Genomic DNA, 46,094 nt, shown 5'->3' with positions numbered 1-46,094 from the left:
CCTGCAGGACACGTTCCCGTATGTCGCCGCGCGGGGGTGGCCGACGGGCGGGCCCGGGCCCAGGTCACCGGGCGGCGAGTCGCTCGTACATGGCGGCGGGGTCGCCGGACAGGGCGCTCTTCACCCAGCGGGTGAGGTCGTCGGCGAGCACCTCGTAGGCGTCCGACTCGACGCCGTCGAGGGCCGCCGAGGCGATGTCCCGCGGACTCGCCTTGGGCGCGTCGACGTGGGCTGCCATGTCGGTGTCGACATAGCCCATGTGCAGGCCGGTGACGCCGATGCCCTGCGGCTTGAGCGCCTCGCGCAGGCTGTTGGTCTGCGACCAGAACGCCGCCTTGGAGGCACTGTAGGCGCCGCCCTCGGCGAGCCAGGACAGCACCGAGTGCACGTTCAGGATGTGGCCGCCGCCGTTGCGCTCGATCAACGGGACGAAGGCACGGGTGAGCAGCAGCGGTCCGTAGAAGTTGATCTCGAACTCGCGGCGGATGTCGTCGAGCGGGGAGGTCAGGAAGCGGGTGCCGGAGGCGACCCCCGCGTTGTTGACGAGCAGGGTGACGTCCTGGGCCTGCTCCGCGACCGCGGCCACCGAGTCCGGGTCGGTGACCTCCAGCGCGAGCGCCACCGCGTCGGGGTGGGCGACGGAGCGCGGGTCGCGGGCGGTGGCGTACACCTTGCCGGCGCCGCGCGCGTACAACTCCTCCACCAGCGCCTTTCCGATGCCCCGGCTGCCGCCGGTGACGAGGACGACGGAATCCTTGATCGCGGTCATGACATTCACACTCCAGAAGGGGGCCGAGTCGGAAACCGATCGGTTTCCAAACGGTGGAACCACTGTAAACCGATCGGTTTCCCATCGCAATCGCGACGGGCCCCGGCCGGTCGCCGTCCGCACCCGAAGCCCTTGCGGGCAGGGCGAGTTACTCGATTGATTTCCTTGCGTCCGGCCTCTGGCTACGGACTCCTACCGGGCGGTATACAGACCCCCGACACACGCGTGCGGGCCGCCCGTCGGGACCGGTTCCGTGCGCGTCCCGGTTCCAGGGGGGATCTGCATGGCGTACGGCATCCGGTCCGACGGTTCGGCGCGGCGGCACCGGCGGAGGGCCACCGTGGCGGCGGCGCTGGGCGGCTGCGCCCTGGTGGCCGCGTCCACCGCACCGGCCGCGGCGCACGGCGGCGGCCACGGCTCCGGCCACGACCGCGGCACCGGCTATGTGGCGCTCGGCGACTCCTACACCTCGGGGCCGGTCATTCCGACGCAGGTCGACGCGAACTGCGCCCGCTCCGACCACAACTACCCCTCGCTGGTGGCGGCGGCCCGGCACGTGAGCGCCTTCAAGGACGTCAGCTGTGCCGGCGCGACCACCGCCGAGATGTGGAAGGCGCAGGGCACCAACGGCCCCCAGCTCGACGCCGTACAGCGCGGCACCGACCTGGTGACCGTCCAGATCGGCGGCAACGACATCGGGTTCAGTTCGATCATCGGCACCTGCGCGGCCCTCAGCTCCAAGGACCTGACCGGCGACCCCTGCCGGCAGTACTACAACGCGTCCGGCACCGACCAGCTGGTACTCGACATCGCACGGACCGCGCCCAAGGTCGACAAGGTGCTGCGGGCGATCCGCGCCCGGGCCCCGCACGCCCGGATCCTGGTCGTCGGCTACCCCGACCTGCTGCCCGACGACGGCAGCGGCTGCTACCCGACGGTGCCCTTCGCGGCCAAGGACTTCCCCTACCTCCGCGACACCGGCAAGCGGCTGAACCTCATGCTCCGCCTGGTGGCCGCCTGGAACGGTGCCCGGTACGTGGACACCTACGGTCCGACCGTCGGCCACGACATGTGCAAGGCGCCCGCCGACCGCTGGATCGAGCCCCTCCAGCCGGCCTCACCGGCCGCACCTGCCCACCCCAACGCCAAGGGCGAGGCGGCCATGGCACAGGCGGTGCTCAAGCGCCTGGAGGGGCGTCACTGAGCGCTGCGCCGGGAGTACCACGACCTGCGGTCCGCCGGCCCGGGACAGCCGACACCCCGGGCCGTACGGCCCCGCAGGAGGGACCGCGGAGCGGTTCGCGATAGGTTGACCTGCATGAGCGACAACGTTTATTTCGACATCTCGATCAACAACGAGCCGGCCGGCCGGATCGTGTTCAACCTGTTCGACGACGTGGTGCCCGACACGGCCCGCAACTTCCGTGAGCTCGCCACCGGGCAGCACGGCTTCGGGTACGCCGGTTCCGGCTTCCACCGGATCATCCCCCAGTTCATGCTCCAGGGCGGTGACTTCACCCGCGGCGACGGCACCGGCGGCAAGAGCATCTACGGCGAGAAGTTCAAGGACGAGAACTTCAGTCTCAAGCACGACCGCAAGTACCTGCTGAGCATGGCCAACGCGGGCCCGAACACCAACGGCTCGCAGTTCTTCGTCACCACCGTCTTGACGCCGTGGCTGGACGGCAAGCACGTCGTCTTCGGCGAGGTCGTCCAGGGCTCGGAGCTCGTCGACCGGATCGAGAGCTTCGGTTCCCAGAGCGGCACCCCCAAGGCCAAGGTCGAGATCACCGCGAGCGGCACCGTCTGATCCCGGACCGGACTCCTGCCGCGGGGGACCGGGCGGCTCGCCCGGTCCCCCGTGCCGCAGGTCACCGCGGGCCGCGCTCGCGCCGCGGTTCCTCCGGCCGCGGGGTCGCCCGCCCCGCCGGGGAGCCGTGCGCGGTGAGGTGTTCCAGAACCTCGGCCAGTTCGTTGCAGGCCTCCTCGACGGAGCGCCGGGTGTGGTGCTGCTCGGTGATGACGGCCGACAGCAGCAGCGCGGTCAGGGCCAGCGACCCGTTGAACAGCTGCAGCTTGAGCATCACCTGCACCGGGGAGAGCCGGGCGAACGCGCCGACGCCGTCCCGCGCGGCGACCGCCGCCATCACCGACGTGAACAGGGCGCACAGCATGCCCCCCGCCAGCCGGAACCGCAGCGCCGACCAGATCACCACGGGGTAGACCAGGAACAGCGCGCTCATGGTGCTGTGCGTGGCCACCGTGACCAGGCCGGCCGTGACGACCGCGAGCGCCAGTGCCTCCTTCCAGCGGGCCGCCGACGGGGGCCGACGGACCTCCCAGAGCGCCAGCAGGACCGGGGTGACGATCAGCACGCCCATCGCGTCACCCACCCACCACGCCAGCCAGGTCGACCAGAAGTGGGTCGCGGCCAGCTTGCCGGCGAGGAGCAGCGAGACCACACCGGCGGTGGAGCTGACCAGCATGGCGGCGAGGGCCCCGAGGAACACCAGGGCGAGGCCGTCCCGCAGCCGGGCCAGGTCGGTGCGGAAGCCGGCCCGGCGCAGCAGCACGCAGGCGCAGACCGGCCCCGCCGTGTTGCCGACGACGATGCCCACGACGTCGGGCCCGGGCGGGCCGAGCGACAGCACGAGGAAGAAGGCGCCGAGCGAGACGCCCGGCCAGCAGCCCAGGCCGAAGACCAGCAGACAGGCCAGCGCCACCCCGGTGGCCGGATACACGGGGGTGAAGACGGCACCCTGCACGGTGAGCCGGCACAGCAGGCCGAGCCGCCCCGCCACGACGTAGCAGGTGGCGACGGTCAGCGCCCGGAGGGCGAAGACGGCCGGCCGACGCAGCTCCTGGTAACCCACCACACCAGCCATCACACACCGAGGCGGCCGTCTCGGCGAGGCGGGAGCCGTCCGCCGCCGGGCCCGGCCGCGCGAGGCGGGAGCCGTCCGCCGCCGGGCCCGGCCGCCGCCCGCCGCGGTGCCCGGAGGCTACGGCGTGGGGGCGTCCGGGTCGTCGTGGCCGATGACCAGCACGGCCGCGTCGTCCTCGTGGCCCACCCGTTCCGCGCCCTTGATCACGGCGGCGGCCAGGGACTGCGCCCCCAGGCCTGCGACGGCGGCGACACCCGCGAGCCGCACCACCTGGTCGAGCCCCTCCTCGATGGGCATCGAGGGCCCCTCCACCACCCCGTCCGTGAGCAGCACAACCATGCCGCCGGTGGTGAGCCGGTGGCGGGCCACGGGGTACTCGATGCCCGGCTCGATGCCCAGCGGCGGGCCGCCCTCGTCCTCCCCGAGGCCGGACTTTCCGTCGGCGGTGGCCCACACGAACGGGACGTGGCCGGCCCGGGCGCTCTCCAGCACCCCGGTCTCCGGATCGAGCCGCATGAAAATGCAGGTGGCGAAGAGGTCGCTGCCCAGGGACACCAGGAGGTCGTTGGTGCGGGCGAGCAGCTCGCCGGGGGCGCCGGTCACCGAGGCGAGCGCCCGCAGGGCCGCCCGGACCTGGCCCATGAACGCCGCCGCCTCGATGTTGTGCCCCTGGACGTCGCCGATGGACAGGCCGATGTGCCCGTCGGGCAGGGTGAAGGCGTCGTACCAGTCGCCGCCCACGTTGAGCCCGAAGCAGGCGGGCGCGTACCGGACGGCCAGGTGGAAGCGGGGGGTGTCGGGCAGGTCCCGGGGCAGCATGCCGCGCTGCAGGGCGACGGCCAGCTCGACCTGGGAACGCTGGTACTCGGCCCGCTCGCGTGCCTGGGCGGTGAGCGACCTCAGTCTGGCCAGCAGCTCGTCGTCGTCCGTTGCGCGCTTGCGGGGCATGGATCACTCCGGCCGAGGCTGCATCCTTACCAGGGCAAACCCCTAGGTTTTTACCTTGACAGGATCATAGTGCGAACAGCGGGCGAGCGGACGCCGGTGGCGGCGGCCGGGCAGGGCCGGCCGCCGCCGTACGGCTCGGTTCACTCCTCGCGCATGCCGTCGGGGCGGCGGGACGCGCGCAGCGTGCCGACCGTCCTGAGCAGCCGGTCCGCCGGCTCGCGCAGCCTGGGGTGGGCGAGGACGGTGTTGCGCAGCCCGCGGACCGGCCGGCGCCACAGGCGGTGCGCCGCGGCCACCGGGTGGGTGCGGGTGGCGAAGCCTTCGCCCACCCGCAGCTCGCGGGTCTTGAGCCAGTCCTTGTACTCCTTGTCGCCGCGCCCGAGGTCGACCAGGGTCACACCTCCACGGGCCGCCGCCTCCGCGGTGCGCAGATGCATCATCAGCCCCGGTGAGTAGTAGTGCAGATCGGGGTCGTAGGCGGTGAACCAGGCGGCGAGCACGGTGGCCGAGCGCGGGCCGAAGTGCGCGGCCACCGGCCGGTCGCCGGCGTAGAGCACGGACAGCACTCCGGTGAAGTGTTCCTCCCGCACGTGGAAGAGGTGGTCCACGAGGTCGACGATCCACGGGCGGGCGAAGCGGTCCATGCGGCCGGTCCGCCGGTACTGGGCGGACTTCCAGTGCATCAGGGTGCGCAGGGCCGCGGGGTCGCGCTCGTCGGGCTCGAAGCGCAGGTCGCCGATGTCGCGGCCGAGGCGCCGTTCCTTCTTCAGCGTGGTCTTCGCCAGGCCCGGGTAGGTGGCGCGCAGCCACTCGGGGTAACCGCCGTCGCCGGGCTTCACGTCGATCACCGGCGAGGCGAAGGTGCCGGTCACATGGGGGGCGAAGGGTCTCTGCTCGGAGACCAGGTGGTCGAACTCGAAGATGGACATCCCGCAGGCGCTCAGCACTTCCTCGGCGTCCCAGGCGACTCCGGGCCGGTGCACCAGCGCCTGGCAGTCGGAGAGGCCGAGGCCGACGGCACGGCCGACGCCGAGGGCGTTGCGCTCGTACGGGAGGAAGCCGACGGGTTCGCCGCCCTCGCGCAGGACCGCCACCCGTACGCCGGCCCGGTGCCTGCCGACGCCGATCGTGAACTCCGGGGCCAGAAAGGGGTTGGCGTACTCCGGCGACTCGTCCATCGCGTGGTGCCAGGCCCGGCGGAGCGGCTCGGTCAGCTCGCCGGGTCTGTGGATCGTGATGTCCACCTCAGATCAACCGCCCCTCGGCCGACGAGGTGTGTGACGCATGACTGCACTGGCCTCTGGATCGCATGGGCGACCGCTCTCCCCCCATAACGCGTATGCCGCGCTCTGCCGTTCTGCCGTTTCTACGAACAGCTCCTGTTCCCCGCTGTACACCTTCGTTCCGGAACCGGCGACGGGGTCGCCGGTCCGGAGGTGTCGCTCAAACGTCGCGAAACAGTACGCACGCTGTCAAGGGTGCCACTGTCGGGGCAGGTTGGGGGCGGGTGACTCGGACTTTCCCGGCCCTTTCCGTCAGGTCGCCGTCGCCGCGGCCGCCGCACGGCCCGCCGCCGGCCGGAGAAGAGGCAGCCCCCGAGGAAGGTGCCCTCCAGCGAGCGGTAGCCGTGCACCCCGCCGCCGAACCCGACGACCTCTCCGGCCGCGTACAGGCCGGGAACCGGCGAGCCGCCGCCGTCCAGGACGCGTCCGGAGAGGTCGGTCCCGAGGCCGCCGAGGGTCTGGCGGGTGAGGATGTTCAGCCGGACGGCGATCAGCGGACCGGCGCTGGTGTCCAGGATCGGACCGGCGAGGCCGTGGCCGACGACGATCGCGTCCGCGTCCTGCGACTCCGCGGCGAACGCGCCGGCCTGGCCGAGGGGCGGACCGGCGAGGGCGCCGCCGGCCACCGTCAGCACCTGGCGGCGGCTGAACCGGGACGGCTGCTCGGTGCCTTCGGCCGAAGCGGCGGCTGCGCTGGGATCTTCCATGGAGGGTTGTCTTCCGTACCGGTGCGGGCGGTGCGGGAGACACGACTGGGGCTGCCGGGAACGGCAAGGTGTTACCGACGGCAGCCCACGGTGGGAGCCGCGACCGGCTTCGCACGCGACCGAACCGGGGGCGAACTGCCGTCCCAGCCGACTCAGTTGGGCCGCCGGACGGACAGCCCTGCCCGGCCCGACCCACGATGAAGTATTTCCTATAGGATTCCAACCCTCGCGTCTCGTACCAGACTGACAGCTCACCCCATCACCCCTGACAGGAAAGGCTCCCTCCTCAGACCTTGACGCGCACATCCCCCTGTCCCACCATTGCCGCACCCATTTCCTATCCGATCCGGCAGTGCACGATCCGCGGCAGCTGAAGGTGGCTTTCGCCGACAAGTACCTCTCGTGCGGCCGGCCGCCTCCAAGGACCCAGAAGCCCCCGAAGCCCCCGACAGAGAACGGACATCGATGACCATCATCACGGCCGCGACCGCCCGGCTGGTCGACATCGCCGTCGAGACGGACCGCACCGACGCGGTGCAGTCCTTCGTCAAACAGGAGACGATCCTGGTCGACCTGGCGACGGCGGACGGCCTCGTGGGCACCGGCTACGCGTACACGATCGGCACCGGCGGCACCGCCGTCCTGGCCCTGCTGCGCGACCACCTGCTGCCCACCCTCGCCGGGCAGGACGCCCGCAACGTCGAGGCGCTGTGGCAGCGGCTGTTCGCCCTGACCCGGGCCACGACCACCGGCGCCATCACCTCCCTCGCCCTCGCCGCCGTGGACACCGCCCTGTGGGACATGCGCTGCAAGCGAGCCGGGGAGGCGCTGTGGCGGCTGGCCGGCGGACACCGCCGGGAGGTGCCGGTCTACGACACCGAGGGCGGCTGGCTCCACCTGAACACCGACGACCTGGTCAAGGGCGCCCTGCGGGCCCGGCAGGCGGGCTGGGCCGGCGTCAAGATCAAGGTGGGCAGGCCGCATCCCGCCGAGGACGCCGAGCGGCTGCGCGCGGTACGCGAGGCGGTCGGGCCCACGCTGCACGTCATGACCGACGCCAACCAGTCCCAGACGGCTTCCTCGGCGCTCCGGCTCGCGGCCGCGCTGGAGCCGTACGACCCGTACTGGCTGGAGGAGCCGCTGCCCGCGGACGACGTCAGCGGGCACGCCCGGCTCGCGCGGGCGACCCGGATCCCGGTGGCCGTCGGCGAGTCGATGTACTCGCTCCAGCAGTTCCGCGGCTACCTGGAGACGGGTGCCGCCTCCGTCGTGCAGGTCGACGCGGCCCGGATCGGCGGCATCACCCCGTGGCTGAAGGTCGCGCACCTGGCCGAGAGCCACAACGTGGCGGTGTGCCCGCACTTCCTGATGGAGCTGCACGTCAGCCTCGCCGCCGCGGTGCCCAACGGCAGCTTCGTCGAGTACATCCCGCAGCTGCGGGCGGTGACCCGGACCGAGCTGGCCATCCGTGACGGCCTGGCCGTGGCCCCGGACGAACCGGGCATCGGCATCGACTGGGACCCGGACGCGCTCGACGACCGGAGGGTGGCCTGACGACCTCCTGCCGTCCTTCCTCGTGGGGCGGCCGGCCCGGGTCGTCGCCGCGCTCCCGGAACGGCTCGACGAGTAACGGGAGTTGCACCGCGCGGTGCCGGAGCGGCCGCGGCGCCGTCACATCGCCGGTGCACCGCGCCCTGCCGGGCGCCGGGTGCGGAGGCCGCTTTGGGCGGGAGGGGGGCCACCGCGGACCGCGGGTTCCTCATGGTGCAGCGGGCCCGGCGACGCCGTCGCCGCTCCCTTGGATCTGGCGTTCCATGCTGCGGGTGAGGTGCTCGGTCATCGCCTCGGCCGCCCGCTCGGCGTTGCGGCGCAGGACGGCCCGGACGATCCGCTCGTGCTCGGCGACGGTCGGGCCGCCGGCGCCGGTGACGTCGCCGAGCCGGAAGATGTGGAGGTGGGCGTGGAGGCGCTGCACGGCATCCGCGAGGAGCGGCCGGTGCGCGGCCTGCCCGATCGCCTCGTGGAAGCGCTGGTCGAGGGCGGCGAAGCCGCGGTAGGACGCGTACCGTCCGCGGGGACCGGGCTGGTCCTGCATGTCCTCCACGATCCGTTCCAGACCGTCGAGTTGCTCCTCGGTGGCGTTGGCCGCGGCCAGTGCGGCGGCCCGCGGTTCCAGCAGCAGCCGCATCTCGAAGAGTTCGGCGAGGCCCTGCCGGGTCAGCAGCTCCGTCGCCCGGTACCCGGACAGGGCGCGCTTGACCACGAGGCCGTCGGACTCCAGGCGGGCCAGCGCCTCCCGCACCGGGGTGGGAGAGACGCCGAGGGCGCGGGAGAGCGCGTCGATGCCGACGCGGGCGCCAGGGGCGATCTCGTGGTCCATGACCATCGCCTTGATGCTCTCGTACACGCTGTCCGACAGCGCCTGCCGGACGGGGGGCGGCTCGCCGGGTCCGTCGCCGTCGCCCGGGACCCCGGCCGCGGAGGAGCTGTGCGGCGACATCCCGGCTCCTCCTTCTCAAGGCCTGCGTGTCGCAGACAGTTTACCCGTGCCACCCGGCCGGGCGGCGCGGAAGTCCTGATCAGGGGGGTGCCGCCGCCGAAGCGCACCGCCGGTACCGGCTCCGCCGCCCACCCTCGCGGAACGTCCCCGTCGGCTCGCACCGGCGTGCTATCACCGGTGCCATGGAGACCGTGGCGACCGAGCCCATAACCCCGTCCACCCCGCGCCCCGTACGCCGGCCGACGATGGTGCAGGGGTGGCACCGACTGACCTTTCTGCACTGGCCGGTGGCGCCGGAGAAGGTGGCGGGGCTGCTGCCCGCCGGTACCCGGCCGGACACCCTGGACGGGGTCACCTACGTCGGGCTCGTCCCGTTCCTGATGCGGGGCACGGGCTTCGGGCCGGGGCTGCCGTATCTGGGCACCTTCTGCGAGACGAACGTGCGGCTGTACTCGGTCGACGGGCAGGGCCGGCGCGGGGTGGTGTTCAGGTCGCTGGACGCGACCCGGCTGCTCCCGGTGCTGGTGGGCCGGCTGGGGTTCCGGCTGCCGTACGTCTGGTCCGCGATGCGGCTGCGCCGCGCGGGCGACGTCATCACCTACACCTGCCGGCGGCGGCGCCCGGCGGTCGCGAGCCGGGCGGTCGTGCGGATCGGGGCGCCGATCACCGAGCCGTCGCCGCTCGAGCATTTCCTGACCGCGCGCTGGGGGCTGCACGTGACCTGGCACGGCCGTACCGCGCACCTGCCGAACGAGCACCCTTCCTGGCCGTTGCACCGGGCGGAACTCCTCGATCTCGAAGACGAGTTGGTGGAGGCGGCCGGCCTGCCCGCGATGGCCGGGCCGCCGGTCAGCGTGCTGTGGTCACCCGGTGTGAAGGTGCGGTTCGGGACGCTGGAACTGCTCCCTCCCGCCAGGTAAAGAAATCGTATGGTCTAGTCCAAAGTGAGCTTTGGTCCAGTCCAATTCATTGACGTGACCTCGACACCTCCGGAAGCTGGGACCCACCCCACCTCCCCCGGGCCCCCTGGAGGCACAGTGAGACCCCTTCGCGCATGTCTGGGCGCGGCCGCCGCCGTCACCCTCGCCGCCGCCGGCACCACCGCGCTCGTCGCGAGCAACGCCTCGGGCGCGACCACCGCACTGAGCAACCGGTGGTACGCGGCCGCCCCCTACCTGATGCCGCTGGACAACAACCCGCCGGACGCGGCAGCCATCATGGACGCCACCGGCCTCAAGGCCTTCCAGCTGGCGTTCGTCCTGGCCCCCGACGGCGGCGGCTGCTCGCCCACCTGGGGCGGCACCGCGGCGGTCTCCTCGGACACCGCCGTCCAGTCGGTGATCAGCACGATCCGCGCCAAGGGCGGTGACGTCTCCGTCTCCATCGGCGGCTACGGCGGCACCAAGCTGGGGCAGGCGTGCGCGGACGCGGCCTCCACCGCGGCGGCCTACCAGCAGGTCGTCACCAAGTACGGGCTGCACGCGATCGACTTCGACCTGGAGGAGCCGGAGTACGAGAACACCGCGGCGATCAGGAACGAGATCGGCGCCGCGAAGATCCTCCAGCAGAACAACCCCGGCCTGTACGTGTCGGTGACGACGGCCGGCACGGCGGACGGCACCGGCTGGTTCGGCAAGCAGATGCTGCTGGAGGCGAAGTCGCAGGGGTTCACGCCCAACAACTTCTCCATCATGCCCTTCGACGGAGGCTTCAGCGGGGCGGCCTCGCAGACCAGCGCGCTCACCAACTTCAACTCGATCCTGCAGTCCACCTTCGGCTGGGACCAGGCGACCGCCTACGCCCATGAGGGCTTCTCCGGGATGAACGGCCGCAGCGACACCGGCGAATACTTCACCCAGGCCGACTTCCAGACCGTGCTCGACTACGCGACGAGCCACAACATGGACCGGTTCACGTTCTGGTCGCTGAACCGCGACCGCCAGTGCACCCCGGTCGACAACAACGGCACCACGTCCGGGACCTGCTCCAGCGTGGCGCAGGGCGCCTGGGACTTCGCCAAGTACTCGGTGAAGTTCGCCGGGGTCACCCCGCCGACCACCACACCCACCCCCACACCGACCCCGACGCCCACGCCCACCTCGTGCAAGACCGCCTGGAGCGCGACGGCGGTGTACACGGCCGGGAACGAGGTCTCGTACAACAGCCACGACTGGAAGGCCAAGTGGTGGACCCAGAACGAGGTGCCCGGCGCCTCCGAGTGGGGCCCCTGGCAGGACGAGGGCGCCTGCTGAACCTCTTGACGAGGCTGGTCCGGACCTTTAGCTTCACGGGTCATCGGCGGTTACGGATGCGTCCGGAGTTCACACACATGAACATTCATGGGTGGGTCTCCGGGCGCGGCCCTCTGACGAAAGGACCCCCCACGTGAACCGTTCCCGGCTGCTCGCGGCACCCACCGCCGCGGGCCTCGCACTCGCCCTCACCGTCCTGTTCGGCAGCAGCGCGGACGCGGCCGACCCGAACGTCGCCCCCGGCGGCAACTTCGACCTGTCCGTGTGGCAGCTCCAGGAGCCGGTCGGCTCGCCCGGTTCGCCGACCACCATCCCCTCGTCCCGGCTGCAGGGCGCGAACGGCTACCAGGACGCGTACTTCTACACCGACACCCGCGACGGGGCGATGACCTTCTGGGCGCCCGAGAAGGGCGTCACCACCCCGAACTCCAACTACGCCCGCTCCGAACTGCGCGAGATGAACCGGGACGGCAGCGCCGCCAACTGGTCGCTGAGCGGCAGCCACAAGATGAGCGCGACGCTGCGGGTGGTCTCCGTGACCAAGAACGTCTGCGTGGGCCAGATCCACCTCGGCACCGGCGGCTCCTCCACCAAGCCGCTGCTGGAGCTGTACTACCACTCCAACGGCGACATCGTCCTCGGCACCGAGAACTCCCCGGACGGCGGCCAGACCACGCACGGCGTGGGACACGTGTCGGTCGGCAAGACCTGGACGTACACCATCGCGGTCTCCGGCGGGAACACCATCGACCTGACGGTCAACGGCACCACGACCCACTACGCCATCCCGTCCTCCTTCAACCAGTACAAGCAGTACTTCAAGGCGGGCTCGTACAACCAGTCGTCCTCGGACAGCACGACCAACGGTGCCCGGGTCGCGTTCTACGGCCTGACCGTCAGACACGGCTGAGTTCGCCTGGCCCACCGCGGCAGGTGCCGCCGTTCCGCCGCGCGCCGGGGAGACCGTCCGGCACCGCGGCCGGACCGCACGGCAGGCCCTCCGGCCCACCTGCGCGTTCCGCTTGCGGTGGCGTCCGAGTCTCGACGGGGCACCACCGCGGGTGAAACCTGGACCGCGCGATGGAGGCCTTCGCCCCGTTGCCGGCAGGCACCCTTCAGCAGTTGCCGTGCGGTGCCGCGGCCGCCCCGCCCCAGCCACACGCCGGCGGCCATGCGCACCGCCGTCGGCACGCATGGCCGAGCCCCTCGTCCACCTCAGGTCACGTCGATCTGGATCTTGATCTCATGCGGCGAGACCCTGGATTCACCATTTGATGCCAGCATCTGTGTTCATTTTTCAGAGTCAGTGTATGGTGGAAGCCATGGACGCCATGTCACTGCCGGCGAATCAGAACTGCTCCATCGCGCGCACACTGACCGTGCTGGGGCAGAAGTGGAACCTTCTGCTGCTTCGCGAGGCCTTCCTCGGGCGCACCCGATTCGCGGAGTTCCAGCGCATCGGCATCCCGAACGCGACCCTCGGCCAGCGCCTGAACGACCTCGTTTGCGCGGGGCTCATGGAGCGTGTGACGTACCAGGAGGAGGGGGAACGCAGCCGCGAGGAATACATCCTCACGGAGGCCGGCCGCGACGTGCTGCCGGTTCTGGCAGCCCTCAGCGCGTGGGGGGACCGGCACCGCCCGCAGGAGACGGGACAGGGCGTCCTCTACGCGACCGACGGGGAACGGCCGGTTCACCTCGAATTCCGTGACGATCACGGCGAGTTGGTCGGCCGGGACGCCGTCTCGATCATCCGGGGCCCGGCCTACTACGCCGCCCTCGCCGCAGTCGACCGGTCATCCGACCGCACCCTCAGCAAGAACCAGGTCAGTTAGGAACGCACCATGCCCGCCAGCAGTCCACTCGCCTACGACGTCTTCGTCGCCGACCCGATCGCGCAGAACGTCACCGATCTGGTCCCCAACGGGGACCGGCGGATGTTCTCGCCCCTCTCGGTCACTCTCGTCCACGGAGAACAGGACGCCGTCCTGGTCGACCCGCCGCTGACCTCCGTCCAGGCCGAGGCGGTGGGGGACTGGGTCGAAGCCACCGGCAAGAACCTGACCCACGTTTTCGCCACCCACGGCCACGGTGACCACTGGTTCACCGCCGGCGTTCTGGCGGAACGTTTCGGCGCGCAGGTCGTCGCCTCCGAGGGCACGATCGCGGAGATGCACCGCAACGTCTCCATCCGCCCGCACTTCTGGGACCGGCTCTTCCCCGGACAGATCCCGGACTCCCCCGTCACCGCCGTCACCGTGCCCGGCAACCGGCTCGCCCTCGAAGGGCACGACCTGCTCATCGTGGAGGTAGGCCACAGCGACACCGACGAAACGAGCGTCCTGCACGTCCCCGACCTCGAACTCGTCGTGGCCGGCGACGTCATCTACAACGGTGTCCACCAGTACCTCGCCGAATCCGGGAACGGCGGCCGAGACGCCTGGCGCGAGGCCATCGCCGTCGTCGAAGGCCTCCGGCCGCGCCGGATCGTGACCGGCCACAAGAACAAGGAACTCGACGACGACGCCGCCCGTGCCATCGCCGAGACCCGGCTCTACCTCGACGCCACCGACGAACTCCTCGCCAAGCACGAAGACGCACTCGGCTTCTTCCACGCCATGCTGGAGCGCTTCCCCGAACGCCTGAACCCGGGCGCGCTGTGGGGCGGAGCCGTCGCACTGTACGCGTAGTTCCCGACCGGAACCGGCACGGCGAGACACACCGCCCGAGGACCGTCGCCCAACGGTGGTGGCGTCGCCGGCGGCGCAGCCCGGCGCCGCGGCAGGCGCGCAGCCGCGGGACCGAAGGGACCCAGCCCCCGGCCACGCCCGCGGACGCACCGGCCGGCGGGCCTCGCCCTTCTGTCCGGCGAATACTCTGCAAGTGGTACATCTCGCATGACGGTCGTAGCGTCGAAGAGAACCTGTACGACCGAACGGGCGGGAGCGACCATGCGACCAGTGGTGGGAACGGCGATCGGACTCGGGGCGGCCCTGCTGCTCACGGCGGGCATGACGACGGCCTCTGCGACGCCGCCGACACCGCCCGCGGCGCGGGCCTCGGCCCAGCACCCGGTGCTCGTCGACTGCCTCTGGCACCAGCGGTACCGGCCGACCGACTTCATCCTGGCCTGCGGCGACGGCAACAGCCTCCTCACCGGCATGCGCTGGACCCAGTGGAACGACACCACGGCGGTCGCCCAGGGCGTGAACATGGTGAACGACTGCAAGCCGTACTGCGCGGCCGGGAAGTTCCACAAGTACCCGGTGACCGTGCGCCTCGACCGCCCGACGACCTGGACGAAGCACCCGAACGTCCAGCACTTCACGCAATTGAACCTGACCTACTCCGGTGCGAAGCCGGAAGGATACGCGCAGGTCATGAAGTACGCGATGTGGAACTGAGCGGGGCCGTCACCCGGCTGCGCGGCATGCGGGGCCACGCCCTGCGCCGGGCGGGCGACGTAGCGGCCACGGCTGCCGCGGCCCGGGGACGGGGAGGCGTCATGTTGGTGTGACCGGTACGCCGGAGCCCTGCGCTCCCGTCGAAAGAGGTCACATGCCCCGATTCCCCCGCCGGGCCGTCGTCGCCCCGGCCGTGGTCGCGATCGGCCTGCTCGCGGCGGTTCCGGCCGCGAGCGACGAGCCGGTCCTGTCCCGCCCGCACACCGTCGCGCATTTCGATCTGGCCCAGGGACAGACGCCCGAGAGCATCGTCGCCGAGCAGGGGGGCTCGGTCGACATGTCCTTCGCGTTCGCCCGGCAGGTCGTCAAGGTCACCCGGGAGCGCCGGGTCCGTGTCCTCGCCACCCTGCCCGACGAGAGCCACCCCCGGACGCCCCTGGTGAGCAGCGCGGTCACGCACGGCCTGGCCCGCGCACACGACGGCACGCTGTACGTCAACTACGCGACCGGCACGAGCAGGACCGGCATCTGGCGGATCCCGGCGGGCGGCGGCTCGCCCGAGCAGATCGCCCAACTGCCCGCGGACGGCCTGCCCAACGGCCTGGCTCTCGACGAGCGGCACGGCGTGCTCTACGCCGCCGACTCCGCGCTGGGCACGGTGTGGCGCATCCCGCAGTCGGGCGGCGCGCCCACCGCCTGGGCCACCGGCGCCGAACTCTCCGGTCTCCCGTCGGCCACCGGCTTCGGCGCCAACGGGGTCAAGGTGCACAAGGACGCGGTGTGGGTCACCAACACCGACCGGGGCACCCTGCTGCGCATCCCGGTCGGCGCGGACGGCTCGGCCGGGCCCACCGGGACGAGGGCGACCGGCCTCGCCGGGGTCGACGACTTCGTCTTCCCCGGCCACTCGGACCTCGTGCTCGCCGCGCTCAGCCCGTCCGACGAGGTCGCGCTGGTCGCTCCGGACGGCAGCCACCGCAGCGTCCTGACGGTGCAGGAGGGGCTGTCCAACCCGACCTCGCTGGCGGTCCGCGGCCGGGACGTGTTCGTGGCGAGCGCCGCCTACTTCACCCAGCGTGACCCCAACCTCCTCAAGGCCCTGCTGGGCGCGCACTTCTCCCGCTCGTAGCCGCGGAGGGCCGGGCGGAGCCGGCCCTCCCCCGCCCCTCGGGGCTGTCCGGCCTCAGGCGATCTCGACCAGCAGGTCGCCGCCCTCCACCTGCTGGATGCGGTTGATGGCGAGCCGGGAGACCCGGCCGGCCTTCGGGGCGGTGATGGTTGCCTCCATCTTCATGGCCTCGATCGTGGCCACGGTGGCACCGGCCTCGACCTCCGCGCCCTCCTCCACCGCGAGGGTGACGACACCGGCGAACGGGGCCGCGACATGGCCCGGGTCGGACCGGTCGGCCTTCTCGGTGACCGGGACGTCGGAGGCCGCCGCCCGGTCGCGGATCTGGATCGGCCGCAGCTGCCCGTTGAGGCTCGACATCACCGTGCGCATGCCGCGCTCGTCGGCCTCGCCGACCGCCTGGAGCTCGATGAGCAGCCGGACGCCGGGCTCCAGGTCGACCGCGTACTCCTTGCCCGGGCGCAGGCCGTAGAAGAAGTCCTTGCTGTCGAGGACGCTGGTGTCGCCGTACGTCTGGCGGTGGGTCTCGAACTCGCGGGTGGGGGCCGGGAACAGCAGCCGGTTGAGGGTCGTGCGGGGTTCCTTGGCCAGCCCCTCGCGGTCCTCGGCGGTCAGCTCGGGCGCCGGCTTGGCGGCGGCACGGCCCTGGAGGGCCTTGGTGCGGAACGGCTCGGGCCAGCCGCCGGGCGGGGTGCCCAACTCGCCGCGGAGGAAGCCGATGACCGAGTCGGGGATGTCGAACCTGTCGGGGGTGGCCTCGAAGTCCTCCGGGCTCACCCCGGCGCCGACCAGGTGCAGGGCGAGGTCGCCGACCACCTTGGAGGACGGGGTGACCTTGACGAGGCGGCCGAGGATGCGGTCGGCGGCCTCGTACATGGCCTCGATCTCCTCGAAGCGGTCCCCGAGGCCGAGCGCGACGGCCTGGGTGCGCAGGTTGGAGAGCTGGCCGCCGGGGATCTCGTGGTGGTAGACGCGGCCGGTCGGCGAGGCGAGGCCCGCCTCGAAGGGGGCGTAGACCTTGCGGACGCTCTCCCAGTACGGCTCCAGGTCCTCGACCGCCCGCAGGTCGAGCCCGGTGGGACGCTCCGAGTGGTCGGTCGCGGCCACGATCGCCGACAGGGACGGCTGCGAGGTCGTGCCGGCCATGGAGGCCACCGCGCCGTCCACCGCGTCCGCGCCCGCCTGGATCGCGGCGAGATAGGTGGCGAGCTGGCCGCCCGCGGTGTCGTGGGTGTGCAGGTGGACGGGGAGGTCGAACTCGCGGCGCAGCGCCGAGACGAGCTTCGCGGCAGCGGGGGCGCGCAGCAGGCCGGCCATGTCCTTGACGGCGAGGACGTGCGCGCCGGCGTCGACGATCTGCTCGGCGAGGCGCAGGTAGTAGTCGAGGGTGTAGAGGCGTTCGTCCGGGTCGGACAGGTCGGCGGTGTAGCAGAGGGCGACCTCGGCGACCGCGGTGCCGGTCTCGCGGACGGCCTGGATGGCGGGGCGCATCTGGTTGACGTCGTTGAGGGCGTCGAAGATGCGGAAGATGTCGATACCGGTGGCGGCGGCCTCCTGCACGAAGGAGTCGGTCACCTCGGTCGGGTAGGGGGTGTAGCCGACGGTGTTGCGCCCGCGCAGCAGCATCTGGAGGCAGATGTTGGGGACGGCCTCGCGCAGGGCGGCGAGGCGCTCCCAGGGGTCCTCGGCGAGGAAGCGGAGCGCGACGTCGTAGGTGGCGCCGCCCCAGCACTCCAGGGAGAGGAGTTCGGGCAGGGTCCGGGCGACGACCGGGGCGACGGCGAGGAGGTCCTTGGTGCGCACGCGGGTGGCGAGCAGGGACTGGTGGGCGTCGCGGAAGGTGGTGTCGGTGATGCCGATGGTGGGCGACTCGCGCAGCCAGCGGGCGAAGCCCTCCGGGCCGGCCTCCACCAGCCGCTGCCGGGACCCGGCCGGCGGCTCTCCCGCGGGCAGTGGGGGCAGCTTGGTGGTCGACTCGATCAGGTGGGGGCGCTCGCCGTGCGGCTTGTTGACGGTGACGTCGGCCAGGTAGGTGAGCAGCTTGGTGCCGCGGTCGGCGGAGGTGCGGGCGGTGAGCAGGTGCGGGCGCTGCTCGATGAACGACGTGGTGATCCGGCCCGCCTGGAAGTCCGGGTCGTCCAGGACGGCCTGGAGGAACGGGATGTTGGTGGCGACGCCGCGGATGCGGAACTCGGCGACGGCACGCCGGGCGCGGCCGATGGCTGCCTTGAAGTCCCGGCCCCGGCAGGTGAGCTTGACCAGCATGGAGTCGAAGTGGGCGCTGATCTCCGTACCGGCGTGGGTGGTGCCGCCGTCCAGCCGGATGCCGGAGCCGCCCGGGGAGCGGTAGGCGCTGATGCGGCCGGTGTCGGGGCGGAAGCCGTTGGCGGGGTCCTCGGTGGTGATCCGGCACTGGAGGGCGGCGCCGTGCAGCTTCACCGTCTCCTGGGAGAGCCCGAGGTCGGCGAGGGTCTCGCCGGCGGCGATGCGCATCTGGGCCTGGACCAGGTCGACGTCGGTGACCTCCTCGGTGACCGTGTGCTCGACCTGGATGCGCGGGTTCATCTCGATGAAGACGTGGTTGCCTTCGCGGTCCAGGAGGAACTCGACGGTGCCGGCGTTGCGGTAGCCGATCTCGCGGGCGAATCGGACGGCGTCGGCGCAGATGCGGTCGCGCAGCCCGGGGTCGAGGTTGGGCGCGGGGGCCAGCTCGATGACCTTCTGGTGGCGGCGCTGGAGCGAGCAGTCGCGTTCGAAGAGGTGGATGACGTTGCCCTCGCCGTCGGCGAGGATCTGCACCTCGATGTGGCGGGGGTCGACGACGGCCTTCTCCAGGAAGACGGTCGGGTCGCCGAACGCGGAGGCCGCCTCGCGGGAGGCCTGTTCGATCGACTCGCGCAGTGCGGCCGGGTCCTCGACCCGGCGCATGCCCCGGCCGCCGCCGCCGGCGACGGCCTTCACGAACACCGGGAAGCCGATCTCGTCGGCGGCGCGGACCAGTTCGTCGATGTCGTTGGAGGGTTGCGAGGAGCCGAGCACCGGTACGCCGGCCGCGCGGGCGGCGGCGACCGCACGGGCCTTGTTGCCCGTCAGTTCCAGCGTCTGGGCGCTGGGCCCGACGAAGGTGATGCCCGCCTCCTCACAGGCGCGGGCGAGTTCGGGGTTCTCGGAGAGGAAGCCGTAGCCGGGATAGACGGCGTCGGCCCCGGCCTGCCGGGCCGCGGCCACGATCTCCTCGACGGAGAGGTAGGCGCGTACCGGATGTCCCGGTTCCCCGATCTCGTAGGCCTCGTCGGCCTTGAGCCGGTGCAGCGAGTTGCGGTCCTCGTAGGGGAAGACGGCGACCGTGCGCGCACCCAACTCGTAGCCCGCGCGGAATGCGCGGATGGCGATCTCTCCACGGTTGGCGACCAGCACCTTGCGGAACATCCCTGGATCCCTTCAGCCTGCCGGCGACGAACACCATGGTGTCAGCCGCGCCCTGCCGTAGCCCGCGCAACATTAGGGGTTGGCCGGACGGGCTGAAGTGCGAAAACCATCACATTGACGTTGTTGAGCAGTTCGGCGGGTCGGCCGCGTGACATATGGGTTTTCGGGGAATCCGGGAGGGTTGGGGAGTCTCAGGGCAGCCGGAAGGACGGTACGGGGTGGCGCGGTGGGTCCGGGTGGGGCACCGGCGGGTCCGACCAGGGGGGCGACGGTGTCGTGTCGAGGCGTTCCACCGGCCGGGCGGGGACCGGGAGCCGGCGGCCGTGCAGCAGGCCGAGGACGATCGCGGCGGCCACGGCGATCAGGTGCTCGCGGCCGGCGAGGTTCGGTACGGCGACGGACTCCCAGACCATCGAGCCGCCGGTGAGGGTGAAGACGACGGGGGCGCGCCGGACCACCGCCAGGTAGGTGAAGAGGCCCACCACGGCGGCGGACGGTCCCGTGTCGAGGATCCGGCCGGCTTCGGGGGGCAGGCCGAAACCCCACCAGCCGGGGCCGAGCGCGACCATCACCCGCGCGGTCATCGTGCCGGCCAGGGTGGTGAGGTAGGCGACGGCCAGGGTGCGGCCGCGGCCGAGGGTGAGTTCGGCGAGCGCGAAGGCGAGGAACAGCTGGGTGATGCCCGCCCAGACCGGCAGGTCGAGCGCCGGGACGTACAGCGACACCGGGGTGCGCAGCAGGGAGAGCCACAGGGGCAGGTCGGCGGTGACGCCGCCGAGGTGCCACACCATCCGCCGGCCGAAGGGATGCTGGGCGATGCCGTGGAAGAAGATGACCCCGAACGCGGCCACGAACGCCAGCACGAGCCCGGACAGTCCGCGCCGCACCAGCTGCCGTACCGGCTCCACCACGACGGCGTGCCATTCGTCGCGCAGCGTGCGCCGCACGAAGCGGACCGCACGCGCGGCCACCCGGCTCCAGTCACCTGCCATGAAAGGCATCGCCCCCTCGACACCGTCCCCGTCATCGGCCTGCGCGCTCCAAGAGGTTCTCCGCGCCCGGGCCGTTCCACGCGTCATCGTATAGACGTTTGGATCATTTGCGACGATGCGGGAGCTACGACCGGCCGGATAACGTCGTCGGATTTATCACCCGTCCACGGCTGAACCCGGACGGCCGCGATCGCGTCCCCCTGAGCGTCGTCCCGGTAAAGGAGCAGCAATGCGCAACCTGTCGCGTCGCACCGTGCTGGCCTCGGCCCTGGGGGCGGCGGTGAGCGCCCCGCCGGCGCCGGGGGCGACCGGGAGACTGCGCGCCCTGGAGCGTGAACACGGGGCCCGGCTGGGGGTGTTCGCCCGGGACACCGGTTCGGGGGCCCGGCTCGGGTACCGGTCCGGCGAGCTCTTCCCGATGTGCTCGGTGCACAAGCCGCTCGCGGTCGCCGCCGTCCTGCGCGACCTCGGCGAGGACGTGCTCGGCGAGGTCGTGCACTACGACGGGGGCGATGTCGCGCGGGCGGGCGGCGCCCCGGTCACCGGAAGGCCGGAGAACCTCGCCGCCGGGATGACCGTCGCGCAGCTGTGCGGGGCGTCGGTCTCGTACAGCGACAACACCGCGGCCAACCTGTTGCTGGAGCAACTGGGCGGCCCGGTGGCGGTGACGAGGCTGTGCCGTTCGCTCGGGGACGGGGTGACGCGGCTGGACCGGTGGGAGCCGGAGCTGAACTCGGCCGAGCCGGGCCGGGTCACCGACACCACCAGTCCCCTGGCCATCGCGACGACCTACGCGAAACTGACGGTCGGTCACGCCCTGGCGCACGCCGACCGGCGGCGGCTCACCGGCTGGCTGCTCGCCAACACCACCGGCGGTGAGCGGATCCGCGCCGGGCTGCCGGGCAACTGGACGGTCGGCGACAAGACCGGAACGGGCGGCTGGGGCACCGCCAACGATGTCGCGATCGCCTGGCCGCCGGGCCGCGCGCCGCTCGTCGTCGCCGTGCTCTCCACCCGTGCCGATGCGGCCGCCGAGGCCGACTCCGCCCTGGTCAGGGACGCCGCCGCAATCGTGGCGTACGCTTTCGGGCACGGCGGCGCCCAAGATCGTTCACAGCCGGAGCACAGCAAGTCACCCCGCCGGTAGCGGGATTTCTGCAATGACACCGGAACCGTTCTGTTTCGATCACGAACTCTCGTATAGTGACGCGCAGTTCAGCACCGAGCGTCACAACTCCTTCACCGGACACATATCCCTACCTGCTCCGAGGACCAGACCGGACCGATGACCGCGCCCACGCACCCCGGCGAACGACCTGCCCTCCGTACGCTCGTTCCGACCTTCGCGCTGACCGCGGTGGTGTCGGCCCTCGTGGTCGTCGCCGCGGCGACCGCCGCGCCGGCCTCGGTACGCACGCCCCTCACCCTCGGCGCGAGCGCGGCCGCGCTACTGCTGTGCGCGGCGGTGACCTGGGCCGTGCACGCGGCGCGGGCGGCCCGCGCCGCCCGGCGGCGGCTGGAGGTGGTGAGCCAGGACATCGGGCGGCTGCTCCAGCAGCAGGCCCGGGCCACCGAGGACGCGCGCCAGGAGCAGCAGCGGCTCATCGACGAACTGGCTGAGCAGCGCAGCGAGTTCGCCGACTCCTTCGAACAGGAGCGGGCGCGGATCCATCAGGACAGCGGCCGGGAACTCGACTGGTACCAGCAGGAGAACGCCCGGCTCGGCAGTGAACTGGAGCACGCCTCGCGGGAACGGGATGCCGCGATCGCCGCCGCCGGCAACGCGGCCGGACGTATGCAGGCCCTGGCCACCGCCACCCTCGCCGACCTGCGGGCGATGGAGGACCGGCACTCCGACGAGGAGGTCCTCGCCGACCTGCTGCACCTCGACCACCGCACGGCCCAGGCGGGCCGGCTCGCCGACTCCATCGCCGTCCTCACCGGGGCGCGGTCCGGCCGCCGCTGGGCGCGCCCGATCAGCATGGAGTCCATCCTGCGCGGCGCGATGGGCCGCATCAGCGGCTACCGCCGGGTGCGGGTGCACTCGGTCAGCGACACGGCCGTGGCCGGACACGCCGCCGAGGGTGTCATGCACGCGCTGGCCGAACTCCTCGACAACGCGGCCAACTTCTCGCCCCCCACGGCGGAGGTACACGTGTACGTGGAGGAGGTGCCGGCCGGGGTCATCGTGTCCGTGGAGGACAGCGGGCTGGTGATGGGCGAAGTGCAGCTGCGCCGCGCCGAGCGCGCGGTCGCCGGTGACAGCACCGAGCTGGGCGGCCTGACCGGCACCCGGCTGGGGCTCGCGGTGGTGGGCCGACTGGCCCGCAAGCACGGCCTGAAGGTGTCGTTCCGCCCGTCGGCACGCGGCGGGACCGGGGTGCTGATGCTGGTCCCGCAGGACCTGCTGACCCGCCCGGTCGCCGACGAACCCGCCACGGCACAGGAGACGGAGCCGGCCGCACCGGTATCGGCACTGCTCGACCCCGTACCCGTGCACGAGTCCGCCGCCGATCCGAACGAAGACGGGGACGGGGACGGGGACGGGGACGCCGGGCTGCCCAGGCGGCGCCGCGGCCGCACCCTCGCCGAGGCCGAGCGCCGGTCGGCGCCCCAGCCCGCGGAGCCGCGCCCCGCCACCCCCGCCGCGGACGCCCAGGTCCGCGCCGCCCGCTTCAACAGCTTCCGCCAGGCCGTCCGCCCGGCCACGCACGCCCCCCACGCCGCCGAGACCCCCGGCGCGGCCGGCGCACCGGCGGCCCCGTACGCCCCCACCCCCGCGCACGACCCGGTCCCCGCGCCCCACCCGGAGTCCGGCAAAGAGCTCACGTCCCACCCACATGCGTACCCGGAAGGCGACCCCACTTCATGACCGGCAGGACCACCGCCGACTCCAAGCTCACCTGGCTCATCGAGGGCCTCCTGGAGCGCACCCCCGGCGCGCGGCACGCCCTGGTGCTGTCCCGCGACGGGCTGAAGCTCTGCCGTACCCCGGAGCTCTCCGTCGACCAGGCCGACCAGCTCGCGGCGATCGCCGCCGGCATCCAGTCGCTGTCGCACGGGGCATCCGTCGAGTTCGGCGACGGCAGCGGCGGGGTGCGGTCGGCGATGACCGAGTTCTACGGGGGTGTGCTGTTCATCGTGGAGGCCGGCGAGGGCGCCCATCTGGCCGTGGTGACCAGCGAGGACGCCGATCCCGGGCTGGTCGGGCACAACATGAGCGAACTGGTCGAGCAGCTCGGCGAGCACCTGACCGCGCAGCCCCGTACGTCATGAGCCGCCCGGGCAGGGACGACGCGCCCGACCGCCTGTACACCATCACCGGCGGCCGCAGCGGCACCGGCCCCGACAGCCCCTTCGACCTGGTCACCCTGGTCGTCGCCGAGTCGGAGCCGACGCCCGGCATGCAGTCGGAGCACGCGGCGATCCTGCGCCTGGCCGAGTTCCCGACCTCGGTGGTGGAGATCGCCGCGGAGCTGAGGCTGCCGGTGAGCATCACCAAGATCCTGCTGGGCGACCTGCAGGCGGCCGGCCGGGTCAGCGCCCGCCACCCCCACCGGCCGGCCATCACCGACCCCGACATCCTGGAGCAGGTGCTCGTTGGACTCCGCAACCTCTGACGCGCGCACCCCGTTGGGTGCCTCCGCCGACCACGGTTTCAAGATCGTGGTCGTGGGCGGCTTCGGCGTCGGCAAGACCACCCTGGTCCGCTCGGTCAGCGAGATACGCCCCCTCAACACCGAGGAGACGATGACCCAGGCCGGCGAGGCGGTCGACGACATCCGTGAGGTCCGCGGCAAGTCCGCGACCACCGTCGCCTTCGACTTCGGCCGGATCACCCTGGACGCCCGCAACGTGCTGTACCTGTTCGGGGCGCCGGGCCAGGAGCGGTTCTGGTTCCTGTGGGACCGGCTGTTCTCCGGCACCCTCGGCGCGGTGGTGCTCGTCGACACCCGGCGGATCGGCGACTCCTGGTACGCCATCGACCGGCTGGAGAAGCACGGCACCCCGTTCATCGTGGCCTGCAACGACTTCGGCGGCCCCGTGCACACGCCCCGGGACGTCCGGCACGCCCTCGACCTGGACCCGCACGTCCCGCTGGTCGACTGCGACGCCCGGTCCCGCGAGTCCGGCAAGCAGGTGCTGATCACGCTCGTCCAGCACGTCAAGAACCGGTACGCCGGCCCGTCCGCACCGGCGGACCTGCCCCGACAGGAGTTCGTGTGACCCCCGAAGCCGTGCCGCTCGGCGGCCCCCGGTTCCAGACCGAACCGGCGCGTCTGTACCGCGAGATCCGGCGCGACCACGGTCCCGTGACCCCCGTCGTGCTGGACGGGGACGTGCCCGCCTGGCTGGTGGTCGGCTACCGCGAGCTGCACCAGGTGACCGGGGACCCGGTGCTGTTCAGCCGGGACTCGGAGCTGTGGAACCAGTGGGACATGATCCCCGACGACTGGCCGCTGCTGCCGATGATCGGCCGCAAGCAGCCGTCGATCCTCTACACGGTCGGCGAGCGGCACCGCGAGCGGGCCGGGATGATCAGCGACGCGCTGGAGGCGGTCAACCCGTTCGAACTGCGCGGCCACGCCGAGCGGTTCGCGGACGAGCTGATCGACGCGCTGTGCACGAGCGGCGAGGCGGACCTGATCGGCCAGTACGCGATGCTGCTGCCGGTGCGGGTGCTGGCCCGGCTCTACGGCTTCGCCGACGAGGAGGGGCCCGGCCTGGTCACCGCCCTCAACGACATGATCGACGGGCGGGAGCGGGCGCTCGCCGGGCAGCAGCATCTGGGCTCGTCCATGGCGCAGTTGCTGGCCGACCGGAAGGCGGCCCCGGCCGACGACGTGGTGTCGCGGATGCTCCAGGACCAGAGCGGCTTCACCGACGAAGAGATCATGCAGGACCTGATGGTCATGATGGCGGCCGGGCACCAGCCGACCGCCGACTGGATCGGCAACTCGCTGCGGCTGATGCTCACCGACGACCGGTTCGCCGCCTCGCTGTTCGGCGGGCGCAACAGCGTCGCCGAGGCGATGAACGAGGTGCTGTGGGAGGACACCCCCAGCCAGAACATCGCGGGCCGCTGGGCCTCCCGGGACACACAGCTGGGCGGCCGCCGGATCCGCGCCGGCGACCTGCTGATCCTCAGCTTCCAGGGCGCCAACTCCGATCCGCAGGTGCGCACCGACGCCTCCGCGCTGACCGGCGGCAACTACGCGCACTTCTCCTTCGGGCACGGCGAGCACCGCTGCCCGTTCCCCGCCCAGGAGGTCGCGGAGGTGGTCGCGCGGACCGGCATCGAGGTCGTCCTGGACCGGCTCCCGGACGTCGACCTCGCGGTGCCCGCCGAATCCCTCACCCGCCGGCCCTCGCCCTGGCTGCGGGGGCTGACCGAGCTGCCCGTCAGGTTCACGCCCGTCCCCGCCCTCTGATCCGCACCCCTGCATCGACAGACAGGCGCAGCACACCGAATGGCGCAGTTACCCGACCCTGCCCTGGGAGGCACGTCACGATGACGACCGGTACCGAACAAGCCCGGATCGCCCTCGACCCCTTCGTCACCGACCTCGACGGCGAGAGCGCTCGGCTGCGCGCCGCCGGTCCGCTCGCCGCCGTGGATCTGCCCGGCGGGGTGCCCGTGTGGGCCGTCACGCACCACGCCGAGGCGAAGGCGCTGCTCACCGATCCCCGTCTGGTCAAGGACATCAACGTCTGGGGTGCCTGGCAGCGCGGGGAGATCGCGCCGGACTGGCCGCTGATCGGGCTCGCCAACCCCGGCCGTTCGATGCTGACCGTGGACGGCGCCGACCACCGCAGGATGCGCACGCTGGTCGCGCAGGCGCTCACCCCGCGCCGGGTCGAGCAGATGCGCGAGCGGATCCAGAAGCTCACCCAGGACCTGCTCGACGGCCTCCCGGCGGACCAGGAGACGGTCGACCTCAAGGCGGCCTTCGCCTACCCGCTGCCGATGTTCGTGGTCGCCGACCTGATGGGCATCGACGAGGCCGAACTGCCGCGTCTGAAGGTGCTGTTCGAGAAGTTCTTCTCGACCCAGACGCCGCCCGCGGAGGTCGTCGCGACCCTGACCGAGCTGGCGGGGATCATGGCGGCGACGGTCGCCGCCAAGCGGGCCGAGCCCGGCGACGACCTGACCAGCGCGCTGATCCTGGCCTCCGAGGACGGCGACCACCTCACCGACGAGGAGATCGTCTCCACCCTCCAGCTGATGGTGGCCGCCGGTCACGAGACCACGATCTCCCTGATCGTCAACGCGGTGGTCAACCTCTCCACCCACCCCGAGCAGCGCGCCAGGGTGCTGTCGGGCGAGGTGGACTGGCCGGCGGTGGTCGAGGAGACGCTGCGCTGGTCCACCCCGACCTCGCACGTGCTGATCCGGTTCGCCACCGAGGACGTGCCGGTCGGCGACAAGGTGCTCCCGGCGGGCGACGCGCTGATCGTGTCGTACGCCGCGCTCGGCCGCGACGAGAACGCGCACGGGCCGAGCGCCGGGGAGTTCGACGTCACCCGGGAGTCGCCGAACCGGCACATCTCCTTCGGGCACGGCCCGCACGTCTGCCCGGGTGCCGCGCTCTCCCGGCTGGAGGCGGGCGTGGCGCTGCCCGCGCTGTACGACCGTTTCCCCGGCCTGGAGCTGGCGGTACCGGCGTCCGAGCTGCGCAACAAGCCGGTGGTCACCCAGAACGACCTCTTCGAGCTGCCGGTCCGGCTGAACCCCTAGGGGCCCCTAGCGGGTGTGCACGGAGTACGACTTGGCTCCGGTGCCGGCCAGCCTGCCGCCGTCGACGATCAGGTACTCGTCGCGGATGGGCCGGCCGGCCAGCCAGGACTCCAGGATCTCCCGGGTGCCGGCCGCGTAGCGGGCCTGCGCGGAGAGGCTGGAGCCGGAGATGTGCGGGGTCATCCCCTGGTGCGGCATGGTGCGCCAGGGGTGGTCGGCGGGCGCGGGCTGCGGGTACCAGACGTCGCCCGCGTAGCCGGCCAGCTGCCCGCTGCGCAGCGCCCGGTCGACGGCGTCCCGGTCGACGATCAGGGCCCGGGCGGTGTTGATGAGGTAGGCGCCGCGCTTCATCGTGCCCAGCAGTTCGTCGCCGAACAGGCCCTCGGTCTCCGGGTGCAGGGGCGCGTTGATGGTGACCACGTCGCAGTGCGGGGCCATGGCGGCCGCGCTCTCGTGGAAGGTCAGGTTCAGCTCGCGCTCGACGGACTCGGGCAGCCGGGTGCGGTCGGTGTAGTGCAGCTTGACGTCGAAGGGCGCCAGGCGGCGCAGCACCGCGGTGCCGATCCGGCCGGCGGCGACGGTCCCGACGTGCATGCCCTCCAGGTCGTAGGACCGGCTCACGCAGTCGGCGACGTTCCAGCCGCCGTCGAGCACCACCCGGTGCGAGGGCAGGTAGTTGCGGACCAGCCCGAGGATCATCATCACCACGTGCTCGGCGACGCTGATGCTGTTGCAGTACGTCACCTCGGCGACCGTCACCCCGTGCGCGATCGCGGCGTCGAGGTCGACGTGGTCGGAGCCGATGCCGGCGGTGACCGCCAGCTTCAGGTTCGGCGCGGCGGCGATGCGCTCGGGGGTCAGGTACGCCGGCCAGAACGGCTGCGAGATCACGACGTCCGCGTCGGCCAGCTCACGGTCGAAGACCGAGCCCGCGCCGTCCTTGTCGGAGGTGACGACGAGGGTGTGGCCTGCCTTCTCCAGGAAGGAGCGCAGGCCGAGTTCGCCGGAGACGCTGCCCAGCAGGTGGCCGGGGGTGAAGTCGACCGCCTCGGGAGTGGGGGTGGTCTGGCCGCCCGGGTAATGGTCGATGACGGGGATGTCGTCGCGGGCGTAGCTCTTCGGGTATCCGTCGGTCGGGTCGTCGTACAGGACGCAGAGCACCTTGGCCATGATGGCGGCTCCTCAACTCCTTGCGGATGGTGCATCCCACGATCCTCGGGGGTAAGTACGCAGGTCAAAGCGAACGTCGCTATCCGGTGATAGGCCGCGCCTATCACCGGTCGCCGCCGTCCAGGACGGCGTGCAGGCGGCTGTCGAGGGCATCCCTGAGGCCGGCCTCCCGGGCGACCTTCACCAGGGCCTGGGCGAGCACGGACCGGGGTTCGCTGCGGGCGACGACGAGTCCGACCCGGGGGCCGTGCGCCGGGCCCTCCAGCGGGACCACGCGCATGCCCTCGGGGACGCCGAACATGTGCAGCCAGGCGTGCGAGATCACGCTGGACCAGCGGCCGCCGGGGAGGTGGGCGTACAGGCCGGCCACGCTGTCGGACTCGACGGCCGGGACGGGGGCGGCGCCGTCGGCGGCGAAGCAGTCGTCGATGATCCGCCGGTTGCGCATTCGCTGCCCGAGCAGGCACAGCGGGAGGGCGGCGGCCTGCGACCAGGTGGCCGTGGCCGCGCCGCCGAGGGGACCGGCGAGTGGGGTGAGCAGGACGTACCGCTCCTCGTAGAGCGGGAAGCGGCGGACCCGGCGCAGTTCGTCGTCGTCCAGGTAGGTCATGGCCGCGTCCAGTTCGAACTCGGCGAGGCCGCGCCGGATGTCGGCGGAGGACAGGGACTCCATCGCCACCCGGGCGCGCGGATGCCGGTCGCAGAAGGGGCCGGTGAGGAGGGCGGCGACGGGGACCGCGGTGGGGACGATGCCGAGGCGCAGGGTGCCGGTGAGGCCGTCGCGCAGTACCGACAGCTCCTGACGGAGCGCGTCGCCCTCGGCGAGGATGCGGTGCGCCCAGGCCAGCACGACCTCGCCCTCGGGGGTGAGACCCTCGTAGCGGCGGCCCCGGCGCACGATCAGCACGTCGAGTTCGTGTTCGAGCCGCCGTATCGCGGCGGACAGGGAAGGCTGCGAGACATGGCAGGCGGCGGCCGCCCGGGCGAAGTGCCGCTCCCGGGCGAGCGCGACGAGGTATTCGAGCTGGCGCAGCAGCATGCGGCCTCCGCGGGCGGTCCCGGCGAGGGGTACGGGGTACGGGCTCGGGTCCAGGTGTACCGGATCGGCGGTCGCCCGTTTGACTTGGAGTGCTCTTGAAGTCGTAGCGTCCAGAAGGAAAGCACGTCAGCGGGAAAGGCTGGGAGTCACATGCGACAGCGGAATCTGCGGGATCTTCAGGTGAGCAGCATCGGCCTCGGGTGCATGGGCATGTCCGCCTTCTACGGCACCGCCGACGAGGGCGAGGGGGTGCGGACCATCCACCGCGCGCGGGAACTCGGGGTCACCTTCCTCGACACCGCGCAGCTCTACGGACCGCTCACCAACGAGTCCCTGGTCGGCGAGGCGGTCCGGGGGCACCGGGACGAGTACGTGATCGCCACGAAGTTCAACTACCGGATGGACCACGCCGTCCCCGGCGACATGAGCAGCATCGGCCCGCAGGACGGCTCGGCCGAGCACGTCCGCAGCTCGGTCCACGGCTCGCTGGAGCGGCTCGGCACCGACTACATCGACCTGTACTACCAGCACCGCGTCGACCCGAACGTGCCGATCGAGGAGACCGTGGGGGCGCTGGCCGAGCTGGTCGCCGAGGGCAAGGTGCGGCACATCGGGCTGAGCGAGGCGAGCGCCGAGACGATCCGGCGCGCCGACGCGGTGCACCCGATCGCGGCCGTGCAGACCGAGTACTCGCTGTGGACCCGGGACCCCGAGGACGAGGTGCTGCCCGCCTGCCGGGAGCTCGGCATCGGGTTCGTCCCGTACTCGCCGCTGGGCCGCGGCTTCCTGGCCGGGCGGTTCTCCTCGCCGGAGGACCTCGACGCGAACGACTGGCGGCGCACCGGCCCCCGCTTCACCGGCGACAACCTGGAGGCGAACCTGCGGCTGGCCGCCAAGGTGAAGGAGATCGCCGCGGAGAAGGACGTGACCCCGGCCCAGCTGGCCCTCGCCTGGGTGCTGGCCCAGGGCGACGACATCGTCCCGATCCCGGGCACCAAGCGGGTCGGCTACCTGGAGCAGAACGCGGGCGCGGTCGACGTGGAGCTCACCAAGGAGGACCTGGCCCGGATCGAGGCCGAGGTACCGCGGGCGGCGGGCGAGCGCTACGACGAGGCCGGGATGCGGTCCGTGAACCTCTGAGCAGCGCCCCGAGGGCGCACGAGGAACTGCGCGACCAGCCACCACGGCGCCGCAGCCGAAGGTCGACACGTCGCGGCACTTCCCGCGGAACGCGCGCGGTGGCCGGTCCCCCGGCGGTGGCGCACGCTGGTGCCATGGGCAAGCTGCAGGGGTGTGTGCCAGGGCTGCGGCGGTCGTGGCAGTCGTCGCACGCGCTGCTGCTGCTCCCGGTGCTGCTCATCGTGGTGATCACGGTGGCGGCCATCCGTTCGCCGCCCGACGTCCATCTGGGCCCCACCCTGGTCATCGCGCCCGCGCTCACCCCGTCGTTCGCCGGACCCCGGACGACCGCGTTCGTGGGGGCGCTCGCGGTGGCCGCCCAGGTGGTGATCGCCGTCTTCCACGGCGGGCTGGGCTCGGTGAACCACATCGTGCAGATCGTCACCCTCACGATGCTCTCGGTGATCGTGGTGGTCTACTGCGCGGTCCGCGAGCGGCGCCGCGCCCAGCTGGCCCAGGTGCGCTCGATCGCCGAGGCCGCGCAGCACGTGCTGATGTGGCCGTTGCCCGAGCAGACCGGACCGCTGCGGATCGCCTCGCTGTACCTGGCCGCCGAGGACGAGGCGCAGATCGGCGGCGACCTGTATGCCGTCACCCGTTCCGAGGGCCAGGTCAGGGTGCTGATCGGCGACGTCCGGGGCAAGGGGCTGTCCGCGATCGGCGAGGCGGCACTGCTGCTCGGGGCCTTCCGGGAGTCCGCCCACCGGGACATCACCCTGCCGGAGCTGGCCGTCGTCCTGGAGCAGAGCGTGGCCCGGTACGCGGCGGACCGGGACCCGCCCGAGGAGGCGGGCGAGCGGTTCGCGACCGCCCTGCTCATCGAGATCCCGGACCAGGACCCGGTCACCCGGATGACCAGCTGCGGGCATCCGCCGCCCCTGCTGCTGAGCCCGGGGCACGCGGTCACCGTCCCGAGCCTGCACCCGTCGCCGCCACTGGGCGTGCACGGCACGCGGGCGACGGAGCACACGGTGGACGTGTTCTCCTTCGAGCCGGGCGACACCCTGCTGCTGTACACCGACGGCGTGATCGAGGCACGGGACGCACAGCGTCGCTTCTACTCGCTCGCGGACCGGGTCACCCAGTGGACGGACTGCTCGCCCGAGGCGCTGATCCATCATGTCCGCCGCGATCTGCTGGCCCACGCCGGCGGCCATCTCGGCGACGACGCGGCCCTGATCGCCCTGCACCGTACCCCGATCGTGCGCCACCGTCACCACAAGGTCCTCCGGCACGGCGGCGCGGCGGCCGCGCACGCCTCAGAACTCCGTGGGCTGTGACTCAAGGTACGTCTTGAGGAAGGCGAGCTTGGCATCGCTGTCGGCCACGGCGACGGTGCCGGGGTTCCCGCCGAGTTCCATGGTCTGCGGGGTGTCGGTGGCGAGGGCGGGCCAGGTGGTGAGGGAGCCTCCGTTCGGGTCGCCGGTGGCGGCGAAGCGGGCGACGTAGGAGGCGGTGGTGTCGGCGGTGTCGTAGTCCCCGGAGGTCCAGGGGCGGTCGGTGTTGTAGAGGTGGCCGAGCAGGTAGTACACGTCCGATCCCTCGAAGGCGCCGGTCGCGGCGGTGCCGATGACCGGGTTGGTGTCGTCGTACCCGGGCGGGACGCGGGTCCAGAAGTAGGTGTGGACGGAGCTGGAGTCGGCGGCCGTGTCCTTGAACTGGGCCGCCCACAGGAAGGCGGAGACGCGTTCCTCGTCGCGGGCGTAGGCGCTGTACTGCTGGGCGGCGGCCGCGTCGCTGTCCGCCGGGTACAGGTCCAGGAAGGTGTCCGCGAGCCCCAGCGGCCCGAACTCGGAGCGGGCGTAGGCCTGGAACGCGCCGAGGGTCAGCTTCAGGTCGGGCGAGGCACCGTTCGCGTCCTTGCAGACGCCGGTGAGCACGGGTACGTCGGTCTCGGCGCAGGCCTTCAGGACGGCGGTGTAGGTGTCGGGCAGCACGTGCCCGTCGAGGACGTGGCCGAAGTCGGCGGCGGCGTCGGCGGTGCTGACGATGTCGTCGGCGTCCAGCGCCCGCAGGCCGGCGAGATCGGGGGCGCCCAGCCGGGCGGCGAAGTCGGTGCCGCCCGCCTCGGCGGCGGACAGGGTCCGGTAGCGGCCGGGCCCGGCGGCGAGCGCCGGGTCCTTCGTGTACCGGACGCCCGAGGACAGCAGCGCGCGGTGGTAGAGGCCCCTGGCCTGCCGGGACGCGAGCAGGATGTGCACGATCGACGCGCCCCCGGCCCAGCCCGCCAGGGTGACCCGGTCCGGGTCGCCGCCGAAGGCGGCGATGTTCCGCCGGACCCATCCCAGCGCCGCGACGACGTCCAGGATCCCCCAGTTGCCGGAGCCGCCGTACGCGGACTCGGCGGTCAGCTCGGGGTGGGCGAGACCGCCGAGCGGGCCGACGCGGTGGTCGGGGGTGACGACGACCACGCCCTTGGCGGCGAGCAGCGAGCCGTTGTAGATCTCCTGGCCCGACCACAGGGCCCGGTCGCCGCCGTACAGCCAGACCAGGACCGGGCGGCTGTCCGCCGAACCGGTGGCCGCCGTCCAGATGTTGAGGTTCAGGCAGTCCTCGCCGAACTCGGGCAGCCGGTCGCCGGGGATGCCCGTGACCGGCTGCGGGCAGGCCGGACCCCAGGAGTCGGCGGCGCGGACCCCGTCCCAGGCGGGGGCCGGCTGCGGCGGGCGCCAGCGGTTGGTGCCGGCGGTGGTGGCGGCGTACGGGATGCCCTTGTACACGGTGACGCCGCGCAGGCCGCCCTGGACTCCGGTGACCTGGCCGGACTCGGTGGACACGGCGGTGGCGGCCGTGGTCCTGGCCGCGGCCGGTGTGGGCAGCGTGCCGAGCAGGCCGGCCACGGCGGCGGCGCCGAGGAAGCCGCGCCGGTTCAGCCGGTTCAGCCGGTTCGGCCGGTTCGGCCTGGCGGACGGCATGTCTGTGTCGCTCACGGGGGGTCGCCTCTCGGGCGGTGGGGGGCGGAAGGACCGACGAGCAGCCTGACCCCGGGCACGCCTGGCGGCAACCGCATCCGGGAGACTCACAGCAGGTCAACAGCGTCCGACAGCAGCCGAGTTGGGCGAGTTGTTCAATTGTCTTTGGGTCAAAGTTAAGTCGTGAGGGTGGTCTTCGGGGGGAACTGACTGCGAGACTCCGCTTCGCCTTTCACCGACAGGGAGTCCCCATGACCGAACTGCAACCCCCCACCCGCAGACGGCCGCTCCGCAAGGCCCTCGCCGCCGCCCTCGGCGCGCTCGCGCTGGTCGTCGCCGTGCCCGCCACCGCGCACGCCTCGGTCCTGACACTGCTGCCGCAGAACGCGGACGGCCTGGAGCAGACGTTCTCCCCGGCCTACGACTACGACGGCGACGGCTGCTACGCCACCGCGGCCATCGGCGCCGACGGCACCATCAACCCCGGTCTCTCGCTCGGCGGCGACGTCAACGGCCACTGCCACGACTACGCGCAGCTCGCCAACGCCAACACGTACTCGCGCGAGAAGTGCAACAACGGCTGGTGCGCGGTGATGTACGCCAGCTACTTCGAGAAGGACCAGGCGACGTACGGGCCGCTGGCCATCGGGCACCGGCACGACTGGGAACACGTCATCGTGTGGATCCAGAACAACCAGGTGCAGTACGTCTCGGTCTCCCAGCACAGCAGCTACCTGGTCCAGCCGGCCTCGGCGATCCGGTTCGACGGCACGCACCCGAAGATCGTGTACCACAAGGACGGCCTGTCCACCCACGACTTCCGGTTTGCCAACTCCGACGACGACCCGCCGGAGAACGTGACCGGCGGCTGGTTCTTCCCGCGCCTGGTGGGCTGGGACGGCTATCCGGCCGGCTACCGGGACAAGCTGATGAACGCGGACTTCGGCGACGCCACCATCAAGATCAAGGACGGCTCGTTCAACGCCAACCTGGGGTACTCCATGCCGTCCGGGATCTCGTTCGACCCGAACGCCTGAGTCAGCCTCACGGAACGACCGTGCCGGGGCCGGGAAGGTGAGCCGGGCCCCGGCACGGAGCCCGTGCTACGGCTTGCGGGCCACCGCTCCGTACATCGCGATGTCCTCGTCGCGGATGCCCTGCTCGCCGGTGCCGTCCGGGTGCCACTTGTGCACCTGGACGATGCCCGGCTCGACCAGCTCCAGGCCCTCGAAGAACTGGCGGGCCTCGTCGATGGTGCGCAACCGCATCGGCATGTTGCGGGCCGCGTACTCGCGGGCGACCCGGCCCACCTCGTCGGGCGCGAACTCGGCGGTGCCGATGGACATCGCCAGGTAGCTGCCCGACGGCAGCGGCTCCAGGAGCCGTCGTACGACGCCCACCGCGTCGTCCGCGTCGAGCATGAAGTGGACGATGGCGATCACCGTGAGGGCGACCGGCTTGTCCAGGTCGAGGGTCTCGCGCAGCTCGGGGGCCTCGAAGAGGTCCGTCAGGTCGCGGAAGTCGGCCTCGATGTACGCCGTCCGGCCCTCGGGGGTGCTGGAGAGCAGGCCCTGGGACAGGGTGAGGACGATGGGGTCGTTGTCCACGTAGACGACCCGGGAGTCCGGGGAGACCGCCTGGGCTATCTCGTGGAGGTTGGGGGAGGTGGGGATGCCGGTCCCGACGTCCAGGAACTGGCGCATCCCCGCCTCCTCGGCGAGCCAGCGCACGGCGCGGTTCATCCAGTCGCGGTTGGCGCGCATGTGGATCGGGAGCGCGGGCCACTCCCTTGACATCGCGTCGCCCGCCTCCTGGTCGGCGGGGTAGTAGTCCTTGCCGCCCAGGATGTAGTCGTAGATCCGCGCGGAGTGCGCGTTCTCGGTGTCGATGCGGTCGGCCGGCCATCCGTTGTCGGGCAACGCCGTGTCTCCCATTCAGGTGAGGGATGCGGGGGGGGTGTTCGGGGGCTGCGCTGTGCTGCGTGGGATGCGGGGGGTTGGGTGAACGATCAGCTATAGCAAGGAAGTTCCGGAAGAACCGATCACATCAGGAAGTCGGCGTCACCCGCCTTCACTCCGGACAGGAAACTCGTCATCTCACGCGGTGTGAAGACCAGCGCCGGCCCGTCGGGGTCGGTCGACTGGCGTACCGCGACCCGGCCGTCGGCGAGCTTCTTCACTTCGACGCAGGCGCCGCCGGCGTCGTCGCTCCACGGCTTGGACCAGCCGCGCGCGCCGAGTTGCCGGGACGGGATGCCGTTGCGTATGGGGTGGTGCACGTCAGAGCTCCTTGCGAATCGCACCGAGGATGGCCTCGGTCTTTCTGGCGGGCGTCGCCTGCGCGCCCAGCCGGTCCAGGGCCTCGCGATAGACCACGACGTCGTCGCTCTTGTCCAGGTAGACAGCGCCCACCAGGCCGTTGAGATAGACGATGTCCGGCAGCTCGGGGGCCTTGAACCGGAAGAGGTGGTACGCACCCGCACGCATGGCGGGGTGCGGGCCGTTGGCGAACGGCATGATCTGCAAGGTGACGTTGGGGAGCCGGTTGATCTCGACGAGATGGTCGATCTGGGCGCGCATCACCCCGGCGCCGCCGACCGGCCAGCGCAGCACGGTCTCGTCCATCACGACCCACAGCCGTGGCGGGGCCGGCCGGGTGATCAGCTCCTGCCGGCGCATGCGCAGCGCCACCATGCGCTCGGTCGCCTCGCCCGGCGCGTGCGGGTTGCCGGCGCCGAGCAGGGCGGCGGCGTACGCGCGGGTCTGCAACAGGCCGTGCACGAACTGGTTCTCGTAGGCACGGATCTGCAACGCCGCCTGTTCCAGGCTCAGATAGGCGGCGAACCAGTCCGGCATCACATCCCGGTAGGTGTGCCACCAGCCGCGCTTGTTGGCCTCGCGCACCGACTGCAGGAAGGTGTCGACCTCCTGGCGGTCCGTCACGCCGTACACCTGCAGCAGTTTCTCGGCGTCGGCCAGCCGGAGCCGGGCCACCTTGGCGGCCTCCATCCGACGGATCGTGGAGTGGCTGACCCCGATCGCGGCGGCCGCCTGCTCGTAGGTCAGGCCGGCCCGGGTCCGCATCTCCTCGAGCTGCCGGCCGAGGATCATGCGCAGGACGGAAGGGGCTCCGCCCCAGTCGGTCTCCGAGGTCACGCCCTACCCCCTCGCACCAGGTTCCAGGGTCACCGTCTCACGTACTCGTGATCGTTCACGTACGCGTTCGATCACTTCCTGCCGGGAGCAGCATGCACTTCGCTTCTTGCAATTTTCAACTTGCTGGTTGCGAGGCGATGTTGGCAGATGCCAGAGTGGAGTCACTGCTCCGGCCGACCAAGGAGCAGGCGAAGCAGTCCAGTTGGGGGAGACTGAGCTGCGGCCCGGCGCCGCCCAGGCACGGGTCGTCGTCTGCCCCCGCGTGGCCCGGGACGGACGCGACCGATCAGCCCCCACGCTGCGAAGCCGGACGAAAGGCGCACGGCGATGGCCCCGCCCTCTCTCCCCCAGCCGCTCGACCGACTGCCCGAGGACCACATACCCGGCCTGCCCCGGCCTGCCCTGGCGGCCGCCGCCGCCGAGGGCCCGTACCGCCCGTCGGACGCGACGGACGTCCCCAGACCACCCGGAGGCGAACGCCTCGGTCGACTCCCTGGGCCGCAAGGCCTCGACCGGTTCGCCTCCGGGGACCGTCCCGCCCTGCGCAGCCGGGTCTTCGACCTGGCGCCGACCCCACGCGCCGTGGGCAACGCCCGCCGCAGCGTGGGCGAGCTGCTCGGCTCGTGGGGCGTGGGCGAGGAGGCCCTCGACAACGCGGTCCTGGTGACCTCGGAACTCGTCACCAACGCGATCGTGCACTCGGCCGGCCGGCGGATCGTCTGCCGGGTGCACGCCGGCGCCGACCGGATCCGCATCGAGGTCGAGGACCAGAACAGCGGGGGCATCGCGCTCCCGGCGCCCCGGCGGGCCAAGCCCGACGAGCAGAACGGGCGCGGTCTGTTCCTGGTCGACGCGCTCAGTCTCGACTGGGGCGTCACGGCCGCGCCGGAAGGGCGGCCCGCCGCCCGCGTCGTCTGGGCCGAGCTGTCGACGGGACCGGACGCACCGCTCACCACCCCCCACACTCCAGGAGACCCCCCGCCCCATGGACCGTCCCCCCACTCCTGAATTCGCCGCCGACCCGTCCTGGACCCGCACCCGCCCCAAACCCGGCCCGGAACAACCCCACACCGCCCCGGCCGGCTGAGGCCGTCGGCCCCGCACCGCTCCGGCCGGGACACGTCCGTCCCGGCCGCACCGTCTCACCGGCCGGGCACCGCCGTACGCTCCACCACGTGGGCCAGCAACGCGGCCGCGGCCGACCGCAGTTGCACCGCAGCGGTCACACAGGCCGTCGCCTGCCGCTCCAGGGCGGCGCCGCTCCACTCCGGCGCCCCGGCGCAGCCGTCCAGCCGTTCGGCCGCGGCGCGCAGCCGCTCGGCGTACCCGTCCATCCGGTCCGCGTCGACGCGCAGGCCGTCCACGTACGCGAGGAGTTCCGGGGCGGCGGTGGCGGGACGGGATTCGGTCGCCATGAGGTTCACCTGTACTCGGAGGGATGCCTAGCGCGGCAGCACCGCGCCGGCGCTTCTGCGGGCCACGAACCGGGGACTGGTCAGGACGAACCCCGGCCGCACGGCGTCGAGTTCGAGGATCTGCAGGTGCCGGGCGAGCGGCCCGTGGGCGCCGTCGAGCCGCAACCGCAGCCGAGGACGGGCATGGACGCGCGGCCTGCCGTGGGCGCGGACCAGGGTGCGCACGGTGCTCTGGCCCCGGCGCCCGTAGAGCACCCAGTCCGCCTCCGGACAGCGGGCGCCCGGACCCGGGCGGCCCTCCACCGAGACTCCCAGCTCGGGCGCGTGCACGCGCAGTTCCCGCCCCTGCAGCTCGACGTCGGCGGTGCCGCGCACGGCAGGCTGGCCCCAGAGCTCCTCGGCCACCGCCCGCGCCTCCTCCGTGCCGACGGCGAGCGCGACCACGTACCGTCCGGTGCGGCGCAGGTCGGCACGGCGCAGCAGGTCGGCGGCGAGGTCGTACGCGCGCGGCCGCCACAGGTCGTCGACCAGCACCGACAGGCCGAGCTCCGTGTAGGGGCCGATGGTGCTGCAGCGGTGGTCGTAGAGGGAGAGCACGGCGAGGGCGCGGCGGCCGAGCCGGGTGGGGACCATCCAGGCAACGTCAGGCAGCAGACTGCGGGCCACGTCGGTGTCGACCGGGAAGCACAGGTGCGCGGCGGAGGAGTCGTAGTAGCGCACCGGCACGTCGACCGGGCCCGCCGAGGTGGCGAGACCGGCGGTGGGCACGGCCAGGAAGGGGTAGCCCTCGGGCGGGCGGCCGCGGTCCCTGAGCCGGTAGACGCGGGTGCGTTCGACCGGGCCCCGGTAGCGGGCGAGGGCGCGGTCGACGTCGGCCCGGACCTGCGGGATCACCGTCTCCAGGTCGTCGATGTACACGCGGAGCAGGTGGCAGCGCGGGAACTCACGAGTGGGTCCGGGGTAGTCGATCCGGTACCGGTTGGGGTGCGGGGCGCCGGGGCCGTCCAGGACCGGGACGATGTCGTGCCGGTTGGTGATGCCGGCCACCCAGGTGCGCGGGTCGGCGGGTCGGCGGTCGTCGGTCTGCGCGCCGACGACGGCCACGTGGGTGACCCGGTAGGCGCGGCAGAACTCGTCGTCCTGCGCGAGGTTCAGCAGCGCGATGCCGCCCTCGCCGTGCCCGACCAGCGCGAGGTCGGCGCCGCGCGGGATGCCGTGGTCCCTGATCGCCAGCAGGATCGAGCGGGCGTACGGCGAGTCGGTCAGGAACAGGTTGCGCCAGGCACCGGTGAGGTCCTGCGGGGCGTCGTCGCGGGGGCGGCCGGGGGCGGTGCCGGGTGCCTGGACGACGTAGCGGAGCACGCCGTCGGGGCCGCGCACCTCCTGGAGGAGGACGCGGGCGTCGCCGGCGAGCACGTCGATGTTGCGCAGGAAGCCGAGGAAGGAGCCCTCGGTGGCGAGGGACCCGGCCTCCTGGGCGGACGGTTCGACGGCCTGGGCGGTGCCCGCGCCCCGGTCCGGGCCGGCGAGGTGGGAGACGTCCGGGCCGCGGACCGGGCCGGCCGTCAGCTCCCGGCCCGCGGCCAGCGCCCAGGCGGTCTCGTCGCTCAGCGGGTCCTCGTCCAGCAGGCCCCGGACGGTGAGGAGTTCGGCGAGGACCGGGGCGAGCGCGGACAGCGAGCGCTGGGCGTCCCGGTCCTTGAAGAGGGCCCGCAGCGCGCCGACGGCCGCCTCGGGGTCGCGGTCGGCGGTGACCGCGTCCGCCAGCCGGCGCATGCCCGGGTCGCGCCCGAACTCGGGGTGGTCGAGGAGTACGGCGGCGATCCGCAGCCGCAGCGAGGTGACCGCCGCCAGCTGGGCCAGGCTCGCCCGGCCGAGCGCCTCCCCCGCCGCGCCGATCAGGTGGCCGACGCCGTCCGGCGCGACGATCGCCGAGCCGCCGAGGCCCTGCCTGTTGGTGAGCGTCCGCAGCAGCGTCCAGCGCACGGCCAGGCCGGTGCGCGGGCGGCGTCGGGCGGAACCCGTCAGCGCCGGGGCGAACAGGACGGAGCTGGTCCGTGCCGAGACCTCGCGGATGCCCTCGGCGACGGCGGCCACGTCACGGGCGCACTCCCGCAGCATCTCCGCCGCGGTCGGCCCGCAGGCACGGCGCTCCGGTGCCATCCGGCGCTCCCTGGGATCGACGACATGGCCTGCTCCCATCGTGTGCCCTGGCTCCGGCGCCCGCACCTTCGTCCGTCCGGGTGACCGGCGACGGCGGGCGGGTCAGGCGTCGCCGGTGAGACCGGCGGCGACCGTCGCGCCCAGTTCCCAGCACGCCTCGATGTCGGCCTTGCGGGGCTCGCCGGTGACCGTGACCGGTTCGGCCGCCCGGCGCCAGCCGAGGCCGGTGGTGATGGAGTCGAGGGCGCGCAGGGCGCCGGTGACGTCGTTGCCGCCGTGCACGTAGGCCCCGAAGGGGCGGCCGCGCGTCTCGTCCAGGCACGGGTAGTAGATCTGGTCGAAGAAATGCTTGAGGGCGCCGGAGACGTAGCCGAGGTTGGCCGGGGTGCCGAGGAGGTATCCGTCGGCCGCGAGCACGTCGGCGGCGGTGGCGGACAGCGCCGCCCGCCGCACGACCCGCACGCCCTCGATCTCCGGGGTGGTCGCCCCGGAGACCACGGCCTCGAACATGGCCTGGCAGTGCGGTGAGGGGGTGTGGTGGACGATCAGCAAGGTGGGCACACCCGAACCCTGCCGTGCGCTGCCCGCCGGCGGCAAACGGCGGCGGGCCGGCGCTCAGGGCTGTACGGGCATGCTCCAGCAGTTGGAGCCGGCCGGTACGCCGGAGAGACGGGCGGTGAGCCAGCCGACGGCGTCGCCCTGGTCGGTGAGCAGGGGTGCGAGGTGGTTCAGCAGGGCCCGGCCCGCGTCCGGCAGGACGACCGGCACGTAGGTGACGTCCGCGCCCTCGGCGCACCAGTCGACGGCGAGCTGCCGGGCCTGCGCGTGCGGGACGAGGTCGTCGCTGACGCCGGTGGCCAGCCGGACCGGACTCGCGGGCGCCGTCCGTCCGATGCGCTGTTCGTCGAGGAAGGCCTGCAGGCCGGGCTCCTCGCCGATGACCTCGGAGATGGAGCTGCCGTCGTTCGTCCAGGCGGTGCTGTGCCGGGACCCGTAGGCGAGCAGCGCGTCGCCGACGCACATCGTCGACAGGTCGGCGAGGGCGGCCCGGCCCGCCGTGCCCAGATGGGCGTCGACGATCGGCCTCAGCGCCGGATCGGCCTGCACGAAGCCGTTGACCGCCCAGCCGAGGGCGCCCGCCAGGTCACTGCCGTCGATGGCCGCGGTGACGGCGGTGAGGTCGGCGGGCGGTGCCCCGGCGTAGGTGCCGGAGAGGGTGACGTCCGGGGCGTAGGCGGGCTGCAGCTCGGCGGCCGCGGCGGTGGCGCCGCCGCCCTGGCTGTAGCCGAACAGGCCCACCCGCGAGGCGGCGGTGACCGAGGCGCCGGGCAGGTTCCGGGCGGCGCGTACGGCGTCCAGCACGGCGTGGGCGCCGTCGAGCCGGTTGACGTAGGTGTGGAGCCGGTCCGTGGCGCCGAGTCCCACGTAGTCGGTGACGACGACCGCGACGCCCTCGGCGAGCAGCCGGTAGATCGCCAGGTCCTCGTAACCGACCGACACCGTCCGGCCGTTGAGGATCAGCGGGTACTGCAGGCCCATGGAGGCGGCGCACTGGTCGCCCTGCCCCATGGTGCCGGGGGCCAGCGCGACCAGCGGACGGGCGCCGGGGCCGAGCCAGCGGGCGGTGGGCTCGATGTAGGCGCCGGTGACGGCGACGGGGGCGCCCGCCGAGTCCGTGGACCTGTACATCAGCCGGGTCGCGGTGCCCGGCAGCGGCCCGGACAGGCTGGGCAGGCTCAGGGCCAGCGGGAGGGGCGCGGTGCGGACGAGGGCGCCGTCGGCCGTGGGCAGGGTGGCCGGCGGGTCGTAGAAGGCGGGGATGGTGACGCCCCGGGAGACCTCCGCCTGGGAGGCCGTGGCCTGCAGGGTCTGGAGACCGAGGCAGGCGGCGACGGCGACGGCGGTGGCCAGCAGGCGGACGCGGACAGGCATGGGGAACCTCCTGGACGTGGGGGTGCGGAGGACGTCCCCGGAGCGGCCGACGGGGCGGGTGCGGTTTACCCGACGGTAACGAGCGGTCCATTACCGGCGGTAGCAGTCGTCAGGTTACGGTTCAGTAATGTGACGTTCCGTCAACAGTCGGGCGCTGGACGCACATGCGTACGACGGGTGCGAGCGGCCGGTGCGACCGGCCGGCGGGCGGGACCACGAAGGAGTCGGCGCCGGCCGTGGTCGCGCGGCACGGCCCCGTCGTCCTGCACCCGGGCGGGCTCGACAGCGCGGAGCACGACGAGATGCTCCCCGCGTTCGAGCCCGCCCAGGACACGCCGCGCAGCAGGTGACAGGTCAGAACGAGGACCGCTTGGTGCGCCACAGGAGCAGGGCCCCGGAGACCAGCAGCAGGCCACCGAAGACCGCGGGCCACAGGTGGGCGCCGGTCTCGGCGAGACCGCCCTGGGGCTCGGTCTGGGGCCCGGTCTGCGAACCGGTGGCCGGGCTCTCCTGGCCGGCCGGGGCGGCGACCGCGGTGCCGGTCGGCGAGGCAGCGGCGTTGCCGGCGGGCGCCTCGGTGGCGGGCCGCTGCGTCGGCTCGCTGATCACACCGCCACCCGACGACTTGGTGGTCGACGTCTTCCTCGGCGACGGAGTCGCGTAGACCCTCGGCAGCCCGGTGGAACCGGAGCCAGGGGCGGTGGGCGTGGCGGCCTCCGTGGCCGGGGTGCCGGCGGGGGGCTCCGACGACGGCTGGTCCGACGACGGCTGCTCGGTCGCCGGCTCGGACGGCTCGGCGCTCTGCGTCTCGGCAGGCGGCTCGACCGGGCTCGCGGTCTCGCTCGGCCGGGACGGCTCCGCGCTCTGGGACGGCGGCTGCTCGTCGGCGCCCGCGCCGCACGTGCGGCCGGAGTTGATGCAGTCGACCATCTTCCGCATCAGGCCCTCGTCGAAGACGTTGATGAAGTCGCCGTGGTCGGTGACCGGCTTGTGCAGCTGCTCGGGGAACGAGTCCACCGCGAACAGCGGGACCGTACGGCCCCCGTCCTGGAGGCTCGGCGCGGCCACGTCGTAGACGATGCGCTGCACCAGCTGCGGAATGGCCTGGAAACCGGCCGGGCAGCTGCCGTCGGGGCCTTCGAACGCCACGTGGGTGCGGTGGTTGGCGCTGTCGATGTTCCGGCCGTCCCAGCAGCTCTGGAACCGGAACGTACGCACGACGTCACTGCCGGAGGGGCAGAGCGGGTACTTGTCCTTGAGCTGCCGGTCCTCGTAACCGGTGCAGCTCCAGGAGGCGTTGGCGTTGGCCGGACCGTTGACGAACGCCTTGGCGTCGCCGGTGATGATGCGCAGCAGCCGCGGCATCTCGGTGACCTTGGAGGTCGGGTTGCCCTCGAAGGTCAGCGTGACCTCCTTCGCCGTGACGATCTGCCCCGCGTTGCCCTCGGTGCCGCCGCCCGGCTTGTCGGCGTCCCGCTCCTGCTTGCCGTTCTGCAGCCGCAGCACGGGCCAGTAGTACGTGGACTTGTCGCCCTGGTCCGCACAGCTGGTCCGGGCGTTCGCCAGGTCCTGGTCGCTGGCGAAGGCGTTGTTGGACTGGTTGCCGATGTAGTCGTGGAAGTGGTGAGCGCCGTTGGAGACGCCGGGGGCGACGATGACGTTGTCCGAGTTGAACAGGCCGTTCGCGTTCACGCCGCAGCTGGAGGAGAAGGTGCCGGTGGAGCCGCCGGACCGCTCGGCGGGGGTGGTGACGTCGGGCTGGACGGAGGTGATGTCCGTGTAGTCGGCGGCGACCGGGCCGTTGCCGCCCTGGCCGCCGGCGCCGGTACCCTGGCTCGGCGCGGCGCTGCCCTGGGCGCTCTGGCTCGGCGTGGCACTCTCCTGGGGGGCCGTCGACTGCCCGTCGCCGCCCTGGTTCGAGGAGCGCAGGGTGCAGGCCGCGAGGTCGTCGAGGCCCTGCGGACGGTCGCCCGCTCGGCCGAGGGCGTCGGCGATGCGCTGCAGCGACTCGGACCGCTGCGCCTTCAGCGGGTCGATGATCGCCTGGCCGGCGAAGCCGGGGTTCTGCTCGATCTCGGCCGCCGACCGGGTGAGTTGCTGGTAGGCGGCGGCGATCTGCTGGTCCAGCTGGGCGAGTTCACGATCGACGTCCGCCCGGGCGCCGTCGGGAACCGCCGTCAGCCGGCTGCCGACGTCGGGGCAGTAGATCGTGGGCGCGGACAGCACCTGGCCGGTGGCGACCTGCCCCTGCCCGTCACCGTTCTCGGTGGCCGAGGCATAGACGTTCACCGCGACCAGTCCTCCGCCGCCGAGCATCAGGGCGACCGCTGCGAAGGTCGCGCGCTGTGCGCCGGTAGGGCGTCTGCGCCTGTTGCGTCTCAAGGTCGTTCCCCTGCGTGTCGTGGGCGGCCGGGCATGGAAATCCCCCGCCCCATACGGCCCACGGCCCCACTGTGTTCAACAGTCCCGCAAATTCACGGTGACCTCACAGCAAGCGCGTGCACCGGAGCAGGACGAACGCGACCCACGGCAACGCCCCGGTGACCCTGCGAATGCAATGGATGCGCGCGAAATGCCGTTCCGTACGGTCGAGTTCCGAACACCAAGACGAACATCACAATTACGTATCGGACATTAGCCACTTCAACCTTCACACGAGTGACACAAGTTGGCTAAGTTGACGGGCAAGCCGTTCGGCTCCCCCCGGCGAATCCCGCCGGGCCGCGCGGCCTCCGCCGAGTCCGGTGCCCCGCAGGGGCTGATCCGGAGCCGGGGACCCAACCGACCACTGGGGTGAATCGGCCGCCGTCCGCCAGGACAAGGGCCGTAGGGCATGCCTTCCGGATTCGACCGCCCGAACCCGACAGCTAACCCGGTAGGCGGAGTACGGAAGGAGCACGACCCCTCAATGGCGCCCGAGAGCCGTGACGAGGTTCGACAGCGGATCGACAGCCTCTACGACCAGGCCGAGAACGCCACCGGGAACTACAACGCCACACGTGCGATGAGCGGGGGCTCGCGCTCACGCGGCGTCCCGCTGTTCAAACGGCCCCGTCGTGACGACCCGGGCCTCGACAACATCGCCCGGGAGTGGTTCGAAGGGGCGCGCTCGAAGCTGGGGCCGAGCGTTCCGGCCGCGCTGCCCACCGACCGGCAGCCCGCCCGGCCCGGTACCCGGCGGCCCCTCAGCGCCATGGCCGCCGACCTGCTCGGCCAGCTGGAGGACTCCGGCCCGGCCCGGCTGGAGCTGACCGCGGGGCCGTCCGCGCAGAGCGAGATCGAGGTCGTCCGCGAGCTGCCGGCGCGCCCGAGGCTGGAACTGACGGCGGGGCCCGCCGCGGCACCGCCCGCCGGGCCCTCGGGTTCGCCCAGGGCGCTGCCCGCCGCCGGAGCGCAGCGGCCCACGCCGGGTGCCTCGAAGACCAGGAACCAGCTCAAGCTCGCCAAGGCGCGCGAGGCGCTGTCCCAGCGCACCGGGCAGCGCGCGATCGCCGCCCTCGACGTGGCTCCTGCCCCGGCCCCCGTCTCCCAGGCCGTCGCACCGTCGCCCGGCCCCTGGCCCGCGCCCGAGGTCCAGGCCCCGGCGCAGCAGTGGCAGGCCCCCGCCGTCGGCATACCGAACCAGCGCACCGGCAGCGGCTCCGGCCGGCCGGACTCCGCCGCCACCCGCGCGCTCCCGGCGGTGACCGAGACGGGCGGCATCCCGATCGTGTCCCCGTCGGACACCGGTACCTTCCGCATCATGACCCCGGGGGGCGCCGACAGTGCCCCGACCCGGGCCGCGGCGGACGCCGGCGGCTTCCGTGTGATGACCCCGGGCGGCTCGGCCGGCGGGCCCTACCAGAGCGCACCCGTCATGGACATGGGCGTCCCCCAGGCTCCGGCCCCCGGGGACAGCGGCTCCTTCCGCATCATGACGCCGGGCGCCACGGGCTCGTTCCCGATGCCGGCCCCGGCCGACGCGGGCGCCTTCCCGACCGCCGATCCCATGGCGAGCACCAGCGTCTTCCCGACGGCCGACCCGGCGATGGGCGGCGGCGTCTTCCCGACGGCCGACCCCATGATGAGCGCCGGCGCCTTCCCGACGGCCAC

Annotated in this window: 41 protein-coding genes, 1 pseudogene and 1 riboswitch; of the genes and pseudogenes, 23 read left to right on the top strand and 19 right to left on the bottom strand. The window is 72.5% G+C overall.

All coding sequences use genetic code 11. The features are described from left to right. Window positions 1–64 precede the first annotated feature (64 nt). Window positions 65–769 carry an SDR family oxidoreductase gene (locus AB0472_RS29605; RefSeq protein ID WP_366360743.1) on the bottom strand — a complete coding sequence of 235 codons (705 nt, stop codon included), beginning with the start codon at window positions 767–769 and terminating at the stop codon, window positions 65–67. 283 nt (window positions 770–1,052) lie between these two features. On the opposite strand from AB0472_RS29605, the gene AB0472_RS29600 reads away from it, so the two are divergent. Together AB0472_RS29600 and AB0472_RS29595 are read left to right on the top strand one after the other, a co-directional pair. Next, on the top strand, window positions 1,053–1,973 hold the full coding sequence (locus AB0472_RS29600) for an SGNH/GDSL hydrolase family protein (protein WP_366360741.1): 921 nt from the start codon (window positions 1,053–1,055) through the stop codon (window positions 1,971–1,973). A gap of 114 nt (window positions 1,974–2,087) precedes the next feature. Beyond that, window positions 2,088–2,579, top strand: a complete 492-nt coding sequence (locus AB0472_RS29595) for a peptidylprolyl isomerase (protein WP_366360739.1) — start codon at window positions 2,088–2,090, stop codon at window positions 2,577–2,579. A gap of 61 nt (window positions 2,580–2,640) precedes the next feature. On the opposite strand, the gene AB0472_RS29590 is transcribed toward AB0472_RS29595, so the two are convergent. The 4 genes and pseudogenes from AB0472_RS29590 to AB0472_RS29575 form a co-directional block, all read right to left on the bottom strand. Next, entirely contained in the window at window positions 2,641–3,645 is a 1,005-nt protein-coding gene (locus tag AB0472_RS29590; RefSeq protein ID WP_366360737.1) for an MASE1 domain-containing protein, read from the bottom strand. 126 nt (window positions 3,646–3,771) lie between these two features. Next, window positions 3,772–4,602, bottom strand: a complete 831-nt coding sequence (locus AB0472_RS29585; RefSeq protein WP_366360736.1) for a PP2C family protein-serine/threonine phosphatase — start codon at window positions 4,600–4,602, stop codon at window positions 3,772–3,774. Window positions 4,603–4,742: 140 nt separating this feature from the next. Beyond that, entirely contained in the window at window positions 4,743–5,846 is a 1,104-nt protein-coding gene (locus AB0472_RS29580; protein ID WP_366360734.1) for a GNAT family N-acetyltransferase, read from the bottom strand. A gap of 291 nt (window positions 5,847–6,137) precedes the next feature. Further along, window positions 6,138–6,403, bottom strand: a pseudogene (locus AB0472_RS29575) (FAD-binding protein); the annotation flags it as partial. 654 nt (window positions 6,404–7,057) lie between these two features. Between AB0472_RS29575 and AB0472_RS29570 the strand changes: the two are divergent. Beyond that, a complete protein-coding gene (locus AB0472_RS29570) occupies window positions 7,058–8,146 on the top strand; it encodes a mandelate racemase/muconate lactonizing enzyme family protein (RefSeq protein ID WP_366360732.1) in 1,089 nt (362 codons plus the stop codon). A 205-nt stretch (window positions 8,147–8,351) separates the two neighbouring features. Here AB0472_RS29570 and AB0472_RS29565 read toward each other — a convergent pair whose 3' ends face one another. After that, a complete protein-coding gene (locus AB0472_RS29565) occupies window positions 8,352–9,092 on the bottom strand; it encodes a GntR family transcriptional regulator (protein ID WP_366360730.1) in 741 nt (246 codons plus the stop codon). A gap of 182 nt (window positions 9,093–9,274) precedes the next feature. On the opposite strand from AB0472_RS29565, the gene AB0472_RS29560 reads away from it, so the two are divergent. The 7 genes from AB0472_RS29560 to AB0472_RS29530 all read left to right on the top strand — a co-directional run bounded on the left by AB0472_RS29560 (window position 9,275) and on the right by AB0472_RS29530 (window position 15,877). After that, window positions 9,275–10,012: a DUF2071 domain-containing protein gene (locus AB0472_RS29560; protein WP_366360729.1), complete on the top strand. Its 738-nt coding sequence runs from the start codon at window positions 9,275–9,277 to the stop codon at window positions 10,010–10,012. A gap of 117 nt (window positions 10,013–10,129) precedes the next feature. Further along, window positions 10,130–11,344: a carbohydrate-binding protein gene (locus AB0472_RS29555; protein WP_366360727.1), complete on the top strand. Its 1,215-nt coding sequence runs from the start codon at window positions 10,130–10,132 to the stop codon at window positions 11,342–11,344. A gap of 133 nt (window positions 11,345–11,477) precedes the next feature. Next, the gene (locus AB0472_RS29550; RefSeq protein WP_366360725.1) at window positions 11,478–12,254 is read left to right on the top strand and encodes a polysaccharide lyase family 7 protein; all 777 of its coding nucleotides are present in this window, start codon (window positions 11,478–11,480) and stop codon (window positions 12,252–12,254) included. Window positions 12,255–12,666: 412 nt separating this feature from the next. Further along, complete coding sequence (locus AB0472_RS29545) at window positions 12,667–13,179, top strand: helix-turn-helix domain-containing protein (protein WP_366360723.1); 513 nt, start codon at window positions 12,667–12,669, stop codon at window positions 13,177–13,179. A 9-nt stretch (window positions 13,180–13,188) separates the two neighbouring features. After that, entirely contained in the window at window positions 13,189–14,034 is an 846-nt protein-coding gene (locus AB0472_RS29540; RefSeq protein WP_366360721.1) for an MBL fold metallo-hydrolase, read from the top strand. A 261-nt stretch (window positions 14,035–14,295) separates the two neighbouring features. Then, the gene (locus tag AB0472_RS29535) at window positions 14,296–14,748 is read left to right on the top strand and encodes a hypothetical protein (RefSeq protein ID WP_366360719.1); all 453 of its coding nucleotides are present in this window, start codon (window positions 14,296–14,298) and stop codon (window positions 14,746–14,748) included. A 154-nt stretch (window positions 14,749–14,902) separates the two neighbouring features. Beyond that, window positions 14,903–15,877, top strand: a complete 975-nt coding sequence (locus tag AB0472_RS29530) for a hypothetical protein (protein WP_366360717.1) — start codon at window positions 14,903–14,905, stop codon at window positions 15,875–15,877. A 54-nt stretch (window positions 15,878–15,931) separates the two neighbouring features. Here the strand turns inward: AB0472_RS29530 and AB0472_RS29525 are convergent, their stop codons facing one another. Beyond that, the gene (locus AB0472_RS29525; RefSeq protein WP_366360716.1) at window positions 15,932–19,306 is read right to left on the bottom strand and encodes a pyruvate carboxylase; all 3,375 of its coding nucleotides are present in this window, start codon (window positions 19,304–19,306) and stop codon (window positions 15,932–15,934) included. 191 nt (window positions 19,307–19,497) lie between these two features. After that, window positions 19,498–20,307, bottom strand: a complete 810-nt coding sequence (locus AB0472_RS29520; protein WP_366360714.1) for a hypothetical protein — start codon at window positions 20,305–20,307, stop codon at window positions 19,498–19,500. A gap of 220 nt (window positions 20,308–20,527) precedes the next feature. On the opposite strand from AB0472_RS29520, the gene bla reads away from it, so the two are divergent. The 7 genes from bla to AB0472_RS29485 all read left to right on the top strand — a co-directional run bounded on the left by bla (window position 20,528) and on the right by AB0472_RS29485 (window position 27,037). Beyond that, on the top strand, window positions 20,528–21,445 hold the full coding sequence (gene bla, locus AB0472_RS29515; protein WP_366360713.1) for a class A beta-lactamase: 918 nt from the start codon (window positions 20,528–20,530) through the stop codon (window positions 21,443–21,445). A 138-nt stretch (window positions 21,446–21,583) separates the two neighbouring features. After that, window positions 21,584–23,170 (top strand): ATP-binding protein, encoded by a 1,587-nt coding sequence (locus AB0472_RS29510; RefSeq protein ID WP_366360711.1) that lies wholly within the window; start codon window positions 21,584–21,586, stop codon window positions 23,168–23,170. Then, complete coding sequence (locus tag AB0472_RS29505; RefSeq protein WP_093506900.1) at window positions 23,167–23,574, top strand: roadblock/LC7 domain-containing protein; 408 nt, start codon at window positions 23,167–23,169, stop codon at window positions 23,572–23,574. The genes AB0472_RS29510 and AB0472_RS29505 overlap by 4 nt, the downstream gene beginning before the upstream one ends. Next, a complete protein-coding gene (locus tag AB0472_RS29500; RefSeq protein ID WP_366360709.1) occupies window positions 23,571–23,918 on the top strand; it encodes a DUF742 domain-containing protein in 348 nt (115 codons plus the stop codon). Before AB0472_RS29505 ends, AB0472_RS29500 begins: the two co-directional genes overlap by 4 nt. 13 nt (window positions 23,919–23,931) lie before the next feature. Continuing rightward, entirely contained in the window at window positions 23,932–24,525 is a 594-nt protein-coding gene (locus AB0472_RS29495; RefSeq protein ID WP_366360757.1) for an ATP/GTP-binding protein, read from the top strand. Beyond that, window positions 24,522–25,730 (top strand): cytochrome P450, encoded by a 1,209-nt coding sequence (locus AB0472_RS29490; protein ID WP_366360707.1) that lies wholly within the window; start codon window positions 24,522–24,524, stop codon window positions 25,728–25,730. The genes AB0472_RS29495 and AB0472_RS29490 overlap by 4 nt, the downstream gene beginning before the upstream one ends. A gap of 80 nt (window positions 25,731–25,810) precedes the next feature. After that, entirely contained in the window at window positions 25,811–27,037 is a 1,227-nt protein-coding gene (locus AB0472_RS29485; RefSeq protein WP_366360705.1) for a cytochrome P450, read from the top strand. Between the two features lie 6 nt (window positions 27,038–27,043). On the opposite strand, the gene AB0472_RS29480 is transcribed toward AB0472_RS29485, so the two are convergent. Both AB0472_RS29480 and AB0472_RS29475 read right to left on the bottom strand, forming a co-directional pair. Continuing rightward, window positions 27,044–28,207: an NAD-dependent formate dehydrogenase gene (locus AB0472_RS29480; protein WP_366360703.1), complete on the bottom strand. Its 1,164-nt coding sequence runs from the start codon at window positions 28,205–28,207 to the stop codon at window positions 27,044–27,046. A 103-nt stretch (window positions 28,208–28,310) separates the two neighbouring features. Next, on the bottom strand, window positions 28,311–29,246 hold the full coding sequence (locus AB0472_RS29475; protein ID WP_366360701.1) for a LysR family transcriptional regulator: 936 nt from the start codon (window positions 29,244–29,246) through the stop codon (window positions 28,311–28,313). A gap of 150 nt (window positions 29,247–29,396) precedes the next feature. Between AB0472_RS29475 and AB0472_RS29470 the strand changes: the two genes are divergently transcribed. Beyond that, the gene (locus AB0472_RS29470) at window positions 29,397–30,386 is read left to right on the top strand and encodes an aldo/keto reductase (protein ID WP_366360699.1); all 990 of its coding nucleotides are present in this window, start codon (window positions 29,397–29,399) and stop codon (window positions 30,384–30,386) included. 134 nt (window positions 30,387–30,520) lie between these two features. Continuing rightward, window positions 30,521–31,705: a PP2C family protein-serine/threonine phosphatase gene (locus AB0472_RS29465; protein ID WP_366360697.1), complete on the top strand. Its 1,185-nt coding sequence runs from the start codon at window positions 30,521–30,523 to the stop codon at window positions 31,703–31,705. Here the strand turns inward: AB0472_RS29465 and AB0472_RS29460 are convergent. After that, window positions 31,685–33,355, bottom strand: coding sequence for a carboxylesterase family protein (locus AB0472_RS29460; protein ID WP_366360695.1), 1,671 nt, complete (start codon window positions 33,353–33,355; stop codon window positions 31,685–31,687). The two genes, AB0472_RS29465 and AB0472_RS29460, sit on opposite strands and share 21 nt — an antisense overlap. Before the next feature lie 233 nt (window positions 33,356–33,588). Here AB0472_RS29460 and AB0472_RS29455 point away from each other — a divergent pair, with 233 nt between their 5' ends. Continuing rightward, the gene (locus AB0472_RS29455) at window positions 33,589–34,374 is read left to right on the top strand and encodes an NPP1 family protein (RefSeq protein ID WP_366360693.1); all 786 of its coding nucleotides are present in this window, start codon (window positions 33,589–33,591) and stop codon (window positions 34,372–34,374) included. Window positions 34,375–34,440: 66 nt separating this feature from the next. Here the strand turns inward: AB0472_RS29455 and AB0472_RS29450 are convergent, their stop codons facing one another. The 3 genes from AB0472_RS29450 to AB0472_RS29440 form a co-directional block, all read right to left on the bottom strand. Continuing rightward, window positions 34,441–35,256 carry an SAM-dependent methyltransferase gene (locus AB0472_RS29450; protein WP_366360692.1) on the bottom strand — a complete coding sequence of 272 codons (816 nt, stop codon included), beginning with the start codon at window positions 35,254–35,256 and terminating at the stop codon, window positions 34,441–34,443. A gap of 122 nt (window positions 35,257–35,378) precedes the next feature. After that, complete coding sequence (locus AB0472_RS29445) at window positions 35,379–35,615, bottom strand: DUF397 domain-containing protein (RefSeq protein ID WP_177233215.1); 237 nt, start codon at window positions 35,613–35,615, stop codon at window positions 35,379–35,381. Between the two features lies 1 nt (window position 35,616). Beyond that, window positions 35,617–36,492 (bottom strand): helix-turn-helix transcriptional regulator, encoded by an 876-nt coding sequence (locus tag AB0472_RS29440; protein WP_366360690.1) that lies wholly within the window; start codon window positions 36,490–36,492, stop codon window positions 35,617–35,619. A 327-nt stretch (window positions 36,493–36,819) separates the two neighbouring features. Here AB0472_RS29440 and AB0472_RS29435 point away from each other — a divergent pair, with 327 nt between their 5' ends. After that, entirely contained in the window at window positions 36,820–37,500 is a 681-nt protein-coding gene (locus AB0472_RS29435; RefSeq protein WP_366360688.1) for an ATP-binding protein, read from the top strand. A 134-nt stretch (window positions 37,501–37,634) separates the two neighbouring features. Here the strand turns inward: AB0472_RS29435 and AB0472_RS29430 are convergent, their stop codons facing one another. The 4 genes from AB0472_RS29430 to AB0472_RS29415 all read right to left on the bottom strand — a co-directional run bounded on the left by AB0472_RS29430 (window position 37,635) and on the right by AB0472_RS29415 (window position 42,002). Then, entirely contained in the window at window positions 37,635–37,907 is a 273-nt protein-coding gene (locus tag AB0472_RS29430) for a hypothetical protein (RefSeq protein WP_366360686.1), read from the bottom strand. Window positions 37,908–37,934: 27 nt separating this feature from the next. Next, window positions 37,935–40,070, bottom strand: a complete 2,136-nt coding sequence (locus AB0472_RS29425) for a hypothetical protein (protein ID WP_366360684.1) — start codon at window positions 40,068–40,070, stop codon at window positions 37,935–37,937. 102 nt (window positions 40,071–40,172) lie between these two features. Further along, window positions 40,173–40,631 (bottom strand): NAD(P)H-dependent oxidoreductase, encoded by a 459-nt coding sequence (locus AB0472_RS29420; protein ID WP_366360682.1) that lies wholly within the window; start codon window positions 40,629–40,631, stop codon window positions 40,173–40,175. 54 nt (window positions 40,632–40,685) lie between these two features. Next, a complete protein-coding gene (locus AB0472_RS29415) occupies window positions 40,686–42,002 on the bottom strand; it encodes a lipase family protein (RefSeq protein WP_366360680.1) in 1,317 nt (438 codons plus the stop codon). Window positions 42,003–42,166: 164 nt separating this feature from the next. Here AB0472_RS29415 and AB0472_RS29410 point away from each other — a divergent pair, with 164 nt between their 5' ends. Continuing rightward, window positions 42,167–42,352, top strand: coding sequence for a lipoprotein (locus AB0472_RS29410; protein WP_366360679.1), 186 nt, complete (start codon window positions 42,167–42,169; stop codon window positions 42,350–42,352). Between the two features lie 4 nt (window positions 42,353–42,356). Here AB0472_RS29410 and AB0472_RS29405 read toward each other — a convergent pair whose 3' ends face one another. Continuing rightward, the gene (locus tag AB0472_RS29405) at window positions 42,357–44,318 is read right to left on the bottom strand and encodes a DUF1996 domain-containing protein (RefSeq protein ID WP_366360755.1); all 1,962 of its coding nucleotides are present in this window, start codon (window positions 44,316–44,318) and stop codon (window positions 42,357–42,359) included. Window positions 44,319–44,725: 407 nt separating this feature from the next. Next, window positions 44,726–44,900, top strand: a riboswitch (cyclic di-AMP (ydaO/yuaA leader). A 10-nt stretch (window positions 44,901–44,910) separates the two neighbouring features. On the opposite strand from AB0472_RS29405, the gene AB0472_RS29400 reads away from it, so the two are divergent. Then, on the top strand, window positions 44,911–46,094 hold a 1,184-nt coding region (locus tag AB0472_RS29400), incomplete at its 3' end, for a hypothetical protein (RefSeq protein ID WP_366360677.1).

This window comes from Streptomyces sp. NPDC086777, from assembly GCF_040702065.1.
Classification (GTDB): Bacteria; Actinomycetota; Actinomycetes; order Streptomycetales; family Streptomycetaceae; genus Streptomyces.
This window is presented reverse-complemented; position numbering and strand designations above follow the sequence as displayed.

Coding starts and splice junctions, on each gene's coding strand:
- AB0472_RS29605 (WP_366360743.1), bottom strand. CDS start 769: ATGACCGCGATCAAGGATTCCGTCGTCCTCGTCACCGGCGGCAGCCGG.
- AB0472_RS29600 (WP_366360741.1), top strand. CDS start 1,053: ATGGCGTACGGCATCCGGTCCGACGGTTCGGCGCGGCGGCACCGGCGG.
- AB0472_RS29595 (WP_366360739.1), top strand. CDS start 2,088: ATGAGCGACAACGTTTATTTCGACATCTCGATCAACAACGAGCCGGCC.
- AB0472_RS29585 (WP_366360736.1), bottom strand. CDS start 4,602: ATGCCCCGCAAGCGCGCAACGGACGACGACGAGCTGCTGGCCAGACTG.
- AB0472_RS29570 (WP_366360732.1), top strand. CDS start 7,058: ATGACCATCATCACGGCCGCGACCGCCCGGCTGGTCGACATCGCCGTC.
- AB0472_RS29565 (WP_366360730.1), bottom strand. CDS start 9,092: ATGTCGCCGCACAGCTCCTCCGCGGCCGGGGTCCCGGGCGACGGCGAC.
- AB0472_RS29560 (WP_366360729.1), top strand. CDS start 9,275: ATGGAGACCGTGGCGACCGAGCCCATAACCCCGTCCACCCCGCGCCCC.
- AB0472_RS29545 (WP_366360723.1), top strand. CDS start 12,667: ATGGACGCCATGTCACTGCCGGCGAATCAGAACTGCTCCATCGCGCGC.
- AB0472_RS29540 (WP_366360721.1), top strand. CDS start 13,189: ATGCCCGCCAGCAGTCCACTCGCCTACGACGTCTTCGTCGCCGACCCG.
- AB0472_RS29535 (WP_366360719.1), top strand. CDS start 14,296: ATGCGACCAGTGGTGGGAACGGCGATCGGACTCGGGGCGGCCCTGCTG.
- AB0472_RS29530 (WP_366360717.1), top strand. CDS start 14,903: ATGCCCCGATTCCCCCGCCGGGCCGTCGTCGCCCCGGCCGTGGTCGCG.
- AB0472_RS29525 (WP_366360716.1), bottom strand. CDS start 19,306: ATGTTCCGCAAGGTGCTGGTCGCCAACCGTGGAGAGATCGCCATCCGC.
- AB0472_RS29520 (WP_366360714.1), bottom strand. CDS start 20,307: ATGCCTTTCATGGCAGGTGACTGGAGCCGGGTGGCCGCGCGTGCGGTC.
- bla (WP_366360713.1), top strand. CDS start 20,528: ATGCGCAACCTGTCGCGTCGCACCGTGCTGGCCTCGGCCCTGGGGGCG.
- AB0472_RS29510 (WP_366360711.1), top strand. CDS start 21,584: ATGACCGCGCCCACGCACCCCGGCGAACGACCTGCCCTCCGTACGCTC.
- AB0472_RS29505 (WP_093506900.1), top strand. CDS start 23,167: ATGACCGGCAGGACCACCGCCGACTCCAAGCTCACCTGGCTCATCGAG.
- AB0472_RS29500 (WP_366360709.1), top strand. CDS start 23,571: ATGAGCCGCCCGGGCAGGGACGACGCGCCCGACCGCCTGTACACCATC.
- AB0472_RS29485 (WP_366360705.1), top strand. CDS start 25,811: ATGACGACCGGTACCGAACAAGCCCGGATCGCCCTCGACCCCTTCGTC.
- AB0472_RS29480 (WP_366360703.1), bottom strand. CDS start 28,207: ATGGCCAAGGTGCTCTGCGTCCTGTACGACGACCCGACCGACGGATAC.
- AB0472_RS29475 (WP_366360701.1), bottom strand. CDS start 29,246: ATGCTGCTGCGCCAGCTCGAATACCTCGTCGCGCTCGCCCGGGAGCGG.
- AB0472_RS29470 (WP_366360699.1), top strand. CDS start 29,397: ATGCGACAGCGGAATCTGCGGGATCTTCAGGTGAGCAGCATCGGCCTC.
- AB0472_RS29465 (WP_366360697.1), top strand. CDS start 30,521: ATGGGCAAGCTGCAGGGGTGTGTGCCAGGGCTGCGGCGGTCGTGGCAG.
- AB0472_RS29455 (WP_366360693.1), top strand. CDS start 33,589: ATGACCGAACTGCAACCCCCCACCCGCAGACGGCCGCTCCGCAAGGCC.
- AB0472_RS29435 (WP_366360688.1), top strand. CDS start 36,820: ATGGCCCCGCCCTCTCTCCCCCAGCCGCTCGACCGACTGCCCGAGGAC.
- AB0472_RS29430 (WP_366360686.1), bottom strand. CDS start 37,907: ATGGCGACCGAATCCCGTCCCGCCACCGCCGCCCCGGAACTCCTCGCG.
- AB0472_RS29425 (WP_366360684.1), bottom strand. CDS start 40,070: ATGGCACCGGAGCGCCGTGCCTGCGGGCCGACCGCGGCGGAGATGCTG.
- AB0472_RS29415 (WP_366360680.1), bottom strand. CDS start 42,002: ATGCCTGTCCGCGTCCGCCTGCTGGCCACCGCCGTCGCCGTCGCCGCC.
- AB0472_RS29410 (WP_366360679.1), top strand. CDS start 42,167: ATGCGTACGACGGGTGCGAGCGGCCGGTGCGACCGGCCGGCGGGCGGG.
- AB0472_RS29405 (WP_366360755.1), bottom strand. CDS start 44,318: ATGCTCGGCGGCGGAGGACTGGTCGCGGTGAACGTCTATGCCTCGGCC.